Here is a 57671-nt window from a genome sequence, read left to right as displayed (position 1 = left end):
CGTACCACGCGACCGCGTCCGCCTTGAACTCCGGCGGGTAGTGCTTCATGACCACGGAACATCCGTTCTCCTTGGACTCGAGATCCAAGTGTCTCGAGTGTCCAGGATCCGGGGTCAAGGCCCATCCGCTATACGGGTCCAGACGCCGGCGCGGCGGCCTCTCGACAACCAGTGTGCCGGTGTCGGCCTCGGGCACGCCCCGGGAGCTTCGTGACTACTTCAACCGTTGGCGGATGCGTTGCCGTGTCCAGAGCGCCGAGACCGTGGGCACGATCGCGGGGCGTTCATCGCGGCCGGAGGCTCAGGAACCAGCCACGTTTGTGGGCGCGGTCCAGCCGGTAGCTCGGATCCACTCGACCAGGTCCAGGGTGGCCGGCTCGATCGAGCGCATTACCGCGAGGTCCGAAGGGTATTCCGCCGCCTTCGCGAACTCGCGGAACATCGCCTTGTCGAGGTCGTTGGGAAGCACGCTCAACGGGAGGGCCTCGTACCGTGCCGGGAGCCCGGCGCGCGCGCCGAACGCCGCGGCGATCTGGGGGCCCGTCAGCTCGTCGCCGACGAGCTCGACGGCTCCGCCGGGCGCCTCCGCGGTGTCGAGCAGGAGCGCGGCGGCGACCCGGCCGATGTCCCTGACCGAGATCATCTTCAGGGTGACGTCCTCCGGCAGCGGCAGCCTCAGCACGATCTCCCCATGCTCCAGGCTCGGTGCCATCACGCTCGCGAAGTTCTCCATGAAGGCGGTCGCGCGAACCATCGAGGCCCTGAGGCCGGACTTCCTCAGGTGCTCCTCGATCGAGTGCTTCGAGTCGTGGTGCGGCACACCCGACTCCCGGTCCGCTCCGAAGACCGAGTTGAACACGACGTGCGGGACGCCCGCCTCGACCGCCGCGTCGACGAGCGCGGTACCGATGCGGATCTCCGCCTCGACCTCTTCGAGGCTGTTCGCCTCCGGGGTCATGAAGTAGAACCCCTCGACCGTCGCCAGCGCGGCGGCCAGCGACGCCGGGTCGTCGGCCCGGATAGCCGCCAGTTCGACGCCGCGGACGGCCAGCGCCTGAGCCCGGTCGGACTGCGGGTCGCGGACCAAAGCCCGCACCCGCGCCTTGTGGTCCAGCAGCGCGTCGACCACCGCCCCGCCCTGTTGCCCCGTCGCGCCGAAGACTGCGATCGTGCCGGTCGTCTGTGTGCTCACCGCTGCCACCCCTCATTAGTTCATGCCATGAACGAAATTAGTTCATGGCATGAACTACGTCAAGGTGCGGGTGCAGCGGGACCTCACGGTGTGATGGGTGGGTTCGAGGTGGGCGAAGAGAGGTCCGAGGTGTCCACGATGGCGGTGGCCACGCGCTCGAAGTCGCGCTGGTCGTCGGCGTCGAGGTTCCTCGCGATCTCGGGCAGGCGCTTGGCGACCTCGGCGTAAACGGCCTCGGCGAGCACCTTCCCCGTGGGCGTCGCAGTGAGCATGACGACCCGTCGGTCCTGCGCCGAGCTTGCCCGGCCGACCAACTCGCGCCGCGCGGTGCGATCGACCAGCTGGCTCAATGCGTTCTTGGTCATACCCAACGACGCGGCGAGGTCAGCCATCTGCCGCGGCTCGTTCCTGACTGCGCAGAGCAGCGTGGCCTGCGAGGGGGTCAGGTCGAACTCGGCGCAGACCTGCGCGTACTTGCGTTGAATCACAACCGAGAGCCAGAAGAGCTTGTCGCCATAGTCCACGCCGACCTCCCCGGTCCGATGACGAACGAACAGCCTACTCGTCGCGGGCCGGCAGTCTGCACTGGGCGGCCTTCTGGACTCGGCCATTGGTATTCGTCCCACAATGTGGGTGATGACGGTACGACTGGCGGCCTCCTGGCTGGTCCTGGCGTTGAGCCCCGCAGGCAAGGTGCGCGAACTGCCGCTCACCGTCGCGTCAGACCATCCTGGCCGGAGAGGCGATACAGCTACGTTGCCAGAGGCAGCCGAAGAATAAACGGCTATCCGAGGCCCGAGCAGGACTCGCCCGGCGCAGGTGGTGTTCCATCCGTACTGGCAGGGCCGGAGGCGGGGAGCCTGGGCGGCTCTGCACGGTGCACGCCGTGACCGAGTTGCCTCCTGACCCGCCCCGCCTGCGGGCGATCCGCTTCCTCGTTCTCCAGCAGGAGTGCGGCCGCCGATGCCCTGAGGACCTGGGGTGAGGGATTGCGTTCGCGTCCCTGTTCCAACCGTACGTAGTAGTCGGTGCTCACCCCGGCGAGGACGGCGACCTCCTCGCGCCGCGGACCGGGGGTGCGGCGTGTCCCTGTGGGCATCCCGTGGTCCTCGGGGTGCACCAGCGCGCGCCGAGCCCGCAGGAATTCGCTCAGCCGGTTCTTGTCCATGCCTGCCAACGTACGGGCTGGCACCGCCAACCAGGTGGCCCTGTCACACCCACCCGGCCGGGAGGGACAACCGTTGTCCGGAGGCCCCGGCGCGGCTGCCTCCCACGACTGGGTTCGATGGCGAGGAAGAGCCGAACGGCTGGGTTCGCTGTCAAACGACCCGGTTGAATGACAGAGGACAGTTCGCCGGGGGCAGACAAGAAAGATCCCGGAAGGACTGGCCAACGGGCGCAGGGCATGTCAACCCCGGAGGGGTCTAGTGGCGCTGCGGCTATTCGTGCCGCCGCCGCGGCCGGCCCGGCACGCCGCGTAGCGGTGACGCTGACCTGCGGCACCGGGGGATAGCCCTACTTGCAAGCAGGTGGTTGGCGGTATCCCGGGCCCGGACCTCGAACGAAATACTGAGCCCGGTTCGGCAGTCACCCATCGAGCGGGAGCTTTCTTTGTACGAGGACGCGCATACAGCAGACGGGGCACGTCCGTCCGAGCGGGGGAACCGCAGGCGCGGTGAGCGCCTGCTCCGGGTCGCCGCCGTCGGGGCACTCGCGGCGGCGGTGATCACCGCCGACCTCACCCTGCCGGCGTCGGCCGCGGGCACCAAGGCCGTGCCGGCCGCGCGGGGCGGACACGGGGCCACTCAGGCGGCCTTGGATTCGGTGGTGCGCGAAGGGCCGCCTGGTGGTGTCGCTCTCGCCGAGCAGGGGGACACCACCTGGGCGGGACGTGCGGGCACCGCGGATCTGACGACCGGACGGAAGCCGCGCACCGATGACCGCTTCCGGATCGGCTCGATCACCAAGACGTTCGTGGCCACGGTGATGCTCCAGCTGGAGGCCGAAGGAAAACTGAGCCTGGCCGACACCGTGGACGACTGGCTGCCGGGCCTCGTGGCGGGAAACGGCAACCATGGCAGCGAGATCACACTTGTGCAGCTCCTCAACCACACCAGTGGTGTCTACAGCTACACCGACGACGAGACATTCAAAAGAAAGGAGTTCAGCACCGACTTCCTCAAGCACCGCTACGAGACCTGGACGCCCCGCCAGATCGTCCGGCTCGCCATGACCCACCGGCCCACCTTCGCCCCCGGCCACGGCTGGAGCTACTCCGACACCAATTACGTCATTGCGTCCATGGTGATCCAGGAGGCCACCGGCCACACCTACGCCCACGAGGTCGAGCAGCGTATATTGCGCCCCCTGCGACTGGACTCCACCCGTGTGCCGGGCACCAGCGTCCGCGTCCCCGGGCCGAGCGGGCGCGCCTACTCGAAGCTGACCGGGGAACTCGCCGGACCCGGGGAGCCGAACGGCGCGACCTACGACGTCACCGAACTCAACCCGTCCTTCGCGGGCGCCGCCGGAGAGATGATCTCCGACAACCGCGATCTCAACCGGTTCTACCGGGCCTTGCTCTCCGGCCGGCTCCTGGAGAAGCCCGAGCTGGAGAAGATGATGACGACCGTGGCGGTCGATGACGTGCCGAACTTCTCCTACGGCCTGGGACTGATGAAGATGACGTTGTCGTGCGGCACCGAGGTGTGGGGGCACAACGGCGGCATCCAGGGCTCCGTCTCGGAGACGATGGCAACGGCGGACGGCGATCACGTGCTGTCGCTCAACTTCAACGGCGACTGGAACGTCCATGAACAGCGGGTTGTCGACGCCGAGTTCTGCGGCTCCGGAGGTACTGCCGGACACCGCCGGTGACATCACCCTCGCTCGCGTACGCCGCGAGGGCGTGAGCGGCCTGCTTCGCCAGTGCGGCGAGCGGGGAGCACCGGCCCTTCTTCGTCGCGCGCAGTCGCTCCGCGACGATCTCGGTATACCGATCTGGCGCCGCGCCGTATCGGAGAAACGGGCGGCGCGCCGCCCGGAGCGCGGCCGTCAGGAGCCGTCCTGCCGCCGCAGGACGGCTCGGGACCGCCGTTCCGGTGCCGTCGAGCGGCCCTCCGGCTCCCCGCGACGGTGCGGCTCCCCGGTTCCGGGCCGGGTGGGCCACCACACGCGGTCCCCGGCGTCCCGCACGAGTGCCGGGACCAGCAGCGAGCGCACCACCAGGGTGTCCAGCAGCACGCCGAAGGCGACGATGAAGGCGATCTGCACCAGGAAGGCGAGAGGAATCACGCCGAGCGCCGCGAAGGTGGCGGCGAGCACCACACCGGCAGAGGTGATGACCCCGCCGGTGGTGACGAGTCCGCGCCGAACGCCTTCAGGGGTGCCGTGCCGCAAGGTCTCCTCGCGGACCCGGGACATCAGGAAGATGTTGTAGTCGACGCCGAGGGCGACCAGGAAGACGAACCCATACAACGGCACGGACGCATCGGTGCCGCTGAAGCCGAACAGGTCACGGAAGACCCACGCTGCCACGCCGAGGGTCGCGGTGAAGTTGAGGGCGACGGTGAGCACCAGCAGGACGGGCACGGCGAGGGAGCGCAGCAGCAGCACGAGGATGGCCAGGATGACGACGAGCACCACCGGGACGATGACGGTCCGGTCGCGTTCGGCCGCGCGCAGGGTGTCGTACTGCTGCGCGGTGTAGCCGCCGACGAGGGCGTCCGCGCCGGGCATCGCGTGCAGCGCGGTGCGCAGCCGGGCCACGGTGTCGCGGGCGGCCTGGGCATCGGGCGGCGCGTTCGTGGTCGCCTCGAAGCCGACCCGGCCGTCCACCGTGCGCGGACCGGCCGCCGGGCGGCCCTGGGCTCCGGTCGCGGTCACCGCCGCGATGCCGGCGGTGCCGCGCAGGGTGCGCTCCACGCGGTCGGCGGAGGCGGCGTCGGCGAGAACCACCACAGGAGTGCCCGCGCCGGCCGGGAAGTGCCGGGCCAGGGTCTGCTGGGCGGTGACGGACGGCACGTGCCGGACGAACGTCTCGTCCAGCGGCACACCCCGCGAGTCCAGGGTGAGCGCCCCGGCGGAGCAGGCGAGCAGTCCGGTCAGGGCGAGCGCCCACACCCGCCGCGGCGCCCGGTCGACCAGGCGCGCGACGCGCTGCCACAGCCCGGTGGTGCCGGCCTCGCCCGCGGGCCTGGCCGGCCAGTAGGCGCGGCGGCCGAGGACGGCCAGGACCGCCGGCAGGAAGGAGAGCGCGCTCAGGGCGGCGCAGGCGATCCCGACGGCGCCGACCGGCCCGAGGGCCCGGGTGTTGGTGAGATCGCTCAGCAGCAGGGCGATCAGACCGAGGGCGACGGTGCCGGCGCTGGCGAGGACGGCCGGGGCCGAGCGGCGCAGGGCGGCGCGTGCGGCGGTGTGACGGTCCCGTCCGGCGGCCAGTTCCTCCCGGCAACGGGCAGTGACCAGCAGCGCGTAGTCCGTCGCGGCGCCGATGACGAGGATGGACAGGATGCCCTGCACCTGCCCGTCGACGCGCACCAGACCGTGGTCGGCCAGGGCGTAGACGACGGCGCACGCCAGCCCGAGGGCGAACACCGCGCCGCTGATGACGACGAGCGGCAGCAGCAGGGACCGGTAGGCCAGGAGCAGGATGACCAGGACGGCTGCCAGGGCGACCGCGAGCAGCACCCCGTCGATGCCGGAGAAGGCGTCCGCCAGGTCGGCCCGGGTGGCCGCCGGTCCGCCCAACTGCACCCGGGTACCGGGCACCGTTTCGGCCGCCGCCCGCACCCGTTGCAGTGTGGGTGCGAGCCGGTCGCCCAGATCGGGGCTCAACGGCACCACGGCCCGCAGGGCGGCGCGGTCCTTCGAGGGGAGAGCCGGGGAGGCGGGTCCGGCCGTCCCGGTCGTGCCGGCGAGCGCGGCCATCGCCGCGGTGGCCGACCGCTGCTGCCCGCTGACGGCACCCCCGCCGTCGCCGGTCCACACCACGATGACCGGCAGTGTCTCGCGCTGCTGGAAGGCGGCCTGCTCGCGCAGGACGCGAGTGGACTCCGCGCTGCGGGGCAGGAAGGCGGCCTGGTCGTTGGTGGCTACTTCACCGAGCCGTCCGGCGAAGGGCCCCAGAAGCGCCCCGACCACCAGCCACACGGCGATCAGGGCGAACGGGACGAGCCTGCGGGCCCGGCGGTGCGGGGGCGTCATGGGACTCCTCGGGACGAACGGCGGATGAAAACTCGACCATGAAGAATCTCAATGGTTGAGTTATATGGAGGTACCTCTCCCTCACTGCTTCTTGCCGCGCCGGTGATCCGGATGCGGGCGCCGCCGTATCCGGGCGCCGGACGGCGCCTCAGCGGTCGGCGGGCTCCCCGGGTACCTGGGCCAGGGCGTCGTTCAGCGCGGTCAGGAACCGCAGGGCCACGGTCATCTCGTGGGCGTCGAAGTCCGCGCCGGCCCGGCGCAAGGCGTTGGCGAGGGGGCGGAAGTGGGTACGGGCGGCGGCGCGGGCGTCGTCGGCGTAGTGGAGGTGGACCACGCGGCGGTCGGTGTCCTCGCGCACCCGGCGGACATGACCGGCGCGCTCCAGCCGGTCGACGCAGGCGGTGACCGCGCCGGAGGTGAGGCCGAGCATGGCACGCAGCCTGGTGGGGGTCATCGGCTCGGGAGCGTCGAGGATGGCGGCCAGCGCCTGCACGTCGGTGGCGTGCAGGTTCTGCCGGGCCGCGTACTGCTGGATGACCCGGCCGACCTCACCGTGCATGCGGCGCAACTGCACCGCGAAGGCGGACAGGTCGCCCGGGAAGGCGGGCAGGTCACCGGGTCCGGCGGCCACGGTGCGCCGGTCACGGGCGGCAGGGGGCGCTTCCTCGGCGGCCCCTCCGCGCCGCCGCGTCGGGCTGCCCCCGCTGGTCTCCGTGTTCACCGGCGCATCGTACCGGGGCACTCGCGGGCTACGGCCGGCCGCACCCGTATATCGAGTGCCTCGCGGTCGCCCGTGTCTGACTGGCAGGCTCCGCGAAACGCCTCTTGGACGGATGCGCTCGGCCCTCAGAAGCGGTGCCCTCGTAACGTTCCAGATCGCCGCCGTCGTCCTTCGAGATCATCAGGCACCGATCGAGGAGCGCCACGTCGTCGGCGACGAACTCCGGGTCCGCCGGCGCCCAGGCTTCCAGGAGGTCCGGGAGACGCTCGGCGAACCGACCGGTCTCCCTGCCCGCCGGCCACTTGTCCGTTCCCTCCGCGTCGGCCGTCCGCAGGTGCTCGGTGTAGCTCCTGCGGCGGGTCGGTGCGGTTCGCCCGTGCCGGCTACCCGGGATCGCCTTGGAGGATCTGGTCCGTCCGGTGGTGGAACCAGGCGGTGAGGTCCTGGGCGCGTTGTGTCACCTGGGTTTCGTCGGTGCCGGTGAGCACGGCGCGGAAGACGGCGAAGGAGACGGGTCTGCCGGTGCGGGCGCCGCGGGTCCGGCGTTCGCGTTCCACGGTGACGACACCGGGGCGGGCGAGGATCTCCCGGGTGGCCGGCGCCTGGTCGACGACTCCGGGGGCGGCGGAGAGGCGGATGAAGCCGAAGGCGTCGTCGCTGGGGGGCGTGCGGGGCGGTGGGGCCGGCCGGGCGAGGAGCGCCGCCGCCCACTGCTGGTGCAGGTCGACCCCGAGTTTGCGGCGGACCACCTCGTCGATGCGGCCACCGGCGACCCGGCCCGCGCACTCGCCGAAGACCAGGGAGCCGTCGGGTTGTTCGAACGCCTCCAGGTGGAAGACACCGTCGCGGTGCCCGAGGGCGGCCAGGGCGCGCGCGGTCAGCGATCGGCCGTGCCGGTACAGGCCCGGGGCGCGGCGGGGATCGGCGACGACGGATCCCATCGGCGCGCCGTTGTGGGTGGTGAGCACGTTCCCGAGGTACCGGGAGACCGCGAGTGCCGTCACCTCGCCGCCGCGCACCACACCGTCCAGGTGGACCTCGGCTCCGGGGACGAACTCCTCGACCTGCCAGGGTCCGTCGTGCCCGGCGCGGTACGTCCAGGTACGGGCGTGGGCACGGGAGTCCAGCCGCTCGGTGCCCAGACTCGCCTCGCCGCCCGGCGACTTGACGACGACCGGGAAGCGCAACGGCACCAGGGGGACGTCGACCGCCGACGCGGCCACGGCGGACGCGGCCGTGGGGATGCCGGCCGCGCGGATCAGGCGTTTCTGGACGGCCTTGTCACGCAGCGCGAGGGCGCTGTCGAGCGGCGGTGCCGCGGCTTTGCCGAGCGCGCCCAGCACGGCGGCGGCGACCACCCGGGTCTCCTGGGACGGGGCCACGGCGGCGTAGTCGTGCGGTGCGTGGCCGGACCGTGCGAGCCCCGCGAGGACGGCCTCGGTGTCGGCGGAGTCGGTGACGACCACGGTCTCCGCGATCAGCCCGCTGTCCCGGGCGGCAGCCGCCTCGGAGGGCTCGGCCGCGCAGGTCACGCGGGCGCCGAGGCCGGCGAGCGCCGCAGCGGCCCGTCCCGCGTTCCAGCCCAGCAGCAGCACCCGCGCGGCGTCCTCAGGCGGCGCCATGCCGGGCCCTCGCCGCGGTCTCGTAGGCCAGCAGCAGTTCGTCGGTGACGAAGTCGCGTACGTGGTAGTGGAAGGGCGCGCCGATGCGGATGCCGTCGATCCGCAGCCGTAGCCGGTCGTCGAAGTGGTGGCTGACGTAGGGCCGCCACTCGCGGGCCGTCTCCGGTACCCCCGGCCAGCCTTGGACGCATGCCTTCATGTGGACGAAGTGGGGTGTGCCGGGGCGGGGGCCGCCGGCGATGTCTTCGAGGCCGTTGTCCCGCAGGGCCAGCAGGAGGGCGGAGTCGGAGGAGAAGGGCACGTCGGGGCGGCCGAAGTGGCGTGCGCAGGTGCCCGCCCAGTCCGCCAGGTATCCCGACATGGTGGCGAACAGCCGCTCGGCGACCGGGCCTTGCCGGAAGTAGAAGAAGCCGTTGTGCAGGTCGGGCAGGCCGATCCGGTACAGCTCCGTGCGCAGCGGGTTGCCGACGACCGGATCGCCCCGGTAGGTGACCGCGGTGCCGCCGACGATGTCCGCCGCCGCCATCACGTCCCACCAGGGGGAGACGTCGTCGAAGAAGAGCGTGTCGGCGTCGACCGTCACGGTCTCCGCGTAGGGGGTCAGGTCGTACATGCGCACGTAGTTGTCGACCCGCCAGCTCTTGTCGACGAACTCCGGGCGGACGTCCGGGATCGCGATGACGTGGTCGAAGACGTCCCGGTAGTGCGGCGGGAGGTGTTGTGATTCCGGCACGATGACGCTGAGGGCGGTGACGGCGGACTGGGTGAGGCGCAGGGAGAGGGCGAGACAGTAGGCCATGCGCAGGTAGTCGGAGCCGGTGTGGTTGAAGGCGTGGGTGAGATAGCCGCGTCCGGTGCGTGGTGGGGTCACGTCGACTCCTGGTGGTGGGCGGTCATGGGTGGGACGCCGAGAACGACGCTGCGTGCCCGGCGCAGGGTGTCCGGTCGCAGTCCGTGGGCCGTCAACAGGCGGCGGACGGAACCGTGCTGGCGCTCCAGGTCGGACAGGAGGGTGCGCAGGGTGTGCCCCGGGGTGGTGGTGCGTGCGGCGAGTTCACGGGGTGCCAGGTCGCGTGCCCAGGGCAGTTGCCGTGCGGTGGCCGGGTCCCGGCGGTAGAGCCGGCCGGTGAGGGCGTGGTCGCGGGCGAGGTCGGCGAGGCGTATCCCCAGGGCGCGCAGGGCGAGCGCGCACACCACGGAGGTGCGGTCCTTCCCGGCGGAGCAGCACACCAGCAGCGGCAGCCGCTCGGGTTGGGCGAGGAGGCCGACCAGTTCGGCGGCGGTGGCGGCGGCGGGCAGCGCCAGCCGGTGGTAGTAGGCGAGGTAGTGGGAGGGCTGGGGGGTGCCGGCCGTTCTGAGCACGGACCGGTCGGCCACCAGCGGCCGGGAGAGCACGGTGACCTCCCGGGGCGGGCATGTCTCGGCCCGCTCGTGGCGGTCGCGCAGGTCGAGGACGACGCGCAGGGCCGCGTGGTCGGCGAGCGGCCCGATGGCGGCGCCGGCGCCCCGGTACAGCAGACCCGGTCTGAGGCGCAGTCCGGTGCTGTCGCGCAGGCCCGCAAGGTCACGGGTGTTGGGCGCCCCGGGTACGACGCGGGGTCCCGGCGCGGGGTGGTCTGGTGGGCCGTCCATGGTCAGGCCTCCGTGATGTCGGCGCCGAGCCGCCGTAGCTGGCCGGTCAGGTCGGCGTAGCCGCGGGCCAGGTGGCTCATGCCGGCGAGGTGGGTGACGCCGGGTACGTGGAGCGCGGCGAGCAGCAGTACGGCGGCGGCCCTGAGGTCCCCGGCGGTCAGCCGGCGGCCGGGGACCGCGGCCGACCAGGGTCCGTGGACGCGGAGCGAGGCGTCGCGGGCGTCGAGTTTGACGCCCAGTTCGGCGAGTTGGTCCGCGTACCCGAAGCGGCTGGCCCACACGGTCTCCCGGATCTTGGAGACACCCTCGGCGAAGCCGGCCAGCAGGGCGAGGAACGGCTGGCTGTCGCTGAACACACCGTCGGCGGAGACCACCACGTCCACCGGTGCCAGCGGCAGGGCGGCGGGGCCGGCGGTGAGGGTGTCGGTGCCGGTCCGCAAGGGGATGCCGAGGGTGCGCAGCACGTGGAGTTCGGGGGCGAGGGCGCGCAGCGCGCGGTCCATGCCGGCTCCGGTGATGGTGATGCCCTCCGGGCTGAGGAGGGAGGCGCAACACCAGGTGACCACCTCGATGAGGTCGGGCGGCAGGGTGATCGCCGACGGCGCGGTGGGCAGGTCGGGCACCCCGTGGATCACCAGCCGTCCGTGGGCCGGTTCCTCGATGGCGACGCCGGCCTGGCGCAGCAGCGCGACCATGTCGAGGACGTCGGGCTTGCCGTAGACGTGATCGAGCACGGTGCTGCCGTCGGCCACGGCCGCGGCGAGGACGGCCACCTTGGTGGCGCCGGAGTGGTAGGGGCCGCTTCCGTAGTGGGTCCAGTAGTCGGCGAGGTCGAGGGCGCAGGCGCGTAACCGGCTCGCCCGTACCGTGAACCCGCCGTCGGCGAGGGTCTGTCCGCGCGCGCCGAACCTGCCGAGTACGTCCACGTAATGGGAGACCGGGCGCCGGCCGTCGGTGCCGTCGCCGATGCGGCAGCCGCCGGTGCCGGGCATGGTGACGGAGCCGAAGCGGGCCAGCAGCATCGGCGCCAGGTAGACCGAGCCGTGGATGGCCGCGCTCAGCCGCGGGTCCAGGGTGCTGGTGGTGATGGCGGACGGGTCCAGGGTGAGCGTCGTTCCGGTGAGCCTCGCGGAGCCGCCCAGCCGCTCGACGAGTGCGGCCAGCGTCCCGGTCTCGGCGATCGGCGGGCAGTTGCCGATGCGTGCCGTGCCCTGGCCCAGGCACGCCGCGGCCACCGTGGTGACCAGGGAGTGCTTGAATCCGCCGGTGGTGACCGAGCCGTGCAGGGGGCGCCCGCCGCGCACCGTCAGCCGGTCGGCGGTGCGGACGGGGGTGGGGTGTCGGTGGTCGTGGCTCATCGGTGCTCCGTCTCGTGCAGTGCCCGGACCAGGTCTTCGACGTCGGGCTCGTTGATGGTGAGGTCGACGATGCGGGCCTGTTTGGTGATCTCCACGATGAGCCTGTCCGGTGACAGGTCCCGGCTGGAGAAGCTCAGCCACTGGCGGGGTCCGTCGACCTTGGCGACGCTGGCGCCGGGTACCCGCAGCGGCGGGCGTGCCTCGGCCAGGTCGACCACGAGGGTGCGGGTCAGACCGTGTGCCACCAACAGCCTGCTGATGGAGTCGTCGCAGATCAGCCTGCCCTTGGAGAGCAGGATCAGCCGGGAGCACATGCGCTCCAGATCGGCCATGTCGTGGGTGGTCAGCACGATGGTGACCCCCTGTTCGCGGTTGAGCGCGGTGAGGAATCCGCGGATGCGCTCCTTGGCGATGACGTCGAGTCCGACGGTGGGCTCGTCGAGGAAGAGCACGTCCGGGAAGTGGAGTACGCAGGCGGCGAGTTCGCCGCGGATCCGCTGGCCGAGGCTGAGCTGTCGTACCGGTACCGGCAGCAGGGCGGCGAGGTCGAGTACGTCGACGAGTTCGGCGAGGCGTCGACGGTAGCCGGTGGCGTCGACCCGGTAGATGTACCGCAGTTGCTCGAAGGAGTCCCGCAGCGGCAGGTCCCACCACAGTTGGACGCGTTGGGCGGACATGGTGCCGATGCGGTGGGCGGTCTTCGCCCGTTCGCCGAACGGATCGTGGCCGAGTACCCGGATGCGGCCGGTGGTGGGGGCCAGTACGCCGGTGAGCAGCTTGATGGAGGTGGACTTGCCCGCGCCGTTGGCGCCGAGGTAGCCGACGAACTCCCCGGCGGGGACGGAGAAGCTGAGGTCGTCCACCGCGGTCACCGCACCGCGTTTCCGGCGGAACGCGCTCGTCCTGGTGCGCACCGTGAAGGTGCGGGTGACATGGCGCATCTCGATGGCGTCGGCCACTCAGCCTCCTGTGCTCCGGTAGCGCCGGACGGACGTGCGCCACACGATCGCCGCGGCGACGGCGGTCACGGCGGCGACCACGGGTGTGGCAAGCCGGACGGCGCCGGGCAGCCCCGCCGCGTCCGGCTTGCCGAGGACCCAGCACACCGGCAGGTACGACACGAACCCGATGGGCAGGACGAAGAGGACGAACGACCTCAGCCAGGCCGTGTAGACGTCGAGCGGATACTGGATGAGGAAGCTGGTGCCCGCGGAGAAGACACCGACGAGGCCCTCGGCGCCGTCGACCCAGAACGCGGCGGAGGCGGCCATGGTCCACAGCGACCCCATGATGACCGCCCCGCCGGCCACCGCCGAGGCCAGCACCAGCAGCTTGCCGGGGGTCCACTGCGCCGGGGGGAACCGGATCATCACCACGGTGAGGACGACCGCCGCCTGGAGCAGGCGTCCCGCGCGGCGCAGCAGGAAGTCCGCCGCGAGCAGGTGCACGAAGGTCGGCCCCGGCCGGATGAGCAGGGTGTCGAACGAGCCGTCCCGGACCATCGCCGGAAGCTGGTCGAGGCTGCCCAGCACGATGTCGCACAGGGCGTAGGAGAGCGACGAGACGGCGTAGAGCAGTGCCACCTGGCCGGCGGTCCAGCCGCCCAGCCGGGTGATGTCGCCGAAGAGGATGACGATCGCGGCGAAGTCCAGGGCGGTGAAGGCGAAGTTGCCGGCGAGTGAGAGGGCGAAGCTGGTGCGGTACTGCATCTGGGACCGCACCTGTACGCCCGCCAGTCTGAGGAAGAGCCTGATGGTGGTCACGGTTCAGCCGCCCTGCACGACGACGCGGCGGCGGGCGACGGCGAGCAGCCACCGTCCGGCGGCCAGCAGGAACAGCGCCCACCCGGCCTGCCCGGCCAGCGCCCCGGCGGTGCCGGCGCCCTTGTCGTGTCCGGTGAAGACGTCCACGGGCACCTGGACGATGGAGGGGAACGGGGTGGCGGCGGCCAGCGTCCGCAGCCAGCCGGGGAAGAAGCCGGTCGGCATGACGAAGCCGGACAGCAGGTTGACCAGGATGACCGCGATCAGCGCCACCCCCCGGTAGTCCAGCAGCCAGAACGAGGACAGGCTGTACAGGAAGCGGAACAGCGTGCTCACCACGACCGCGAGGCCGACGCTGGTGAGGAACGCCAGCCAGGTCAGCGGGTCCGCCGGTCCGGTCAGCCCGAAGAAGGCCCAGCCGACCAGTATCGGCGGCACACCGCGGTGGAGCAGGTGGTACCAGGCGCGGCCCAGGTCGGCGGCGAGGTACGCGGATTGCAGGTGCACCGGCCGGACCAGGTCGGCCACGATCTGCCCGGTGCGCACGCGGGTGGCCAGTTCGGAGTCGCCGTAGACGCGGACCACGGTCATCAGTCCCTGCACCAGCCATACGTAGGTGACGGCCTGGGCGACGTGGTAGCCGCCGATCCGCCGCGGGCCGGCGTACACGCCGTGCATGACGGCGGTGCGGACCACGCCGAACAGCACGGTGGTGCCGAGGCCGATCAGGGACGCCTTGGCGTAGACGGCGTAACGCCGGTATCCGTAGCGGGCCAGGACGGCGTGGGCGCGCAGGCGCGCGGCGGGGCTATCCGTGGGTGCGCTCATATGCCTTGACGGTGGCGCGTCGGAAGAACCGGTGGATCTCGTTCCTGGTCGCCCGTCCGGCGACGATGGCGTCGACGGCCTCGCCGAAGGTCTGCCGCCGGTCGGGCAGCGCCATGTCGTCGGCCGGGTCGACGAGGTGCCCGGCGTGTGCGGCGAACTCGGCGTTGCCGCGCAGCCAGCGCTCGATCGGCTTGTGTTCGTTGGTCGTCGGGACGGCGACGCGGGAGGGGGCGAGGCGTGGCTGCCGGCGTGCCAGGAGGGTGTCGTAGAAGCGGTTGCCGACGCGCCAGGCGTTGGGCAGGTCCAGGGCGCACTCGAACACGTCGATGTCTTCGAAGACCGAGTGATGGGGGATCTTCCCGAGGGTGTGGAACAGCCCGCACTGTTTGACGGACATGCTCATGCTGTGGAAGTTGAAGCCGCGCCGGCGCTGGACGGACGAGCCCCCGAGGGCGGCCAGTTCCTCGGTGATGTCGGTGACGATCCGCTCGGTGGCGGTCGGCTCCGGTGGTTCCTTGGCGAGTTCGCGGAGCAGGTCGGCGGCGATGGTGCGGTCGTCCTGCGGGCCGTCCTCGGGCTGGTGTCCCTTGTCGCTCAGCAGGTGGTCGCCGAGCCGGCCGGAGAGCAGGGCGCCGGAGCCGGCCACCAGGGTGTCGCGTCCGGGGAGGTATTTGCACCATTCCAGGTCGGCCAGCGGCTGGTGGCGCAGTGCGCGCTCGAAATACCGGGAGAGTTCGCCGTGGTGTCCGGTGAACTCCAGTGGCACGTCCCAGACATGGGCGACGTGTTCGGCCGCGCGGGCCGCGGTGCTGTCGCGTTCGCCGAAGAAGTAGCCGGTCAGTTCCATGCCCGCGGCGAGGCAGGCGGCGCCGGTGACCCGGGAGTCGTGTCCGCCGCTGATGCCGAGGAGCGCGGGTCGGTGGCGTTCGGTGTGCGCCGCGATCCGCCGTCCGGCCTGCGTGATCAGGTGCCAGCACCGGTCCACGGCCTCGTCGAAGTCGCGTGCCGTCGGCTCGAAGTGGTACCGCCAGCTGCGTTCTCTGCGCACCGTGCCGCCGTCGAACGTCAGCAGGGTGCCCGGAGGGAGGCGCCGGACCCCTCGGGCGAACGTGCGGCCGTTCACCGTGGCCCCGAGCACCCGGAACGCGTCGGCCGCGTGTTCGTCCAGGCGTCGGGCCGAGGCGGGGATCCGGGGCAGCAGCGCGGCGAAGTCGTCACCGACGGCGACGCGGCGCACCGCGCGGTCCGGTCCGTCGATCCAGGCGTAGAGGTCGGCCACGCCCAAGTGGTCGTTGAACGCCAGCAGTCGGGTGCCGCCGGGGGTGGAGCGCAGGTACGCGCCTGCGTACCGGCCCTTCACCGCGGACCAGTCGGCCGTGGTTCCCGCGTCGGCGGCGGCGCGCAGCATCCGCAACAGGCGCGGCGGGGTCATGCCGCCGTCGGGGTGGAGCACGCCGTCGAGGACGAGCAGGTCGTGGCCGTCACGGCCGAGGAGGGTGGCCCGGTCGTCGGTCACCACCCGCACGCCCGGCAGGCCGTGGGTGTCGGCGTCTTCGTCACTGACCACTGAGAACATCGCTCCCCCTGACGTCGTCACGGCGGGCGGGGGACGTCTTCCGTACCGCCGCGAGGTATGCCTCGGCCTCGGCCGGTGTACGCAGCCGTACCACGGTGCCCTCGAACCGGGCGAGCATGCGGCGTTCCTGTTCGCGACGGGTGCGGAAGTCCAGCAGCACCTTCATCGCGGGGTGCCGGCGGCTCAGCAGGCCGCGCCAGGTCTCGCGGTTGCCTGCCCACAGGACCTCCCCGGTGAGCAGGCGGTGCGCGGTGCGGCGCAGGACGCGGCCGAGCACCACGCGTCGGGGAAGCGCCAGCCAGATCGCGGTGTCGGCGGCGGTCCACAGCCCGGGCAGCACGTCCGGGTAGGCGGTCGAGTCGGCGATCCAGCCGTCGGTCGCGGTGAGCGCGGCGACGTCGTCGGCGAAGGAGGGCCGTACGCCCCAGCGGGGGCCGTGCCGCAGCGCGTCGAGTTCGACGTGGCGCAGGCCCAGGTGGTGTGCGAGCGCCCCGGCCAGGGTCGACTTGCCGGCGCCGCAGATCCCGACCACGAGTACGTTGCGCATCTCACCCCCGTCCCGGGCCGGTGGCCGCGTCGTGAGGCCGGGCGAAGTGCACCAGGAGGGTCTTGCGGTCCTGGGATCCGGCGCCGGTGACCGGGGGGACGGCGTGCCAGGCACGGTCGGTGCGGACCATGAGCACGGAGTTGCCGGCGAGGGGGAAGACCTCGTCGCTCCAGTCGTCGATGTCGGCGGAGCGCAGCACCCGCAGCGAGCCGGACCACTCCGGGCGCCAGGCGGGGTTGAGGTAGAACAGATGGGTCACCACCTTGTCCGGGCGGTCGACGTGGGGTTCGATCCAGCAGTTCTCCGCGTAGCGGACGAGCCGGATGTCCAGGACGGTCCCGGTCAGGTCGGCCCCGGTCGCGGCGGTGACGGCGGCGCGGTAGGCGGGGCCGGTCAGTTCGCTGAGAAGGGTCCGCCAGCGCGGGGAGAGAGTGGCGATGTTGTCCTGGTCGGGTGTCCCGAACCTGACGAGCTGGTAGTTGTACGACCGGTAGCGTTTGCCGCCCGGTGCGGCGGCTTCGCGGGCGTCGTAGTGGAAGCCCTCAACGGGGAACTCCTCGGCCAGCGCGTTCTGTTGGCCGGCGAAGCTGTCGTGGAGCACGGCGTGCGGATAGGGCTCCGTGGACAGCGGTGCGGAGCCGATGGCCGCGAGGTTGAGCAGGGGCATATCAACTCCTCGTGCGGGCGGGGAGGGCGGCCAGGACGTCGGTCACCCGGCGCACGGCGGATCTGCTGGGGGTGGCGATGCGCAACCCGCCGGAGAAACCGGGCACGTCACGCAGCAGCCGGGTACGGATGCCGCCTTCCAGCAGTGCCGCGTACGCGCGCTCGGCGTCGTCGGGTCCGGCGTCGAAGGCCACGAAGTTCGCCTGGGTGGGCCGCGCCGACCAGCCCGGCAGTGTCTCCTCGACGGCGCGGGCCAGCTCCGTCCGGGCCGTGCGCACCTCGGCCCGCGCCGAGCGGAACACCTCGGGCTCGGCGAGGGCGCGTTCCAGCAGCGCCAGGCTGAGGTGCGACAGCATGCCGTCCGGTGACCACCTTGCCAGGTAGTCGATGATCGGCTCGGGTGCCAGCACCGCGCCGATCCGGGCGCCGGCGAGGCCGTGGCTCTTGGAGAAGCTGTTGATCCGCACGGCGTTGTCCCAGGCCGGAAGCTCCCGCACGGTGGACTCCCCGTCCCGCGCGTAGGCGAGGTAGCAGGTGTCGACCACCAGGACGCTGCCGTGCCGGTGGGCGGCGGCGACCGCCCGGGTGAGCTGCGCGCGGGTGTACGACTGGCCGGTGATGCTGTCGGGCTGGCTGATCACCAGCACCGCCGGCGGCCCGGACCGCAGCCGCTCGATCAGCGGGTCGACGTCCATCGGGGCCCGGTGCGGCATGTCGACGCCGTCGAGGCGGAAGCCGAAGCGTACGGCGCAGGTGCTCCAGCTGTCGAAGTGCGGCCGGGCGACGACCAGGCGTCCGGCCGGGGCGGCGAGCGCCTCGGCCACCAGGTGGATGGCGTGGTCGGAGCCCGGGGTGAGCAGGGCCCGCGCCGGATCCTGGCCGAAGTGCGCGGCGACCGCGTCGCGGGCCGGGCCGGTCAGCGGGTATTGGACGACGGTGGCGGGGTCGAGGCGGCCGAGCTGGTCGGCGTACCACCGCTCCACGGCGGGGTGCAGCAGCTCGCAGCTCTTGAGGTTGAGCTGGCCGGGTACGTGGTCGCGGCGGCGGGGCCGCAGGGTCCGCATGGCGGGCGTCGTGGGGAACCACTCCGCCAGCGGGCGGTCCGGGGCGGGTGGCGTCATGACCGGGTGCCCGCCGTCGAGCCGGCTTCGCGCCGCTCCGGGACCAGTTCACCGACCCGGGTCACGTGGCGTTCCCGGCCGAAGACGATGTCGTAGGCCCGCTGCCGCTCGGTCGGGTCGGGGACAGCGCCCTCGGGGAGGATCTGCCGGTTGTGCAGCGAGATGGTGTCGGCGGTCATCCCCGGGCGCAGCAGTTCGTGCGGGCTGTACATGGTGGGCCGGACGCGTCCGCCCAGGGCCCGGACCCGGGCGACGGCGGCTTCCGCGTCCGCGACGGTGGTGCCCGGCAGTCCGACGATCACGAAGCAGTTCAGCTCGATCCCGGCCCGTTCACACCAGGCGGCGAGCGCCTCGACGTCGTCCTCGCCCTTGCGTTTCAGCCGGGGCAGGGCCGGGTGCCCGGACTCGGCCAGGGTCTCCACGCCCACGCTGACGCGGACGCATCCGCTGCGTCCCATCAGCGCCACCAGGTCCTCGTCCAGGTGGTGCACGGTGGTCGCGCACTTCCACGGGTAGCGGGCGCCGCGTTCCACCAGGCGCTCGCAGAGCCGGGTGGTCCAGGACCGGTCGAGGGTGAACGTCGGCGCGTAGAAGGCCACGTACTCGAACGGGAGCGTGGCGAAGGACTCCTCGATGTACGCCACCACCTGCTCGACCGAGGCACGCCGGTCGGGCCGGCCGAAGACCGCGGGGACCTCGCAGTAGGCGCAGCCGACCGGACAGCCCCGCGCCGCCGGGACGACCAGCTCGCGGCGGCCGGGGATGCCGCAGAACTTGTTGCGGTCGTCCCGGTACAGCCAGTCGTAGGCGTCGTAGGGGATCTCGGAGACGTCGGGCATCACCCAGTCCTCGGCGGTGAGTACGGCGCCGGGCGCGGCGGGCGGGGTCCACTCGCTGTCCGTGCGCAGCCACACCCCGGGCACGGTGCCGGGACGTGGCGGGCCGCCGTCACCGACGGCGCGGACGAACGCCGCCACCGCGGGCTCGTAGTCGCCCGGGCCGACGATGGCGTCGAGGTCGAAGTCGGTGAACAGCTCCGGGCGCAGGCCGCTGAGCCGGCCGAACGTCACCAGACGTGCCTTCGGGGCCAGTTGCCTCGCGTAGGTGGTGAAGCGGGTCAGCCCGTCCACCCCGTCGAGGTCGTTGCTGATCGCCACCACGTCGTAGCCGCCCTGGTGGAGGCGGTCCCCGACCTCCTTCCAGGTGAGGGATTCCACGGAGGCGTCGAGGGTGTCGACCTGGCCGACGTCGGGCAGGCGGCGCAGGTAGCCGGCCACGCTGTAGAGGAGGTTGTGGTGTCCGGCGTTGAAGTAGCTGAGGATCTGGGGCGGCCAGATCACGAGGACGCGCAGGGCGGGCATGGCCGTCAGTTCCTTGCTGTCGCGGGCGGTCGGGGCTGGTCGGCGGGGGCGGTGGTGGTGTTCCGTTCGACCGTGCGCAGCGCCGCGCGGACGGCTCGGACCACCGTGTCGAGTTCCTCGTCGGTGATGCCGGGGAACAGGGGGAGGGATAGGCACTGCCGCGCCAGTGCCTCGGTCTCCGGCAGTCCGCCGGGCGGCGTACGGAGGGCACTGAACGGCCGCAGTTGGTGCACCGCCCGCGGGTAGTGGACGCGGGTGTCGACGCCGTGTCCGGCCAACTCGGCGCGCAGAGCGTCCCGTTGCGGGTGGCGGACCACGTACAGGTGGTGGGCGTGTCCGGCGGCGGGGGACGTGGTGGGCAGGGTGAGGCCGGTGTCGCGCAGGGATCCGCGGTAGCGGTCTGCGGCCCGCCGCCTCAGCCGGGTCCAGTGGTCGAGGTGGGGCAGCTTGGCGGCGAGCACGGCGGCCTGGAGGGTGTCCATCCGCCAGTTGTGGCCCGCCGTCACCACCTCGCCGTCCTCCCGGCCGTGGTCGCACAAGCTCCGGGCGCGCCGGGCGAGTTGCGGGTCGTCGGTGACGAGCGCTCCGGCGTCCCCGAAGGCACCGAGGTTCTTCGACGGGTAGAAGCTGAAGCAGGTCACGTCCGCGTAGGCCGCGACGGGCCGGCCGTCCCAGGTGGCTCCGTGCGCGTGGGAGGCGTCGGCGATCACCGGGATCCCGTGTCCGGCGCCGATCGCGGCCAGTTCGCGCGGATCGGCCGGGTGGCCGTAGAGGTGGACGGGGAGGATGGCCCGGGTGCGTGCCGTGACCGCCGCCCGCACCTGGTCCGGCCGGGCGGTGCCGGTGACCGGGTCGACGTCCACGAAGACCGGTGACGCGCCGGTGTGCGTGATCGCCTCCGCCGTGGCGACGAACGTGGCCGAGACGGTGACCACCTCGTCGCCGGGGCCGCAGCCGGCCGCGGCCAGCGCGCACTGCAACGCGCTGGTGCCCGAGGAGGTACCGACGCAGTGCGCGACGCCGTTGTACTCGGCGAACCGCCGCTCGAAGGAGTCGATCGCACGGCCCTGGACGAAGTCGCCCGCCGTGATCGCGTCGTCGACGGCGGCCCGCAGGGTGTCCATGGGCGCGATGCGTGCCAGGTCGTTGAAGGGGACCCGGCCACCGGCCGGCGTATCGGGCGTCGTCACAGGTGGCTCCTCCGGTCGCGGGGCCTGTCCGGGCTCAGGGGTAGATGTACGGGTCGGACCGGTCGGACCGCCGCAGTCGTGAGCGGGTGCGACGGGACCTGACGAACCGTCCGATGCGTTCGGCGCCCTTGCGGTCGTGGCGTCTGAGTGCCCGGACGCCGCCGAGCACGGGAAATCCGGCCGCGGTGAGCCGTTCGTGGCCGACGCTCTCCAGACCTGCGGGGTCGATCCGGCCGGCCAGTTCGGTGGCCCACAGCCGGTGCCCGGTCTCGTTGGGGTGCTGGACGTTGAGGGTGTGGGGCCGGCGGCGCAGGAACTCGGCCATGGTCGGTCCGGCCGGGTCGTGGCGGAGGAAGACCGGGCCGGTGAGGGTTTCCTGCACGCAGGTGCCCCGCAGGTGCCGGGGCAGCCCGGGGGTGACGATCGCGTCGAAGAAGACATGGGCGATGCCGTGCTGTTCCAGAAAGGCGTGGAGGGAGGCGACCTGGGTGGCGTACCGCTGCTCGGCCTCGTCCTGGCAGACGGCGGTCCTGCGGTAGGCCGTCACGAGCCGGTCCAGCGCGCGGATGTCGTACGCGTGGTGGGGCACGACCTGCCGGTAGTCCCCCGCGACGTGGAACTCGCGGCGGGCCGGGTGCGTCCACCCTACGGCGACCAGCAGCGCCCCGCGTGGCAGCCCCTCCTTCAGCCAGCGCGCGACGAAGTCGACCGTCGTGCGCAGGACGCGGTCGTTGGAGCCGCTGGGCATCGCGTCGTTGTACGTGCCGTCGGCGTCGAGCAGCGCGTGCAGCCGCCCCGGCCAGCTGTAGCGCCAGCGGTATTCGTGGTCCTGGCAGACCCCCGTGGCCGGGTCGTCGGCCAGTTCCGAACCGTAGGTCATGGAGCAGCCGTTGGCGTAGACGTACACCGTCCCACCGCCTTCCCGAGCGCGTCAGAAAACCGGGACCTGGTATTCGCGGGCGAAGTCCTGGGCGTCCTGCCAGGTGTTGACCAGTGGCCGGCCCCTGATGTTGAGGCTGGTGTTGAGCAGCATCGGGCAGCCGGTGCGCTGCTGGAAGAGCGAGATCACCTCGTGGAGCAGCGGGTTCTGCTCGCGCCGCAGGGTCTGCACCCGGCTGGTGCCGTCCACGTGGCACACCGCCGGGTAGGCGTCGGGCTCGCGGCAGGCCACCACGTACTGCATGTAAGGGGCCTCGCGCACCGGCATGTCGAAGAGCTTGTCGGCGTACTCGGCGAGGACGACCGGCGCGAACGGCCGGTAGCGCTGGCGGCGTTTGACGGCGTTGACGCGGTCCTTGGCGGCCGGGTCCCGCGGGTCGGCGAGGAGGCTGCGGTTGCCCAGGGCCCTGGGGCCGTACTCGGCACGCCCGTTGGCCAGTCCGACGGCCGATCCGGTGAGCAGGGCGTCGACGATGCGCGCGGGATCGGTACGGCGCCGGATGTCGTGTCCGAGGTAGGGCCCCTCCCACGGGATGAACCGGCGGGTGTGGGCGGCCAGCGCGCCCAGCGCGGAGCCGGCGTCCCCGGGGTTGGGCGGGATCCAGATGTCGTCGAAGAGGCCCATCGCCGCCAGCTTCCCGTTGAACAGGCAGTTCAGCGCGACGCCACCGGTGTAGACGAGGTTGGGGGACGGGATGGTGCGGGCGACCCAGCGGAAGAGGCCGGTGAGGAAGTCCTCCAGTACGGCCTGGGCGCTGCTGGCCAGGTCGGGGGCGTGGGTGAGTTCGGGATGCCATCGTGGGCCGAGGCCGCGGTGCAGACCGCGTTTGAGCGCGAAGTCCGGCGGCTCGCGGTCGGCCAGGAGTTCGTCCTGGAGGAGAGCGCGGTGGCGGGGCGTTCCGTACCCGGCCATGCCCATGAGGATGTATTCCTCCTCGTTGGGCTTGAGCCCGACGCGTTGGGTGAGGGCCGAGTAGAACAGGCCGAGGCTGTGCGGGTAGCGGACGGAACGTACTTTTCTCAGCCGGCGGCCACGGGCGTGCCAGACGGTCAGCGTGTCCCATTCCCCGATGGCGTCGACCACGACGACCGCGGCCTCGCGGAAGGGGGAGGTGAAATAGGCGCCGGCGGCGTGCGAACGATGGTGGGAGACGAAGTGCACCGGCTTTCCGCGTAACGCGGGAAAGCGCTGGAGATACCGTTCGGGACCCGGCCTGAGGGCCGCGGAGAGGTTTCCCGACCGCACCTGCCGGAGTCTTTTCAGCAAAGGGTGTTCGTAGTAGACGACGCCCTCGACATCGTCGACGTGACGCAGGGCGTCGTCCAGCAGCGCGCCGTTCAGGAGAGGGTCGTTCTTCTTACGGCTGTATCTCTCGCTGTGCGAAGCGAAAACGATCCGTCCGTCCCGGAGGACGGCCAGTCCCGCGTCGTGCGCGAGACAACTGACACCTAAGAGAGCCACACGCAAATTCCCATCGCCGGACTGCGTCTCTGGTGCTCTTCCGTCAGGCCCGTGTACGTGCCATTGAGGTGTACACGGAGCACGACTGTGTCCAGGCTAGGCGTTGCCGGCGGATCGGCACAGGCCCATTCTCGGACATCAGCCGCGGCCGGGCGGGCGGTGGGCCTCGGCCCGGGCCCGGGCGAGCGTGGCCGTGATGAAGGCGGTCTTCCCCTCGGTGTAGGCGGAACGGTCGTCGCGGTGGCGGAGCGCCAGGTCACGCTTGAGTTCGGCGTAGCGCCGCACGCTCTCCGGATGGGTGCGCAGGTAGTCGCGGAAAGCGAGGTGGCGGGCGAGTTCGGGGCTGTCGGCGGCGCAGACGTACAGATGGTGTTCCGGCGCGCCCTCGGGGGCGGAGAAAGCCTCTCGGCCGGTGATGCCGAGGTCTCCCTCGTGGAGGTATCCCAGGGGGCGCAAAGCGGCCACGACCTCGGCCAGATCCGCCCCGGCCGGGATGACCACGTCCATGTCGACAACGGGTTTGGCGGGCAGTCCGGGAACCGCCGTGCTGCCGATGTGCTCGACCCGCAGGACCAGTGGCCCCAGCCTGTCCTGAAGAGCGGCCGAAAGCTGCCGGAAAATCAGCGGCCAGCGCGGGTCGTACTCCACGATTTCGACCGGCTGGGGCATGCGGGCACCTTCCTCGACGACGTCGGTCCGGCGTTTTTCCGGAACGCTTCCGGATGGCCGGGAAAAGTCTTGTACCGCCTTGCTGTGCGCAGTCTACTCCTGCACAGTCGGCCGAATGATCCGGCCCGTACCCCGCCGGGCTCCCGTGCCGAAGCCGCGCCATCGCGGCAGACATCGTTTCCGGGGAGCCGTTTCCGGGGCATCGTTTCCTGGGCACCGATTTCCGGGGCACATTCTTCCGGGCGGTATGCCCGCGCCGGGGCGGATACCGCGGTACCGCGGATACCGCTTCACCACGGATTCGGAGGAGCGTCTTGGAGGCAGAGCGCGTCGCGGTGGTAGGCGGAGGGATATTCGGCTCGACGGCGGCGGTGGAGCTGTCCCGGATGGGGTGTTCGGTGGTGCTCTTCGAACGCGCCGCCACGTTGCTGTCGTCGGCGAGCCGGGCCAACCAGCGTCGGCTGCACCGCGGTTACCACTACCCACGGGGAATGGACACCGTCGCCGCGGTGATGCGTGCCTTCGGTGCCTTCAAGGCCGAGTACGGCGCCGCCATCCACCACGGATCGGCCCACTACGTGGCCATCGCCAGGAGGAACAGCCTGGTGTCGGCGGAGCGGTACCTCGCCTTCTGCGACGGTGTCGGTCTGCCGTACCGCGAGGAGTACCCGCCGTTCCTGCGGCGGTCCGCGGTGGAGCTGTCGGTGCGCATCTCGGAGGCGCACATCGACGTCGACGAGCTGCGCCGGCTGTGTGCGGCGAAGCTGGCCGCCTCGGGCGTCGAGGTACGGCTGGGGACGCGGGCGGACCGGCGTTCCCTGCGGGGGTTCGACCAGGTGGTGCTGGCCACCTACTCCGCCATCAACGACATCCACCCGGGGCCGGTGTCCGCCCTGCCGGAGTACCAGTTCGAAGTCTGCGAGAAGCCGCTGGTCGAGCTTCCGCCGATGTACCTCGGTCACAGCCTGGTCGTGATGGACGGCCCCTTCATGTGCCTGGACCAGGTCGCCGGCACCCGCGACTTCCTGCTCGGGAACGTCGATCACGCCATCCACGCGACGACGGTCGGGCCGTACCCCCTCGTCCCCGGACCGCTCATGCGCTACGTCAACTCCGGCTTGATACGCCGCCCGACGGTGACCCGCTTCCCCGCCTTCCAGCGTTTCGCCCACGAGTTCGTGACCGGCTTCGGCGAGGCGCACCACCTGGGCTCCTACTTCACCGTACGGGCGGTCCTGCCGCATGTGGAGTCCACCGACGACCGCCCTACCCTGGTGCGGCGGCTCGACGAACGCACCGTCGCGCTGTTCGGCGGGAAGATCGCCACGTGTGTGGCCTCCGCCCGGCAGGTCGCCGGGCTCCTGCGGGAGGACCCCGTTCCGTCCCTCCGGGGCCGCTGAGCCGTTCAGCCGCGGTCCGGGTTGTGCGGCGCGGAACGGGTCCGGGTGGCGTGGACGGAGCCGAGCAGACGGAGGGTGTGGGCGCTGCCGCTGCCGGGTTCCGCGTGGTGGATGACGAGTTGCTGGCCCGGAGTCTCCCGTGCGTCGAACGCCTGGTCGTCGAGGGCAAGGACTCCTCCCGGCGTCACCGCAGACGCTGGTGCTCTGTGCCGCCGCGGCGCCGCCGGTAGACTGCGCATGGTTGCCCGGACGACACCGCTGCGCGCGGCCGACCGGCGTGAGACCGCCCGGCGCCTGACGCCCGGCGGGCCGGCACACCCGTGGCACGGCCACCGCCTCAGAGGTCGCACGCGGGGGCGGTGGGTCAGTCTCGTTCGGACCGGGCGCGCTTCTGGCGTTGATGCGCGCTCCAGTCGGTCGGCGGGTACGTCGCCTGCGGTGCTGCGAGGGCCACCTCGATCGCGATCGTGGTCTCCGTGTCGAAGAAGCCGAGGTCTCGGACCAGCTCCATCGCCCCGACGGTGGCTTCGCCGAGCGGACGTGCCATGCGGTCCGCGCCGGAGGGGAAGGACACCGGGTTCCGTGCCAGTGCGAGCGCCCGGTCGGCTCGGTCGCCGAGGCCGAGGACGCAGTAGCCGGCGGCCATGACCACCTGTTCGAGTGCCGTGGACATCGCGCGGGCAAGGTCCGTGACGCCGTGCAGCGTCTGTGCGGGGCTGCCCGCGATGGCGTCGTACGGGGTCGGACCGTGCTGTTGTTGCAGGTGTCTGCGCTCGGTCTCCAGCAGCGAATGTGCCTCCTCCAGCGCATGGGCGACACGCGCCAGCTCGGTCAGGTCATGGGACATCCCGCTTCCTTCCTGTCGACTGGCCCGACTGTAGGAGTGATTGTCTCGGTCGTGGAGGCTGTCCCACATATTCGGCCGGATGGAGTGATCGGCGGTCGCACCGTGGATGCAGGGGTGAGAGCGATGCGTGACTCTTCGCCCCGCCGGATCTCCGCTGACCGCGACGCTCCCGTCCGGCAGGCGATCAATCCTTCTTCCCGGCGGAGCACCGGCTCGACCAGGTCGTCCCGTCCACGGACATGACCGGGCGGACGGTCGTCTACCTCGCTGAGGGGCGCGATGAGCACAGCCGGCTCGGTGTCCTGCCGCCCGAGGTCGCCGTGACACCGGCCTGGCAGTCTCCCGTCCAGCCACCGCGTCGACCCCGCCGCACCGCACGCGGCGGCCAGTAGTTCCCCTCACCCCTGGAGGCGCCCCTGAACCGCGGCTTCCTTGGTGCGCAGCACTGTCCTGCACCTCAGCCCCGACACCCTCCGGGTGGGGCCAGTGGGTCCTGGCGGGCGAGCCGTTCCTGCTCGGGGACCGGACCTGCCGATCGCCTGGCACGTATCCGCACGCTCGGACGCGAGCAGTTCACTCGCGCATCGCGCAGTGGTCCGCGTCCTTCGCCCCCGGCGTCCCCGGGGAGGCCGTCGCCGACTTCCCCGTCGCGCTCGACGCACGGAAGCATCCCACCGCACCGTCCGGCGGCTACGAGCTCCGCCGTCTGACAGCCCAGGCGGATGCGGGCGGCGCGCAGGTGGCCGGGCCGGGAACCCGCAGGACGCGTTCCTCGACGCCGCGCGCGCTGCCGGGCGACGGGTCCTGGCCATCGACGGCGGCGGACTGCTGGCACGCGGCTACGGAGCCCTCGGCGCACCGCGGACCGTGGACGCCGCGCTGGAGCTGACCGTCAGTGGCATCAAGCGCATCGCCGCCGCCGGCCCGCTCGCGATCCCCGTGCTGAACCTGGCCCGCTCCCAGGTCAAGTCCCGTCCGGACCAGGCTCAACGAACGGCCAGGAGGCCGTACAGAAGGGGGATGCGCGGTTCGGGCAGCCGCCACCAGCCGGAGTCCGTACGGACCATCCGCGGCCAGCGCGGCCAGGGAAGCTCGTCGCTCTCCCGTAGTCGGCGGATGTCCATGCCCGCGTCCGTCAGCGCGTTCACGACCTCTCCTATTCCGTGCGTCCACTCGTAACTGTCCGTGGCGCCCTCGACGGCCGGGCCGTCGGTGTAGGTGTAGGTGGCATCCCGGTGCACCGGACCGGAGCCTCCCAGGTAGTCGTGGCGCAGCAGCAGCTCCGGTCCCTCACCCGGACCCGGTTTCGGGCCCAGCGCGTTGAGCAGCGGGTGGAACTCCACGACGTACAACTGCCCGCCCGGCCGCAGAAGCCCGGCCACGACATCCGCCCACCGGTCGAGGTCGGGCAGATAGCACAGGGCGCCCTTGCCGGTGTAGACGACGTCGAACCGCCGGCCTTCGAGTGCCGCCACGGCGTCGTACACGTTGGCCTGGACGTAGGTGACGTCGAGGCCCGACTTCGCGGCGAGGTCCCGCGCGGCCGTCACGGACGCCGCCGAGAAATCCAGGCCGACCGCCCGGGCTCCACGCCGGGCGAAGGCGAGTGTCTCCGTGCCGAGGTGGCACTGGAGGTGCAGCACGTCCCGGCCGGACAACTCGCCGAGGTCCTCCCACTCATACGCGGCGAACCAGCGCTCCGGATGCAGGTCCTCGTCCAGGCCGTAGAACCGGCTGGTGACGTGGACCGGAGTGCGGGCGTCCCAGTTCGCCTGGTTGGCGCGCATCAGCCGCGCGTGCTCGGCGGAGGTCATGAGGACATCCAACCGCGCCCGGCCACGCGCGGGGGAGGAAAACCGGAAAAGTGCCGTGCCAGGTGTCGATTCAGCCGGTTCCCGTTCGCCGGTGGGGGTGTAGGAAGCTGCTGAGGTCCATGCGACGCCCAGCCACCCGACGACTCGGGAGGCGGGCCGTCAGGGTCCACGAGAACGGGTGCGTCCCACGGGGCGGTTCGCGCGTCAGGCAGCACACCACCGTCACGCACAACCACGGCACAGCCCCGGCCGCTCTGCGTCGCTGTTCCGCCTGTAAGCCGACGTGGCGGTGTCAGCCGTTGGTAGGTGATTCCCGGCGTCTGGCGGACAGTGCCCGTCTCGAGCCTCACCATAAAGGCCATCTTTCCTGCCGATCTCGGGGAGACAGCGATGGGCAAGCACGAAAAGCCACCGGCCGACCCGGGTACGGGCACCCCGCCGCCCGGCAACAGCGACGGACAGGTCCCTCCGCCTCCGCCCAGTACCGGCAAGCGCAAGAAGTAGCAGTACGGTGCTGACGACCGCAGCCGGCATCGACAGGCTGCAGCGATCGCTGGCCGCTGCCATGAACCAGCGGGGCGACTGGCCCGAACGATCGCCCTGGACCCGTGTAGCCGTCGATGCCCTGCCCCGGTACCGGTTCGCCCCGGACCGCGTCTGGCGGTGGGTCGGGCACGCCTACGTACCGGTGGACCAGCGGAGCGATCCGGCCGGCTGGGCGAGCGAGGTCCATCCCGGCCCCGACACGGCGACCGTCACCGAGGTCACCGACGGACTGCCGACATCCAGCCTGTCCAGCCAGGCCGTCGTGGTCGACATGCTGGACTCCCTGCTCATCGAACCCGGCCACCGCGTCCTGGAACTGGGAACAGGCAACGGATGGAATGCAGCCCTGCTCAGCCGGCGGCTCGGCCCCGGTCTCACCGTCAGCGTCGAGGCGAGCTGTGACCTGGCACAGGCGGCACGCCGGGCACTCTCACCGCGCATGTCGAGGTCGGTGACGGAAACCAGGGATGGGCCCCCGCAGCACCCTACGACCGGGTCATAGCCACCTACGCCGTCGAGCGGATCCCGTGGTCCTGGGTCGCGCAGACACGGCCGGGTGGACGCATCGTCACCCCCTGGGGCCGGACTCGGACACGTCGCGCTGACCGTCGCCGACGACGGCCGGTCCGCGACAGGTTGGGTCCAGGGCCTGGCACAGTTCATGCCCGACCGCGGAGCGCTGCGCCGCGAACCCGACTTCACACAGGTACGCGCCCGCAGCGAACCGGCCGAGGAGCGGCCCTTCCTCCGCGATCTCATCCCGCTCCACGACGACGTACACCTGCGGTTCACGCTGCGCGTCGCCCTGCCCTCTCTGCGGGTCGCACTCGCCTACGACGCTGATGGCCTCAACGCCTGGATCCACGACCCCGAGGAGTCCTGGGCCATGCTCTCGGTCATCGGCGGCGGCCGGATGATCGCCACCCAGGGCGGCCCCCGACGCCTGGCCGACGAACTGGAGACGGCCTGGGACACCTGGCTGGACCTGGGCAGCCCCGACCTGTACGACTCGCTGAACCTCGCCTACTGCCTCGGACTCAAGCACGTGCCGGTGGTCGAGATCTTCGTGGTGGCCGCCGGGTTCGGACTGCGGCTGATCACGGGCTATGTGTCCGTGCGGCTGGACACCTCGTGGTGGCCGACGCTGGGGGTGTTCCTCTTGGCCATCGTGGTCGTACTCGGCAAGCGCCGCAGTGAGATGGAACTCGCCGATCCGAGCCATCGGCCGGCATTGCGGGGATACACCAAGCCCCTCGTCGATCAACTGGTTCTGCTCAGCGCGGGGCTCGGGGTGACGATGCTGGTGTTCTTCCTCAACACGTACGAACCGCCGTACGGCGTATGGGCGGCGCCTGTCCTTCTCCCGCTCACGCTGCTCGGGCTCTTCCGGTACCTGCAGATCGTGGCGACGTCCGGCGGCGACGCCGATCCGGTGCGCACACTGGTCAGGGACCGGATCATCGTCGCGACCGCGGTCCTCAGCCTGCTGGCCTGGATCGCCCTCCAGATCGTTGTGCACGGGACGTTCGAGGGAGCGCCGGATCCGGCCGCAGGCCAGGGCTCGTGAGCGCACCCGTGCTCGCCGAGGACGGGACCGAGGTGCAGCCGCCTCGCCCGCGCTGGGGCATCGGCAGCCGGTCCGTGGTCATCGCGACCGGGCTGTGGATCACGTTCCTGGCCGCACACCTGCTGCTCGCCGGCCGGTGGTGGGTCTGGCTGATCGTCGAGACAATGCCGCCGATCACCCTGGTCGTCGTCCCGCTCACGCTGCTCGTCTGCGCGCGATTCGCGCGTCCGGTCCGTCGCCGGGCCGGCGCCGCTCTGGTGGCCGCCCTGCTGGCGGGGGCCCCGTTCGCGGGTCTCGCGCCCGCCGCCGCCTTCGGCGACAACGGCTCCGGCCCCCGGACGGGCACGCTGAAGGTCTTCTCGTGGAACACCGACTACTGGCACATGACCGACGACGTCACAGCCTTCTACGCCTATCTACGCGCCCAGCACGCCGACGTGTACCTGCTCCAGGAATACCTGCACTGGGACGACGGTCCCGTGAGAATCGACGACCTCACACGGCTGCGCGCCGCCTTCCCGGGTTACCGGATCGCCGTGGCCGGCGAACTCGTGACGATGTCCCGGATCCCCCTCGTCGGCCAGCGGCTTCTCCCGGCCTCCGACACCGACTGGAGGGGAAGCCGGGTGCTGCGCACAGACGTCCGGTACGGGTCGACGGTGATGTCGCTGTACAACGTGCACCTCGCGGTGCCGGTCAATCTCGATCTGTCGCCGCTGACGAAGAAGTTCTACCGCTACACGCACGACGAGTACCGCCGTCGGCAGACGGAACTGACGGCCCTGCGGGCCGACCTGGCCCGGAACCCGTTGCCGCGCCTGGTGGCCGGCGACCGGTCCCTGTCGCTGAGCATCGGCGCGTTCTCGCTGGCCGCCGTGTCCGGCATGCTCGTGATCTTCCTGCCGGACGGCGCAGTGGTCCGGGAGTTGCTCATGGCCGGGGTCCTGGTGCGGGTCCTCCCGGTGACCGCGGCGGCGACAGCGGCCATCGCGAGCCGGGCACTGTGCCTGGGTACCGAAATCCTGCTGACGGCTGTACTCCTGGGCAACGCCGCCGTCGTCCGCAAACGTCGAGCCCCGGCGAATCAGGGAGCCTGACACGTATGGCGCGCTGCGACGCGGCACCCGGGCGGGCTGTCCGAGAACGAATGGCCGACACCGGCCACGGACGGCTTCCGGACGCGGGCCGCAGGACCAGCGGCAACCACGCCTTCGGTCGCCGCGCTCACGGCTGACCGCACGGCGGGGCGGGAGGCCGGATTCCCTGCCCTTCACCGCTGTCCGAGCAGGCCGGTCGCCCGCCAGACGGGCGGCCGGCCTTTCGTACACCTTCAGCCCGGGACATCGTCCCGGGCTTCCCCGGCAGGAGAGCCCGAAGTGCCCGACGACCGCCCGCTCTGACCGGGAGCCCGCGCACGCGGCGGCTTCGGCAACCACCGCTCCCTCGCCGAGGGCGTCTCAGGTGCGGGGGTTCAGCACCTCCAGGGCGCCGGTCACGGTGTCGTAGCTGCGCAGGGTGGTGAGCCGGGCCGACAGCGGCGGCGCCGGCAGCAGCTCGGGGACTCGTCGGCCGGCGAAGGCACCGGCCCGCCGGGTCCGGCCGAGGGTGATGTGCGGACTCCAGCGTCCTGGTGCGTGGAAGGGGTTCAGGGTCCCGGGCGGGCTGTCCGAGACCACCGCCTCCCACACCCGGCGGTGCAGACCGGCCAGCGCGGAGTCCAGGTCCAGCGCCCAGGCCAGGACCGAGGTGGGCCGCTCGAAGCGGACCACGCCGGTGAACCGCACCGGCACCGGCAGACAGGCGGCCACCTCCGCGAGCTCCCAGCGGATCGGGGCGGTCAGCTCCGGACAGGCGGCCAGGGTGAGGTGCGGACTGTTCGTCGGCGAGCGGTGGTGCGCCTGACTGGGCAGGCCCGCGTCGGCGAGCCGCCGCCAGGCATCCCGGACCGCCAGCTCCGCAGCCTCGTCCAACAAGAGCTCGACCGTGCGCACCGCCGCAGCCTACCGACCCTCGCCCGCGGCCCCGTCCAGGAGCCTGTCCGCTCATCCCGAGCATCACCAGGCTATGAACGCGACCGCCACCCCGCACGCCCACGACGGGACCCGGCGATACTGCCAGCCGCCCAGCTGGGACAGACACACTTACCGGACCCCTGCGATGCCGGCGCCCCTGGTCCGGCCCAAGGCGACGCACCGTTCCCGGCTGAGACGACGGGCTTGCGGCCTGCCCAGGGGAGCTCGACGGTCAGACGGGCAGCACCGGAAGGGTCTGCGCGTGCGAACCAGTCGGGTGCTTCGGTGAGTTGGATGCCTGCGTTTCCCGCCCGGTGGAGGGGCACGAGGGCGTGTGTGCCGGTGAGGGGGAAAGTGCCGACGCGACGCAGCGCATCCGAGAGATCCGTGATGACAGGCAGGACCGGCAGGCGCCGGCTGTGCTGTTTCCGGCCCGTGGTCACGGGCCGGGGAATGCAGTCCCACGATGAAAGTTGCGTCCGCGTTCCTGGCGACCGAGTGACGCGTTCTCAGGTCGTCGGCCGCGAGGCCGTGGGCGCCGGCTCGGCGCCGGGGTGCTTCGCCCGGTTCGTGTGTACCTCCGCCCCCTGTCCGCCGGGGCCGGTCCGCCCGGCTCCCTGATCAGTCGGCCCGGCGCTCCTCGAACTAGCGCTGTAATAGAGCACGCTGGAGCTGTAGACCCCGCAACAAAACTCTGGCATTCTCCGGCGGTCTAGCGCAAAAACCGAAGAACTTCGAGCAAGAGCCATACCTTCGGATGGACGCGCAGCCGCGCCTCGTCTGTCGTGCCGACGGCCGGGGCTGACGATTGGGGTCTCACGTGATCAGACAACGCTTCAGACGACGAGCCTTGGTGGCTGTCGTCACCACTTCGCTGGCGGCCGTGGGCCTGCCGGCACTGGCCGCGACGGCGGACGCTCCAGCGCTCGGCGGCAACCTCGCCCGGGGCGCCGTCGTCACGGCGAGCAGCCACCTCGGGGCGCATGCGGCGCAGCGCGCCACCGACGCCAGCCGCGCGAGTTTCTGGCAGAGCAGGAAGACCGGACGCGCCCAGTGGGTGCAGGTCGACCTCGGCGCGACCAGGCGCGTGTCCCAGGTCGTGCTGAGCCTGCCGGGCACGCGGGCGGCGCGGCCCCAGACGCTCAAGGTGCAAGGCAGCCTGACCGGGCGGGACTTCACCGATCTCACCGCCGCCGAGGAGTACCGGCCGGGCGCCGCGGACTCCGGCCGGATCACGCTGCCCCTCGGCGTCACCACCACCCGCTACGTCCGCGTGCTGTTCTCCACCAGGTCGGGCACGGTGGCGGGGCGGTTGGCGGATCTGGCCGTCCACGGTCCGGCCACCGGCGACAACCAGCCGCCCACCGTTCCCGGCGAAGTGGCCCTGACCGGGCCCGGGCACGCGGAGCTGACCTGGCGCGGCGCGCGGGACGACACCAAGGTGACCGCCTACGACATCTACGTCGACGGCCGGTTGCGCACCAGCGTCCCGGCGTCCGTGCACAGTTACACCGACCCCCAAGGCGTCACCGCCGCCGCGTCGTACGTCGTCCGGGCCAGGGACGCCGCGGGCAACCAGTCGGCGGACAGCAGGACGGCCAACCGGGCCCAGGCACCCGGTGACACAGCCCGGCCGGTCGCACCCGCCGCACCGGCACTCACCCCGCGCGCACACGGCAGGACCACGCTGACCTGGCAGGCGTCGACCGACGACGTGGCGGTGACCGGGTACGACGTCTACGCCGACGGCAGGCGGACGGCACGCGTCGGCGCCCGTACGACCTCGTACACGTTCACCCCGCCCGCGCACCGGACGGTGTCCTACTCCGTGCGCGCCGTGGACGCCGCGGGCAACGTGTCGCAGGCAGCCCCGGCCGTCACCCACTACAGCAGCGCGGACGCCACGACCAACCTCGCTCTCGGCAAGCCGGTCAGCGGGTCCTCCACGCAGCAGACGTACGTGGCCGCCAACGCCGTCGACGGCAGCACGAGCACGTACTGGGAGAGTGCGCCGGGCGGCTACCCGAGCACCCTCACCGTGCGACTCGGGGCGAACGCCGACACCAGCGCGGTCGTCGTCAAGCTCAACCCGGACAGCATCTGGTCGGCACGCAGCCAGACCATCGAGGTCCTCGGCCGTGAGCAGAGCGCGAGCGCCTTCAGCACGCTCGTGACGGCCCGCAGCTACGCCTTCGACCCGGCGAGCGGGAACTCCGTCACCATCCCGGTGACCGGCCGGTTCGCCGACGTCCAGCTGCGGTTCACCGCCAACTCCGGCGCCACGGGCGGCCAGGTCGCGGAGTTCCAGGTGCTCGGGACGCCCGCGCCCAACCCCGATCTGGAGATCACCGGCCTCACGGCGTCCCCGCAGAGCCCCACCGAGTCGGACGCCATCAGCCTGTCCGCCACGGTCCACAACCGGGGCTCGGGTGCCTCGGCGGCGACCGGTGTCGACTTCCAGCTCGGCGGCACCAAGGTCGCCGCCGCAAGCGTCGGGGCCCTCGCCGCGGGCGCCTCGCAGACGGTCACGGCGAGCATCGGCACGCGCGGCGCCGGCACCTACCCTCTCAGCGCGGTCGCCGACCCGGCGGACAAGGTCATCGAACAGAACGAGGGCAACAACTCCTACAACAGCCCCAGCGCCCTCGTGGTCAAGCCGACCGACACCTCCGACCTGGTCGCGTCACCGGTGAGCTGGTCGCCCGGCGCCCCGGCCGCAGGTGACCCGGTCACCTTCTCGGTCGCGGTCAAGAACCAGGGGACGGTCGCCTCCGCGGCCGGCGGCCACGGCATCTCGCTCACCCTGACCGACGCCAACGGCAGCGTCGTCAAGACGTTCACGGGCTCCTACGACGGCTCCATCGCCGCCGGTGCCACCACGGCGCCGGTCCGCCTGGGCAACTGGACCGCCGCGAACGGCAAGTACACCGTGCGGACGGTCATCGCCGTCGACACCAAGGAGATACCGGCCAAGCAGGCCGACAACACCAGCACCCAACCGCTGTTCATCGGCCGGGGTGCCAGCATGCCGTACGACGTGTACGAGGCGGAGGACGGCGTCGTCGCGGGCGGCGCCCGAGTGCTCGGGCCGAACCGCACCGTCGGCGACCTCGCCGGCGAGGCATCGGGCCGCAAGGCCGTCACCCTCAACAGCACCGGCTCGTCCGTGGAGTTCACCACCAAGGCCGCCACGAACACCCTGGTGACCCGGTTCTCCATCCCCGACTCCGCGAGCGGCGGCGGCACCAACGCGTCCCTCGACCTCTACGTGGACGGCACCTTCGTCAAGGCGATCGACCTCACCTCCCGGTACGCCTGGCTCTACGGCGCGGAGACCAGCCCCGGCAACTCCCCGGGCGCGGGCCCGGCCCGGCACCTCTACGACGAGGCCGGCGTCCTGCTCGACAGGACCGTCCCGGCGGGCAGCAGGATCAAGCTGCAGAAGGACGCGGCCAACACCTCGCAGTACGCCATCGACTTCGTCAGCCTGGAGCAGGCCACCCAGATCCCGAACCCGGACCCGGCCACCTACACCGTGCCGGCCGGTTTCTCGCATCAGGACGTGCAGAACGCCCTCGACAAGGTCCGGATGGACACCACCGGCAAACTCGTCGGCGTCTATCTGCCCGCCGGTGACTACGACACGGCCGGCAAGTTCCAGGTCTACGGCAAGGCCGTCAAGGTCGTCGGCGCCGGTCCCTGGTTCACCCGCTTCCGTGCCCCCGCCGGGCAGGAGAACACCGACGTGGGTTTCCGAGCCGACAGCACGGCGTCCGGCTCGACCTTCGCCAACTTCTCCTACTTCGGCAACTACACCTCGCGCATCGACGGCCCCGGCAAGGTCTTCGACTTCTCCAACGTCGCGAACATGACGATCGACAACATCTGGAACGAACACACGGTGTGCCTCTACTGGGGCGCCAACACCGACAACATCACGATCAAGAACTCGCGGATCCGCGACACCTTCGCCGACGGCGTCAACATGACCAACGGGTCCACCGACAACCACGTCGTCAACAACGAGGCGCGGGCCACCGGTGACGACAGCTTCGCGCTGTTCTCCGCCATCGACGCGGGCGGCGCGGACGAGAAGAACAACGTCTACGAGAACCTGACCACGCTCCTCACCTGGCGGGCCGCGGGCATCGCCGTGTACGGCGGCTACCACAACACCTTCCGCAACATCCGTATCGCCGACACCCTCGTCTACTCCGGCATCACCGTCAGCTCGCTCGACTTCGGCTACCCGATGAACGGGTTCGGCACGGATCCGACGATCCTGGAGAACATCACCGTCGACCGCGCCGGCGGCCACTTCTGGAACGGTCAGACCTTCCCCGGCATCTGGCTGTTCTCCGCGTCCAAGGTCTTCCAGGGCATCCGCATCAACAACGTCGACATCACCAGCCCGACGTACAGCGGCATCATGTTCCAGACCAACTACTCCGGAGGCCAGCCCCAGTTCCCGATCAAGGACACCGTCCTCAACGACATCTCGATCTCCGGCGCCCACCGCAGCGGCGACGCCTACGACGCCAAGTCGGGCTTCGGGGTGTGGGCGAACGAGATGCCCGAGGCGAACCAGGGGCCGGCCGTCGGTGAGGTCACCTTCAACCGGCTGACGCTCAGCGACAACGCCCAGGACATCAAGAACACCACGTCCACCTTCAAGATGACCATCAACCCGTAGACGCCGGCGGTACGGCGACGCGGGTGGTGCGGGAGACAGGTTCTCCGGCACCACCCGCGTTCGTCGTCTCCTCACCGCCCAGCGCCTGGCGGAGGAGACCAGCAGGGCTGCGCGGGCAGGCGCGCGTCTCCCCGCGAGTGAGGGCATGCCGAAGGGTCCGGCCCCGCGACAGCGGAGCCGGACCCTTCACCCGCGCCGGATGGTCCGGCCTTCCGGTGCGCAACTGCTCACATCAGGACGTGTACGCCTCGACCTCGCTGAACTGGGCCGCGGGCCAGCCCGTGTTGGCCGTCACCCGGATCCGCAGGTAGCGCGTGCCGGTGCCGGCGGGCAGGGTCACTGTCGCCGTGTTGCCGGTCGCCGGGTCGAATCGGTAGGCCTTCGACGCGAGGAGGTCACCGAAGGACGAACCGTCCGTGCTGCCGAGCACCGACAGGGTCTCGGTCCGGGCCCCCCACGCGGTGGCGGGCGGGAGCTTCAGGACGACACGGCCCACGCTCCGGGTGGCGCCGAGGTCGACGGTCAGCCACTGCGGGAAGGCGTTGTTGGTGCTTTCCCAGTACGAGTCGGCGTCACCGTCGACCGCCTTGGCCGGCCCGTACACGTCCGCGCTGCCGCTGGCCGTGACCGGGCGCCCCTTGGCCAGGTTCCCCGTCGGAGAGGGCGGCGGGGAAGTGGGCGGCGGGGTGGGTTCCGTACCGCTGTGGTCGTAGTTCGGCTTGGGCCACTCACCGCAGTAGGTGGCCGGGAGTCTGCTGTTCCAGCCGGAGTTGCCCGCGCCCTGGGTGAGGGACAGCTGGCTGCCCAGGCAGCTGTAGAGCGGCTCGGTGAAACCGAGGTGCTTGGCCGTGACGTTGGTGAAGGAGGCCGACGCCGGGTCGTTGAACTGCATGGCGAAGGTGCCGGTGCCGTCGATGTTGACGTTGTTGAACTCGACCCCCTTCGTGGTGCCGGAGACGAACATGATGGCCGAGTAGGAACTGTCCAGGATGTCGGTGTCGGTGACCTTGACGGTCGCCTTGTCGATGGCGCCGGCCCGGGCGTCGAACCAGATCGCGCCGATCGGGAACGGCCAGCCGGTGTCCGTGTTGCCTGCCCGGATGGTGGTGTTCCGGGCCAGCGTGAAGGTGCCGGAGACGTCGGTGCCGTTGCCGGGGCCGACGCCCGTGAAGCGGTTGCCGACGTGGATGCCGCCGCCGTTGGTCAGTGTGTCGGCGACGACGTTGTCCGTGACGGAGATGTCCTTGCCGCCGTAGACCGCGATGTTGTTCGCCAGGATCGGCGCCACCACGGTGTTGTTCTTGAAGGTGTCGCCGACGTTGTTCCTGGTGTCCGCCCACATGGCGAGGCCGTCGTCACCCGTGTTGCGCAGGAAGGTGTTCTCCACCGACGAGTTGGTGACACCCCAGTGGAAGTTCACACCGTCGGCCGTCTGGTCGAGGATCCGGCTGTTCTTGATGTGGAAGTTGTCCATGGGGCCGTCCATCCAGGCCCCGACCTTGGTGTGCTGGATCCACAGGTTGTCGACCGTCGAATCGCTCATCGCGCCGCCGAGCCCGTTGACCTGGTCCTCGTCGATACGCTCGGTGATCTCGCCGATGAGGGCGAAGTCCTTGAGCGTGACGTTGCGGCTGGGTCCGCCCGCCTCCTGCGGGCGGACCTGACCGCTGTAACCGCCGCCGCCGACGTACTTGCCGTAGATGCCCGCGGCCCGGGTGCGGTCGGTGGAGCTGCGTCCGGTGAGCACGGAGTACCAGGGACCGGCCCCGCGCAGGGTCACCTGGTCGACCACCACATGGTCGGTGAGCCGGAAGGTGCCCTGTGGTATCCAGACGGTCCTGGCCTGCGCCTTGCCCGCGTCCACCGCCTTCTGGAACGCGGACGTCGAATCCGCGGCACCGGAGGGGTCGGCGCCGTAGTCCGTCACGGACAGCGAACCGGCGGGCTGCGTCACGGGCGCGGCGACCTGCTCGAAGTCGGCGAGGTCCACGGTGGCCGACGGGGTGGCGCCGGTCGAGGGCAGGGTGACGCGGACCTTCGCGCCGGCGGGCAGGGTCTTGCCGAACAGGGCGCGGGTCTCGTCGTAGAAGTGGTGCGGCTTGTCGCCGGGGGAGTTGGTGAACGGGTAACTCCCGTAGAACCAACCGTACTTGGAGGTGAAGGACAGGTCCTTCAGCCGGGTTCCGTCCGCACTCAGCTCCATGGGCGCGGTGATACCCGTACCGGCCGCGTTGTCCGGCACGCTGTAGCGCACCGTCACCGCGTTCGCGGGCTGGGTGAGAGTGAACTCGACATACTCGCCCGCCGCGTCCAGCTTGACCGCGCTGCGGCCCGACGCCTCGGACGGCAGCGAGGTGTAGGTGCGGTCCGGGCCGAGCACGGTGCCGTTGGTGCGTGCGGCCTCCGCCTCCAGCTCCGTGAACGGGACGGTCGCGCCGCGGCCCGCGACGGCCAGCGGGGAGAGGGGGGCCGTGAGGGCCTGGGCGGTGCCGGCGGTCTGGGCGAGGGCCGCGACAGCCCCCGTGCAGGCCAGTGCGGCTCCCAGGACGGCGGCGAGCCACCGTCTCGGTGTGGGCCTGGTGGTTGTCTCCATGTGGTGCTGCACCTTCCTGATGCGGGGGAGGGGAAGTGGCGTGTGCAGTGCTTCTCCGGTCCGGTGGTCCGGCAGGGGGGTCAGGCCCGCAGCCAGACCGCCGTGTCCTGCGGCAGCCGGCCCTCGTCGTCCAGCGGGCCACTGGTGAGCAGGACGGCTGTGTGGCGCGGGAGTCCGACGGGTTCCGCGGCCGTGTTCACGACGCAGACCAGGCCGTCCTCCCGGGCGAAGGCCAGCACGTCGTCCGGGGCGGCGAGCCAGCTCAGCGGTCCGTCGCCGAATCCGGGCTCGGTGCCGCGCAGGCGCAGTGCCGTGCGGTACAGGGTGAGCATCGACCCGGGATCTGCGGCCTGCCGGTCGGCCGCGTACGAGCCCCAGTCCGCGGGCTGCGGCAGCCAGGGCTCGGCCACCGAGCCGAATCCGTGGTGCGGCTCATCCGCGGCCCAGGGCAGCGGCACCCGGCAGCCGTCCCGGCCCGGGTCCAGGCCGCCGGAGCGGAAGTGCATCGGGTCCTGGATGTGCTCCGGCTCCAACTCCACCTCGGGCAGCCCGAGTTCCTCGCCCTGGTACAGATAGACGGCACCGGGAAGCGCGAGGGACAGCAGCGCCGCCGCGCGAGCCCTGCGGGTGCCGAGCGCCAGGTCGGTCGGGGTGCCGAAACGCTTGGTGGCGAAGGAGAACCCGGACTCCGCCCGCCCGTACCGGGTGACGGTCCTCGTCACGTCGTGGTTGCACAGGACCCAGGTCGCCGGCGCCCCGATGCCGGCGTGCTCGGTGAGGGTGCCGTCGATGGACTGGCGCAGCTCGGCCGCGCACCAGGGGCGGGTCATGAAGTCGAAGTTGAAAGCGGTGTGCAGTTCGTCGGGGCGCAGATAGCGGGCGAAGCGCTCGGTGTCCGGCAGCCACACCTCGCCGACGAAGACGGCGCCGTACTCGTCGGCGACGGCACGCCAGGAGCGGTAGATGTCGTGCAGCTCGTCGCGGTCGACGTACGGGTGCGGATCGCGCCCCTTGACGAAGTCCGGCAGCTCGGGGTCCTTCGCGAGCAGCGCGGCGGAGTCGATGCGCACTCCGGCCACGCCCCGCTCGAACCAGAAGCGCAGGATGTCCTCGTGCTCCCGGCGGACGGCCGGGTGCGCCCAGTTGAGATCGGGCTGCTGGGGCGTGAACAGATGCAGGTACCACTCGCCGTCCGGGACCCGGGTCCAGGTGGCGGCGCCGGGAAACTCCGACGGCCAGTCGTTCGGCGGCAGTTCGCCGCGCTCACCGCGGCCGGGGCGGAAGTGGAACAGCTCCCGCTCCGGGCTGCCGGGTCCGGCGGCGAGCGCCGCCCGGAACCACGGATGCCGGTCGGACACGTGGTTCGGCACGATGTCGACGATGGTGCGCAGACCCAGCTCGCGCGCCTCGCTGATCAGCTTCTCCGCCTCGCCGAGCGTGCCGAAGACCGGGTCGATGGCACGGTAGTCGGCGACGTCGTAGCCCCCGTCGGCCAGGGGGGAAAGGTACCAGGGCGTGAACCACAGCGCGTCGACGCCGAGGTCGGCCAGGTAGGGCAGCCTGGCGCGCACTCCCGCGAGGTCACCGGTGCCGTCTCCGTCTCCGTCCGCGAAGCTGCGCACGTAGATCTGGTAGATGGCGGCGCCACGCCACCACTTCTCGTCGGCCGGGTCCATGAGGGTTCCTTTCGGGCATGCGTGGTCTCGCCCACGGCCGTGCGGCGTGAGCGGCGTCTACGGGCTCGGCGCTGTGTGCCGCGGCGCCCTGCCGCCCCCCGCATCGGGGGCGGGGAGGGGCGGGCGAGGCAGCGCGCGGCCACGGGGTGGCCGCGGTGCCGGTGTCGCGGGCGGGCTCAGCCCTTGGTGCTGCCGGCGCTGATCCCGGCGATGATGTGCCGCTGGAAGACGAGGAACATGGCGACCATCGGGATGCTGGCGATCACCATCGCGGCGATGAGGACGGTCAGCTGGATGTTCTGCGAGAGCTGCACGAGGGCCACGCTGATCGGTTGTCTGTCCGGGTCGGAGAAGACCATCAAAGGCCACAGGAAGTCCTGCCACACGGCGACCAGGGCGAAGATGGACACCACCCCCAGTACCGGCCGGGACATCGGCAGCACCACCGACCACAGCGTGCGCAGCCGGCCGGCGCCGTCGAGTTCGGCGGCCTCCAGCACATCGCGCGGGAGCTGGTCGAAGAAGCGCTTGAGCAGGTACAGGTTGAACGCGTTCGCCACGGCGGGCAGCCAGATCGCCAGCGGGTCGTTGAGCAGGTTGATGTGGATCAGCGGCAGGTCGGCCACGGTGAGGTACTTGGGCACGACCAGTGCCTGCGCGGGAACCATCAGGGTCGCCAGGATGCCGCCGAGGATCACCTTGCCGAAGGCGGGTCTCAGCTTGGACAGGGCGTACGCCGCGGCGGTGCAGAAGACGATCTGGAGCAGCCAGGCCCCGGCCGCCTGGACGACCGTGTTCCACAGGTGCTGGGGCAGCTGCATCAGGTCCCAGGCATCGGTGTACGCGCTGATGTGCCACTGGTCCGGCACGAGGGTCGGCGGTGTGCGCGTCACCTCGTCCGGCGACTTCATGGCACCGGTCGCCATCCAGTAGACCGGGAAGAGGAAGGCGAGGGCGAAGGCGACGACGACCGCGCCGAACACGCTCCAGTAGACGGCCTTGCCGCGTGTCCTGGACAGCGTGAGCGGCGACACGAGGGTGCGCACCGCGTACCCGTTCTGTCTGGCGGGCATGATCGCTGTTCCTCCTCTCAGTCGTCGGCGCGGGTGAACCGCAGATACAGGGCGGAGAACGCGCTCAGCAGCACCAGGAGCATGACGCTCAGGGCGCAGGCCCCGCCGAAGTCCTGGTAGAGGAACGCGTACTTGTAGATGAGGTAGAGCACCGTCACGGTGGAACTCTCCGGCCCTCCGCCGGTGATGACGAACGGCTCCGTGAACACCTGCATGGTGGCGATGATCTGGAGAAGCATCAGCATCAGCATGATGAACCGGGTCTGCGGGACGGTTACATGCCGCACCCGCTGCCACAGGTTGGCGCCGTCCAGTTCCGCCGCCTCGTACAGCTCGCCCGGGATGCCCTGGAGGGCGGCGAGGTAGATCAGGACGGTGCCGCCCATGTTGGCCCAGGTCGCCACGATGACGAGCGAGACGAGTGCGGTGTCGGCGCCGTTGGTCCAGTTCGAGGTCGGCAGGTGCAGGAACCGCAGCGCCTCGTTGGCCAGGCCGGCACCGGGGTCGTAGAACCACTTCCACAGCAGCGAGCTGACCACCGGCGGGATCATCACCGGCAGATAGACGACCACGCGGAAGAAGGCCCGGGCATGGCGCAGTTCGTTGAGCACCAGCGCCATGACGAAGGGGACGGCGAAGCCGATGAGCAGGGCCAGCGCGGTGAACACCAGCGTGTTCCGCCACGCGGTCGTGAACTCGGGGTCGTGGAGGACATGGGTGAAGTTGTCCGTGCCCACCCACTGGGGCGCCGAGCCCGGCGTGTACTTCTGGAAGGCGATGACCACCGCGCGGATCGCGGGGTACCACGAGAACAGGGCGAAGCAGAGCAGGCCGCCGGCCAGGAAGGCGTAGGCCCGGGCCTGGTCGGCGAGCGTGCGCCGCCAGGGCGCGCCGCCGCGGCCCGGTGCGCGCGGCTTCGGGGCGGAAGGCGGCGCGGCAGTGGTGCGTACGGGGGCCGGGGCGGCCGCGCGTTCGGCTGCGGTCTTCATGGCGGCGTCAGCCTCGCGCGAGGATGCCGTCGATCTTGCCGGAGGCGTCCTTCAGCAGGCGGTCGATGTCGGCGTCCCGCTTCGTCAGGACGGCGGAGACCACGCCGTCGAGCACCGAGTAGATCTGCTGGGCCTTCGGCGGCTCGATCTTCATGTCGAGGTTCTGGTTGCCGTCGAGGAATGCCTGGTAGTTCGCCACCGGCACGTTGGCGTTGGCCTTCTTGACCTGTTGGTCGGTGGCGTCGGCGACACCGGTGAACAGGCGCGGCTCGGGCAGGCCCACGGGGGCGTCGTTGCGCTTGGCGCGGGCGTAGTCGCCGAGGAAGCCCTTGCCCGGGGTGAGGAACATGTGCTCCAGCCACTTCAGGCCGGCGCGGATCTGGGCGGGCGTGTCGTGCTTGTTGAACATGTAGCCGTCGCCGCCGATGAGGGTGCCGTGGCCGCCGGGCATGGGGGCGAGGGCGAGGTCCTTGTAGTTGCCGCCCTTCTCCTTGACCAGGATGGGGATGTTGTCGGGGGCGGCGAGGTACATGCCCAGCTTGCCCGAGCCCATCATCTGCTGCACGTCGTTGATGACGAGGAGCTGCTTGCTGCCCATGGAGTCGTCGTTCCAGCGCATGTCGTGCAGGTTCTGCAGGACGGCGTGGCCGGCCGGGGAGTCGACGGCTGCCTTCTTGCCGTCGGCGGTGACGACGTCGCCGCCCTGGGAGTACATCTCGGCGGTGAAGTGCCAGCCGCCCTGGTTCTGGGCGCTGTAGTCGGCGTAGCCGACGGTGTTGTCGCCGAGGGCTGCGATCTTCTTGGCGGCGGCGCGGACCTCGTCCCAGGTCGTGGGGGGCTTGTCGGGGTCCAGGCCCGCCTTCCGGAACAGGCCGCGGTTGTAGATCAGCCCCATGGAGTAGCCGGTGCGCGGGATGCCGTAGACCTTCCCGTCCACGGTGTAGATGTCGCGCAGCTGCTTCTGGATGGTCCGGTAGCTCTTGAGTTCCTTGACGTACGGGGTGATGTCGGCGGCCTGGTTGACGTCGACGACGTGTCCGGCGTCGGTGAAGTAGGTGTAGAAGACGTCTTCCATCTGCCCGCCGGCCAGCTTGGCGTCGAAGGTCTTGGGGTCCTGGCAGGGGAACGCGTCATGGGTGACGACGTCGATGTCCGGGTGCTGCTCCCCGAAGGCCGCCACGTCCGCGTCGAAGAACTTGCGGTCGACCTTGGCGCTCTTGGGCGGCTCACAGTTGACCGTGATCCGGGTTTTGCCGTCGTCGCTGCTCGAAGCGCCTCCGGACCCGCAGGCCGTGAGGCCGGCCAGGGTGAGGGTGCCGGCTATCGCGGCGACGGTGGTGCGACGGAACCCGGGACTTCTCATCGGTGGACCCCTTTGGCCATGAGCGTGGGATGTCCACACGGCTGCTCGCTGTGTGGCGGCCCACACTCAATCACCAACGACAGAAGGCCGCAAGATGTCGCACTGGAGTTGTAAATTATTGACAGTCGATGGAATCTCGTCGTGTGGAGCGAGGGCCGCTCAGTGGGCGCGGACGGCTTGCGCGGTGGAGCCGCGCACTACCAGCTCCGGCTCGAAGAGCAGTTCCTCCGCCGTGACGGCACTGCCCGCGATCTGTGCGGTGAGCAGCTCCACCGCGGCTCGGCCCATGGCCTCGATGGGCTGGCGGACGGTCGTCAGCGGAGGTTCGGTGCAGTTCATGAACGCGGAGTCGTCGTACCCGACGACCGAGACGTCGCCGGGGACACGGAGCCCGCGGCGGCGCGCGGCCCGGACCGCGCCGAGCGCGATGGGGTCGCTGGCGCAGATGATCCCGGTGACACCCCGGTCGAGCAGCCGGGCGGTGGCCGCCTGGCCGCTCTCCAGGGAGAACATCGCCCGGACCACGTGCTCGTCCGGCAGTTCGCCGCCGGCCGCCGTGGCCATGGCACGCGCTGTGGCCAGTTTGCGCTGCGAGGGGACGTGGTCGGCGGGGCCGAGGGCGAGTCCGATGCGCTCGTGGCCCAGCGAGGTGAGGTGGCGCCACGCCTGCTCCACCGCGACGGAGTCGTCGCACGACACGGCGGGGAAGCCCATGTCCTCGATGGCGGCGTTGATGAGGACGACCGGGATGTTGCGCTCGGCGAGGATCTCGTAGTGCTCGTGCGGCGCGTTGGCCTGCGCGTACAGGCCGCCGGCGAAGACCACGCCGGACACCTGCTGCTGGAGCAGCAGCTCCACGTAGTCCGCCTCCGAGACCCCGCCCTTGGTCTGCGTGCACAGCACCGGGGTCAGTCCCTGCTGGGCGAGCGCACCGCCGATGGCTTCCGCGAAGGCCGGGAAGATCGGGTTCTGCAGCTCCGGCAGGACCAGGCCGACCAGGCGGGCGCGTTCGCCCCGCAGCTGGGTCGGACGTTCGTAGCCCAGCACGTCGAGTGCGGTGAGCACCGACTGGCGGGTGGCCTCGGATACCCCCGGTTTGTTGTTCAGCACCCGGCTGACCGTGGCCTCGCTGACCCCGACCTTGGCGGCTACCTGAGCAAGTCGTCGCGTCATGAACGCAAGAATAGCGCAAGAATTTACGTTAATTTGCGCAGATGGGGAATGAGCTCTTAAGGCCGCGAACCCGGACCCGCACGTCCGGATGGCCGATGGGAACACCTCGCTGCCGCTGCCCTCGCCGACCGCCGTCGCGGCGATGTGAGACGAGGAGTTCGTGGAGCGGCTCGGGGACCGCTCGCGGCCGGGGCATGCCGCAAGCGCGTGCACGTCGTCCTCGCCCCCGTGCTCCATCTCCACCCTTCACCCCTGGGAGCCGTCACTTCCGCGCTGACGCCCCGGCATCCGCCGTATCCCCCGTCGCGTCAGGACCACGACGCACCGGTCGGCGCGCTGGGGCATGGCGGTGCGGGGTGGCGCCCTGGTGATGCCTCCCCGGACGCTGACGACAGGTCCGGCCACCGCCCGGCCCCGTGACGGCCGGCGGGTGTGGCCGGAGCGCCCGGGCCTGCCCGTCAGTCCCGGGAGGCCGGGGGCAGATTCGCCGGGATGTTGCCTGCGGCGCGCCCCCGGCCGTCGAGGATCCGGCCCATCCGCTTGGCGCTGCGCAGGGTCACGGTGCGGCTCCGGACGCGGAGTTCGGGCATGCGCTCGGCGAGCAGCGCGTCGAAGGCGCCCACCTCGCGGGTGCCGCGCAGCCAGACGGAGAGCAGCAGGTTGCACGAGCCGGTGACCGAGGCGCACAACCGGGTCTGCGGCAGTTGGGCCGGGGCCGGGCCGAGGCGTTCGAGGTCCTGGTGCGGGACCACGCTGCGGTAGGTGACGACGACCGGCCAGCCTGCCAGCGGCTGGGCGAGGTCGCAGCGCAGCAGCAGACCGTGGTCGCGCACGAGGCGGTCGAGGCGACGGCGGGCGGTGGACTCACTCAGCCCGGCGCGCGCGGCGAGCTCCGGGAACCCGGTCCGGCCGTCGGCACTCAGGGCGAGCACGAGAGCGAGGCCGGTGCGGTCGTAGCCACGGCCCGCGCCCTTCTCGTCCGCCACCCGCGGCAGGGCAGGCTGCGCGTCCAGCAGAGCCGAGCGATGCCGCGCGGGCAGGGCACGGACCTGCCAGCGGCTGCCCTCCCGGTAGTGACGCAGGGACAGCAGGGTGCGGCTGGAACGCACGCCCTTGAGGACGCCGAGTTGGTTCAGCTGTCGTCCCAGAGCGGGCAGATCGGCGGCACGGACGGAGAGGAACAGATCGAAGTCGCCCACCACGTGCTCGATGCTGAAGACCCAGGACAGTTCGCTCAGCTGCTCGATCAACCGGTCCACCGCGCCCGCTTTGCAGCGCACCTCCACGTAGGCGACAGCGCCAGACCCGGGGCGGGGTAGGCGGTGATCCAGGCCAGACCGCGCTCGACGAGCCGCGCCCAGTGGCGGGCGGCCGTGGTGGCGTCGACGCCCAGCGCGGCACCTACGCGGGTCCACGGTGCGCGGGGATCCGTCTGGAGGGCGTCGGTCAGCGCGAGATCCAGTTCGGCGAGGGCCGTGCCGGAATCCGGCAGCGCAGACGCCAGGCTGCCGCTTACCTGCAATTCGGGTTCCTTTCCCAAGGCCGGTCCCGCGCGGGCACAGGAGCGGCGTGAGGACGGCGTCGCTGCCGCGAGGCCGGAGCACCGGCGCCGTACGGGGCGCCGCCCCGCCGGCGTCACCTCCGGCAGTCGCGTGGCCGGGAAAGGCGAGAACCCGGGCCGACCGGCCCAAGGTCCAGCCCCGGACAGCCCATGGGACCGCCCCGCGATCGCTGTCGACGTGGCGAGCCTCCAGCCGCTGCTGCGGCCGAAGGCGGTCGCCGTCGTCCGCGCCGGACGCACACCCGGCTCGGTCGGGCGGGCGGTCCTTCAGCTCGCACGAAGAGATCGCCAAGGCGGGCGAGGAGATGCCGGGGGACCGGTTCGGCACGGTCCGGGGCTACGACGGCGATCCGCTCCCGGCCCCGGACTCCCTACGGTCTCACTGAAGCCGCGACGGTAGCCCGGACGACCTCCCTGACAGGCCCCGCTCCGGGACTCCCCTCGCCCAACAGTGAGGCGGAGCAAGCCACTTGACGCGTTACGGGATCGAGACAGTCGCCGGGTCGAAGGGCTGGAACTAGGCCGTCGAACCGGCCATGACCATGCCGATACTTGCGGCATGGAAGCATCCGAAGTGACGGCCTGGGTCATGACACTGCTGACCCAGGCGTCGAGCGGGGCGGCGGGTGCCATCGGCGGGGCGGCCGGCGCCGAGGCGTCACGGCTGATGCGGGAGCGCCTGGGATCTTCCCCGGAAGGCCGCGCGGCCCTGGATCCGGGCAGTGGGGACCTCGGCGAGACGGAGCGGCAGGTTGCCGCCGTCCTCGCCTCGGACCCCGCCTTCGCGCGCCGACTGGAGCAGTTGTACGAGGCGTGGCGACGCGCCCCTACCGCGGGGCCGCGCGTGGGCAGGGACATGTACAACGCGCACATCGGCGACCGTTCCCAGCACAACACCCTCTCGTTCGGCCCGCTGACCGTGCGCAAGGACAGCCTGACACCGACCAACGTGACGCTGGTGCTGCTCGCGGTGGCTCTCGTCATGGGACTGGCGGTGTACGGACTCAGCAGGGCCGTGGGCGGCGACGACACGGCGGTGCGGGGGCCCTGGGCGGGGGCAGGCCCGGACGGCGACGGGTCGGGCGTCCCGGCCGCCGGCAGCGGATCCGGCGCAGGGGACGGTGGCGGCGCGGACCGCAAGGTCGCACCGGTCAAGGACCTCGAACTCCTCAGAGAAGTCCTGCCCGATGTACAGAGCATGCCGTCCGGATGGTCGTTGTCCGAGGAGGCGGACGTCCATAAAGCGACCAAGGACGACTCCTGCCGCGAGGGCGGCTGCGCGGGACTGCGCAGCCTCGGCGGAGTCGCCTATGCCGATCCAGGTGCTGCCAACAAGGCGTACATCGCGATCGAGGCGTACGACAGCGCCGAGACAGCGGCCGCGGGCTACCAGCGGTGGAGCGAGGGGACCTCGAAGGAAGGCGACGACTCCTCCATGTCCTTGGGGCCGATCGGCGATGAGAGCGTTGCCTACTCCGGCCGGGAGTCCAACGGTTCGGCCGGCACGTACCACATGCACACGATCGCCCGCGCGGGCACGGTCGTGATCGATGTCGTCTACGGCGGCGGTTACCACGAACTCGACCCGACGGTCCTGACGCGCATCGCCCGGATGGTGGTCGAGCGCGCCCGCCAGGCCCAGAACGCCGAACAGCCGACGGCGACTGTCGCCGAAGCCGGCTGAGCCCCGCCGAGACGGCCGGGCCCGCACCCGGCCGCCCGGACGGTCCGCCGCGCGGACAGCCCCGGAACATATTCCAACGCGACTCAACGACCCCCCCCCGCAGGGCAGCCGCTCGCGAGTCGGGCTGGCAGGCCGCGGGTGCGAAACCCGCCGGTGACGCGACCGAAAGGCGTGGTCAAGGCGCGTGGCCGCCGAGGGGCTGGTGAGGTGGCACGTGCCGGCGGGAGGACGCCCGCCTCCGAGGGCGGCCAGGGGAGAAGTCGCCCACGAAGTCTTGAGACCCTCTTGCCCCCTGCCGCACACCGTCCTATGTTCGGATTCGCTTGAATCTGTTGAGAGTTGGTTCCCTCGGCGGTGTGGAGGCAGCAGTGCGCGACCCATCGAACGGTTCCGCCAGGCCCGGCCGGCGACGGCGCTGGGGGCCCGTCCTCGCGACCGTGACGGCCATGATCCTGTCCGCGGGCATGGTCACCCCGGCCGTGGCCGCCGCGGACAACCCGCCCACGTCCGCCGTAACATCCGCCGCGGGCAGCCCACCGGCGTCCGCCGCGTCCGCCGTCACGCCCGCCGAAGGAGACTCACCGGCGTCCGCCGCCGAACCCGCCCCGCACACCGTCACTTTCGACGGCTACTCCTTCCTCGTCGACGGCAAGCGCACCTACCTGTGGTCCGGTGAGTTCCACTACTTCCGGCTGCCGAGCCCCGACCTGTGGCTCGACATCTTCCAGAAGATGAAGGCGGCAGGCTTCAACTCCACCTCGCTGTACTTCGACTGGGGATACCACTCCCCGGCCCCCGGCACGTACGACTTCACCGGCGTCCGCGACGTCGACAGGCTCCTCGACATGGCTGAGGAAGCCGGGCTCTACGTGATCGCCCGCCCGGCCCCGTACATCAACGCCGAGGTCGACAGCGGCGGACTGCCCGGCTGGCTGACCACCAAGGCCGGGAACAACCGCAGCGACGACCCGCGGTTCCTGAAGTACGCCGACGAGTGGCTGACCCGGATCGACCGCATCGTCGCCCGGCACCAGCTGACCAACGGCACCGGGTCGGTCATCGCCTACCAGGTCGAGAACGAGTACTACAACGGCTCGGCGGCCGGCCGGTCGTACATGCGGCACCTGGAGGACAAGGCCAGGGCCGACGGCATCACCGTGCCGTTGACCGGCAACAACAACGGTACGTTCAACTCGGGCACGGGCGCCCTGGACGTGGACGGCCCGGACTCCTACCCGCAGGGCTTCGACTGCTCCAACCCCGCGAAGTGGAGCGGTGTCCCCGACATCAGCTACGACCACCCGGCCGGAAAGCCGTTGTACTCGCCCGAGTTCCAGGGCGGCGCCTTCGACCCGTGGGGCGGCCCGGGCTACGACAAGTGCGCGCAGCTCATCAACGACCGGTTCGCGAACGTCTTCTACAAGCAGAACATCGCGGTCGGCGCGACCGCCCAGAGCTTCTACATGACCTACGGCGGCACCAACTGGGGCTGGCTGGGCATGCCGCAGAACTACACGTCGTACGACTACGGCGCCGCGATCCGCGAGACCCGGCAGCTGGACCCGAAGTACGACGAGGACAAGCTGATCGGCTACTTCACGCAGGCCGTCGCCCCGCTGACCAAGACGGACCCGATCAGGACCGAGGCCCCGGACGACCCGGCCGTCGTCGACACCGCCCGGATGAACCCCGACACGAGGACGCAGTTCCACGTCCTGCGTCACCGGGACGCCACGTCCACGGCCACCGACTCGGCCCACATCTCGCTGGACTTCGACGCCCGGGCGGCGTCGGACACCAGCTACACCTGGGACGACACCGACACCGCACTGACCTACGCCGGCTCCTGGTCGCACGTGGGCGCCGAACAGACCTACACGAGCGGCGACTACAAGAAGACCGAGTCGTTCTCCCGGCAGGCCGGTGACTCCCTCACCGTGCCGTTCCGCGGCACCGCGGTCCGCTGGATCGGCCCGAAGACCGGCAACCACGGCTACGCCGACGTCTACGTGGACGGCGTCAAGGAGGCGACGGTCGACGACTCCGGCGGCGGGAACCAGGCGGTGGTCTTCCAGAAGACCGGTCTGTCACCGGGAGAACACACCCTGAAGATCGTCGTCACCGGCAAGCACGCCCCGGGTTCGTCGGACAGCTTCGTGTCCGTCGACGCCATCGACGTGCCGACCGCGCCGGTCACGGAGCCGACCTACCCCGTCGTGCCGCGCCAGCCGGGTACCGCCATCACGCTCGACGGACGCGACTCGCACGTGATCGTCGCCAACTACCGGATCGGCGAAGCCCAGTTGCAGTACTCGACCTCCGAGATCATGACCGACGCGACCATCGGCGGCCGGGACGTCGCGGTGCTCTACGGCGACCGGGGCAGCGACGGCGAGACCGTGCTGCGCTACTCCTCCCGGCCCACCGTGGTCAGCAGCGGCGGCCCGGTCACGACCACCTGGGACGCGGCCACCGGCGATCTGCGCCTGAACTACACCCACGACGGTCTGATCCGCATCGGCATCAGCGGGGGCGGCCCGCGTCCCCTGCTGCTTCTGGCCGGCGACAAGACGACGGCGGCGACGTTCTGGCGCCAGGACACCGCGACCGGACCGGTCCTGGTGCGCGGCACCCACCTGCTGCGCACGGCCGCCAGTCTGGACCACGGGCGTACCGTGGCGCTCAGCGGCGACAACGCCGACGACCGGCACATCGAGGTGTTCACCTCCGCTCGCCACGTCACCTGGAACGGCCGGGACCTGCGCACCCGCGCGACCGGCACGGGCAGCCTCACCGGCACGATCCCGGTCGCCGCCCCGATCCGCCTGCCGGCCCTGACGGACTGGAAACACGCCGAGGAATCCCCCGAAGCGGCCCCCGGTTTCGACGACTCCGGCTGGCAGGTGGCCGACAAGTCCGCCACCAACAGTTCCTCCGGCATCAACACCCTGCCGGTGCTCTACGCCGACGACTACGGGTTCCACACCGGCAACACCTGGTACCGCGGCCGCTTCCGCTCCGCACCCGGAGCGACCGGCATCCACCTCGTCTCGGACTCCGGTGGCAAGGCCCAGGCGCTCTCCGCCTGGCTCAACGGCACCTTCCTGGGCAGTTCCACCACCGGCAGCGCCGACTTCGCCTTCCCGCCCGGCTCGGTGAAGTCCGACGGCGACAACATCGTCTCGGTGCTCACCGTGAACATGGGCCATGAGGAGGACTACAACTCCACCAACGGCAACAAGGCCGCGCGCGGGCTGACCAGCGCGTCCCTCACCGGAGCACCGCTGACACCGGTCACCTGGCGGCTGCAGGGCGTGCGGGGCGGTGAGAACCCGCTGGACACGGTGCGCGGCCCGCTGTCGACGGGCGGCCTGTACGGCGAGCGGGCCGGCTGGTCGCTGCCGGGCTACCCGGACGGCGGCTGGAAGCACGTCTCGCTGCCGACGAGCGACACCCGTCCCGGCGTCTCGTGGTACCGCACCGACGTGGCCCTGGACCTGCCCCGCGGCCAGGACACCTCCCTCGGACTGACGTTCACCGACGACCCGGCGCGCAAATACCGGGCCACCCTCTTCGTCAACGGCTGGCAAGTCGGCAACTACGTCAACTACCTGGGTCCGCAGCACTCCTTCCCGGTCCCCGACGGCATCCTGGACCCCCACGGCCACAACACCATCGCCCTCGCGGTGTGGAACCTCGACGGCAGCACCGGCGGCCTCGGCAAGGTCTCGCTGACGAACTACGGGAGCTACGCCTCGCCGCTGCGGGTGGCGCAGAACCGCAGCCCGGGCTACGACCGCCGGACCTACGCGATGCCGGCGAGGCCGGGTGCCGGCGTCACCCTGGCGCTGCCCGACACCGCCGTACCGGCCCGCTCCTTCACCGCCGAGGCCACGGTGCGGGTGCCGGCCGGACAGTCCCCAGCATCCCGGCTGAAAGCCGCGCTCACGCTGCCGGACGGCTGGAGCGCCGACGCCACGAGCCCCGCCACGGTGGAGCGTCTGCTCCCCGGGAAGTCGGCCACCTTCACCTGGCGGGTGCGGCCGCCGGCCGGTGCGCTGCCGTCCGCCTCGGCCCTCACCGCCACCGTGCGCTACGTGCAGCGGGGCCGTCCGGCCACCGGCAGCGACGAGCGCGTCATCGGCGCGGTCCCACCGGCCCCCAAGGCGGGCGAGACCGCCGTGAGCGAGCTGCCGTTCCTGTCGTCCACCAACGGCTGGGGCCCGGTGGAGCGCGACACCAGCGTCGGCGAACAGGCCGCCGGGGACGGCCGCCCGATCGCCATCGCGGGCGTCACCTATCGGAAGGGCCTGGGCGCCCACGCGGTCAGCGACGTGCGGCTCTACCTCGGCGGCGCGTGCACGCGCCTGACCGCCTCCGTGGGCGTCGACGACGAGACCGGCGGAGCGGGGACCGTGGTCTTCTCCGTGGTGGCCGACGGCAAGACCCTCGTCACCACCCGGACGATCAAGGGCGGACAGGCCGCCGTACCGATCGACGTCGACCTGACCGGCGCGCAGACCGTCGACCTGAAGGCCGACGACGCCGGCGACGGCAACGGCAGCGACCACGGCGACTGGGGGACACCGACCGTGACCTGCGGCTGAGCCCGCTCCGGGCCGGCCGCGCGGATCCCGGGGTGCGGATCCCGGGATCCGCGCGCACGGTGGTAGAGGGGCCCCCGCCCTGCGCGCGGCGCGGCAACCGCTCACTCGACCTCCGTACGACGGGAGCATCCGCCATGGCCAAGACGAAGAAGACGTCCGGTGGGAAGGACCCCGCCGAGGGCGACAAGGTCGCCTGGCGCAGTCACGGCAGCGAGACCTCCGGCACCGTCGAGAAGAAGATCACGGAGCGGACCGAGGCGGCGGGCCGCACGGTGGACGCCTCGCCGGACGAGCCGCAGTACGAGGTGCGCAGCGACAAGTCCGGCCGTACGGCCGTGCACAAGCCGTCCGCCCTCAAGCGGAAGAAGTAGGCCGGCGTGTCCGGCCGTGACGACCACCGCGAGACCTGGGACGCCTTCCGGGACCTGGTGAACATGACCCCGTCCGCGCTGGAGAAGTGGCTGGCGACCGAGGAGTCCCGGGCGGCCGGGCAGCACAAGGACGGCGGCGAGTCCACCGGCCACGCCTCCGGCCGCGCCATCGTGGAGATCCTCCGCACGAACAAGGGCGACCTCTCGGACGCCGACTACGCGCACATGCGCAAGGTGGTCGGCTACATCCGCCGGCACCTGGCGCAGCGGCCGTCCGGAGACGTGCGGGACACCCGGTGGCGCCACTCGCTCATGAACTGGGGCCACGACCCGTCGGACGACCGCTGACCTGCCGGTACGGCGCCGGAGGACCTTCCTCCCGGCGGATGCCTACAGTGGAAGGGTGGCTTCCCCTTCAGACCCCTTCGGCGCGGCGCGCACGAGGAAACCCTCCGCCGGCCCCGACGACGACCCGGACACCCTGTTCGGCCTCGACGCGCTGGACGCCGCCCCCCGGGCGGCGGGCGCACCGGAGGGCGGGCGGGAACCGGCGGACCGCTTCCCGTTCCGCGCCTCACCGGCCGCCCGCCGTCTGCTGCCCGTCCGCACGGTGTACGCCGAACCGGCCGCCGCGGCCTCCCCGCGCGGCCGGCAGGTCCTCGCCCGCTTCCCGGACGCCACCGTGATCGAGGTGGACTCCCACTGGCGCATCCCGGGCCTGCACGGCAACGAGGGGAACGTCGAACGCTGGGTGCGCGTGAAGGGCGAGACGCTGGTCCTGGGCGAGAAGAAGACGCTGACCACCCGGCCCAACGGACGCTCCGCCGACTGGATCGCCCCGGGCGCCTCCAACGGGTGCGCCATGGCGTGCGCCTACTGCTACGTGCCCCGCCGCAAGGGCTACGCCAACCCCGTCACCGTCTTCACCAACATCGACGCCGTCATCGCCGCCCTGGGCCGCCACATCGCGCGCCAGGGACACAAACCGGAACCCAACCAGTGCGACGCGTCGGCGTGGGTCTACGACATCGGGGAGAACGGCGACTGCTCCGTGGACGCGCTGATCAGCGACAACACCGCGGACCTCGTGGAAGCCTTCCGGCGGTGGCCCACCGCGAAGGCCTCGTTCGCCACCAAGTTCGTCAACCCGGACCTGCTGTCGCTCGACCCGCGGGGCCGTACCCGGATCCGCTTCTCCCTGATGCCCGCGGCGGACGCCCGGCTGCTCGACCTGCGCACGTCGCCGGTGGGCGACCGGATCGCCGCCGCGGCGGACTTCCTGGACGCGGGGTACGAGGTCCACTTCAACCTCTCCCCGGTGGTGCTGCGCCCCGGCTGGGAAGCGGACTGGACCGAGCTGCTCCGCCGGCTGGACGACGTCCTGCCCGACCGGGTCAAACGGCAGGCGGCGGCAGAAGTGATCATGCTGACGCACAACCGGGACCTGCACGAGGTCAACCTGGGCTGGCACCCCCGCGCCGAGGAGGTGCTCTGGCAGCCCGGCATCCAGCAGGGCAAGCGCTCCGAGAACGGGGCGCTGAACGTCCGCTACACCAACCGGGTCAAGGCGGAGGGCGTGGCCACCCTGCGCGACCTGGTGGCGGCGCACGCTCCCTGGCTGCGCATCCGGTACGCCTTCTGACCCGCGGTGCCCGCGCACGGGCCGGATCGGACCCGTCCGCCGCGCCAGGTGGCCCGAACGGCCCTGTCGGGTACCCGGTGCCCCGGTGGACAGTGGGCCGTACGGCGGTCGGCCCCGTCACACCGTGAGCGCCGCCCCGGCAAGGAAGGAACCCGGATGTCCCTCGACACGCAGCAGGCACCCGACCGGCCGGGGGAGGAAGAGCTGAGGTCGCTGGACGCCCACTGGCGCGCCGCGAACTACCTGGCCGTCGGCCAGATCTACCTCCTGGCCAACCCTCTGCTGACCGAACCCCTGAGGCCCGAGCACGTCAAGCCGCGGCTGCTGGGCCACTGGGGCACGTCTCCCGGCCTGAACCTGGTGTACACGCACCTCAACCGGGTCGTCCGGGCGCGCAACCTGGACGCCCTGTGCGTCTGGGGACCCGGCCACGGCGGGCCCGCGGTCCTGGCCAACTGCTGGCTGGAGGGGTCGTACACCGAGACGTACCCGGACGTCACCCGGGACGCGGCCGGCATGGCCCGGCTGTTCCGGCAGTTCTCCTTCCCGGGCGGGGTGCCCAGCCATGTCGCTCCCGAGACGCCGGGCTCGATCCACGAGGGCGGCGAACTCGGGTACTCCCTCTCCCACGCCTACGGCGCCGCCTTCGACCACCCGGACCTGCTCGTCGCCTGCGTGATCGGGGACGGTGAGGCGGAGACGGGACCGCTGGCCGCTTCCTGGCACTCGAACAAGTTCCTCGACCCGGTCCACGACGGCGCCGTCCTGCCCATCCTGCACCTGAACGGCTACAAGATCGCCAACCCGGCCGTCCTGGCCCGGCTGCCCGAGGCCGAGCTCGACGAGCTGCTGCGCGGCTACGGCCACGACCCGGTCCACGTCACCGGCGACGACCCCATGGCCGTCCACCGCGCGATGGCCGCCGCCATGGACACCGCGCTCGACCGCGTCGCGGCGATCCAGCGCGCGGCTCGTGCGGAGGGAGCCACCGAGCGGCCGCGCTGGCCGGTGATCGTGCTGCGCACGCCGAAGGGGTGGACCGGCCCGGCGGAAGTCGACGGGCTGCCGGTGGAGGGCACCTGGCGGGCCCACCAGGTGCCGCTGTCCGAGGTCCGGGACAACCCCGAGCACCTGCGGCAGCTGGAGCACTGGCTGCGCTCCTACCGGCCCGGGGAACTGTTCGACGAGCGCGGCGCCCCGCGCCCGGACGTGCTGGCCTGCATCCCGGGGGGCGCCCGCCGGCTCGGCGCCACCCCGTATGCCAACGGCGGTCTCCTGGTGCGCGAGCTGCCTCTGCCGCCGCTGGAGAAGCACGCCGTGGAGGTCGACAAGCCCGGCGCCACCCTGCACGAGCCGACGCGCGTCCTCGGCGAGCTGCTCGAAGACGTCATGCGGGCGACCGCCGACCGCAGGGACTTCCGCCTCGTCGGGCCCGACGAGACCGCCTCCAACCGGCTCCAGGCCGTCTACGCGGCCAGCGGCAAGGCCTGGCAGGCGGACACCCTGCCGGTGGACGAACACCTCGACCCGCACGGCCGGGTCATGGAGATCCTCTCCGAGCACACCTGCCAGGGCTGGCTGGAGGGCTACCTGCTCACCGGCCGGCACGGGCTGTTCTCCTGCTACGAAGCCTTCGTGCACATCGTCGACTCCATGGTCAACCAGCACATCAAGTGGCTGCGCACCACCCGTAGCCTGCCGTGGCGCGCTCCCATCGCCTCCCTCAACTACCTGCTGACCTCGCACGTGTGGCGGCAGGACCACAACGGCTTCTCCCACCAGGACCCCGGCTTCGTCGACCACGTCCTCAACAAGAGTCCCGAAGCCGTCCGGGTCTACTTCCCGCCGGACACCAACACCCTCCTGTCCGTCGCCGGCCACGTCCTGCGCAGCCGGGACTACGTCAACGTCGTCGTGGCCGGCAAGCAGCCCTGCTTCGACTGGCTGACGAGGGAGGAGGCCGAGGTCCACTGCGCGCGGGGCGCCGGCATCTGGGAGTGGGCCGGCACCGAGGACGGCACCCGGGAGCCGGACGTGGTGCTCGCCTGCGCGGGCGACGTACCCACCCAGGAGAGCCTGGCCGCGGCCCAGTTGCTCCGCCGCCACCTGCCCGGTCTGGCCGTGCGCGTCGTCAACGTCGTCGACATCGCCCGGCTGCTGCCGCACGGGGAACACCCGCACGGCATGAGCGACTTCGAGTACGACGGT

At 71.4% G+C, this 57671-nt stretch carries 43 protein-coding genes and 5 pseudogenes (2 of these 48 cut by a window edge); 14 read left to right on the top strand and 34 right to left on the bottom strand.

Annotated elements, in window-relative coordinates; all coding sequences use genetic code 11:
- The 4 genes and pseudogenes from ACH4OA_RS15170 to ACH4OA_RS15155 form a co-directional block, all read right to left on the bottom strand.
- Positions 1-55 (bottom strand): IS3 family transposase gene (locus tag ACH4OA_RS15170; RefSeq protein ID WP_397936232.1); it reaches 1105 nt to the left of the window's first position. Within the gene, positions 1-55 belong to an annotated coding region that runs on past the window's edge; the region does not span the whole gene.
- 246 nt (positions 56-301) lie between these two features.
- Positions 302-1192 (bottom strand): NmrA/HSCARG family protein, encoded by an 891-nt coding sequence (locus tag ACH4OA_RS15165; RefSeq protein ID WP_397936231.1) that lies wholly within the window; start codon positions 1190-1192, stop codon positions 302-304.
- Positions 1193-1275: 83 nt separating this feature from the next.
- The gene (locus ACH4OA_RS15160; RefSeq protein ID WP_397945379.1) at positions 1276-1716 is read right to left on the bottom strand and encodes a MarR family winged helix-turn-helix transcriptional regulator; all 441 of its coding nucleotides are present in this window, start codon (positions 1714-1716) and stop codon (positions 1276-1278) included.
- Positions 1717-2123: 407 nt separating this feature from the next.
- Positions 2124-2360, bottom strand: a pseudogene (locus ACH4OA_RS15155) (helix-turn-helix domain-containing protein); the annotation flags it as partial.
- A 554-nt stretch (positions 2361-2914) separates the two neighbouring features.
- On the opposite strand from ACH4OA_RS15155, the gene ACH4OA_RS15150 reads away from it, so the two are divergent.
- On the top strand, positions 2915-4069 hold the full coding sequence (locus tag ACH4OA_RS15150) for a serine hydrolase domain-containing protein (RefSeq protein ID WP_397969353.1): 1155 nt from the start codon (positions 2915-2917) through the stop codon (positions 4067-4069).
- A 177-nt stretch (positions 4070-4246) separates the two neighbouring features.
- On the opposite strand, the gene ACH4OA_RS15145 is transcribed toward ACH4OA_RS15150, so the two are convergent.
- From ACH4OA_RS15145 to ACH4OA_RS15060, 18 genes are all read right to left on the bottom strand, one after another.
- Complete coding sequence (locus tag ACH4OA_RS15145) at positions 4247-6397, bottom strand: MMPL family transporter (protein ID WP_397969352.1); 2151 nt, start codon at positions 6395-6397, stop codon at positions 4247-4249.
- Positions 6398-6545: 148 nt separating this feature from the next.
- On the bottom strand, positions 6546-7028 hold the full coding sequence (locus ACH4OA_RS15140; RefSeq protein ID WP_397945639.1) for a MarR family winged helix-turn-helix transcriptional regulator: 483 nt from the start codon (positions 7026-7028) through the stop codon (positions 6546-6548).
- Between the two features lie 473 nt (positions 7029-7501).
- Positions 7502-8740, bottom strand: coding sequence for an acetyl-CoA carboxylase biotin carboxylase subunit family protein (locus ACH4OA_RS15135; RefSeq protein WP_397969350.1), 1239 nt, complete (start codon positions 8738-8740; stop codon positions 7502-7504).
- Positions 8727-9611: a hypothetical protein gene (locus ACH4OA_RS15130; protein ID WP_397936184.1), complete on the bottom strand. Its 885-nt coding sequence runs from the start codon at positions 9609-9611 to the stop codon at positions 8727-8729. The genes ACH4OA_RS15135 and ACH4OA_RS15130 overlap by 14 nt, the downstream gene beginning before the upstream one ends.
- Positions 9608-10372 carry a tyrosine-protein phosphatase gene (locus ACH4OA_RS15125; protein ID WP_397969349.1) on the bottom strand — a complete coding sequence of 255 codons (765 nt, stop codon included), beginning with the start codon at positions 10370-10372 and terminating at the stop codon, positions 9608-9610. Before ACH4OA_RS15125 ends, ACH4OA_RS15130 begins: the two co-directional genes overlap by 4 nt.
- Positions 10373-10374: 2 nt before the next feature.
- Positions 10375-11730, bottom strand: coding sequence for a hypothetical protein (locus ACH4OA_RS15120; protein ID WP_397936182.1), 1356 nt, complete (start codon positions 11728-11730; stop codon positions 10375-10377).
- Entirely contained in the window at positions 11727-12689 is a 963-nt protein-coding gene (locus tag ACH4OA_RS15115; protein WP_397969347.1) for an ATP-binding cassette domain-containing protein, read from the bottom strand. Before ACH4OA_RS15115 ends, ACH4OA_RS15120 begins: the two co-directional genes overlap by 4 nt.
- Entirely contained in the window at positions 12690-13493 is an 804-nt protein-coding gene (locus ACH4OA_RS15110) for an ABC transporter permease (RefSeq protein ID WP_397936180.1), read from the bottom strand.
- Positions 13494-13496: 3 nt separating this feature from the next.
- Positions 13497-14321 (bottom strand): ABC transporter permease, encoded by an 825-nt coding sequence (locus ACH4OA_RS15105; protein ID WP_397936179.1) that lies wholly within the window; start codon positions 14319-14321, stop codon positions 13497-13499.
- Complete coding sequence (locus ACH4OA_RS15100; RefSeq protein ID WP_397969346.1) at positions 14302-15888, bottom strand: hypothetical protein; 1587 nt, start codon at positions 15886-15888, stop codon at positions 14302-14304. Before ACH4OA_RS15100 ends, ACH4OA_RS15105 begins: the two co-directional genes overlap by 20 nt.
- The gene (locus tag ACH4OA_RS15095) at positions 15878-16444 is read right to left on the bottom strand and encodes an adenylate kinase (protein ID WP_397936177.1); all 567 of its coding nucleotides are present in this window, start codon (positions 16442-16444) and stop codon (positions 15878-15880) included. The genes ACH4OA_RS15100 and ACH4OA_RS15095 overlap by 11 nt, the downstream gene beginning before the upstream one ends.
- 1 nt (position 16445) lies before the next feature.
- Complete coding sequence (locus tag ACH4OA_RS15090) at positions 16446-17111, bottom strand: 2OG-Fe(II) oxygenase (RefSeq protein ID WP_397969344.1); 666 nt, start codon at positions 17109-17111, stop codon at positions 16446-16448.
- 1 nt (position 17112) lies between these two features.
- Positions 17113-18231, bottom strand: a complete 1119-nt coding sequence (locus ACH4OA_RS15085; RefSeq protein ID WP_397969343.1) for an aminotransferase class I/II-fold pyridoxal phosphate-dependent enzyme — start codon at positions 18229-18231, stop codon at positions 17113-17115.
- The gene (locus ACH4OA_RS15080; protein WP_397969341.1) at positions 18228-19592 is read right to left on the bottom strand and encodes a B12-binding domain-containing radical SAM protein; all 1365 of its coding nucleotides are present in this window, start codon (positions 19590-19592) and stop codon (positions 18228-18230) included. The genes ACH4OA_RS15085 and ACH4OA_RS15080 overlap by 4 nt, the downstream gene beginning before the upstream one ends.
- A 5-nt stretch (positions 19593-19597) precedes the next feature.
- Positions 19598-20782: a DegT/DnrJ/EryC1/StrS family aminotransferase gene (locus ACH4OA_RS15075; protein WP_397969339.1), complete on the bottom strand. Its 1185-nt coding sequence runs from the start codon at positions 20780-20782 to the stop codon at positions 19598-19600.
- A 34-nt stretch (positions 20783-20816) separates the two neighbouring features.
- A complete protein-coding gene (locus ACH4OA_RS15070) occupies positions 20817-21689 on the bottom strand; it encodes a DUF6071 family protein (RefSeq protein ID WP_397969337.1) in 873 nt (290 codons plus the stop codon).
- Between the two features lie 24 nt (positions 21690-21713).
- A complete protein-coding gene (locus ACH4OA_RS15065; RefSeq protein ID WP_397936169.1) occupies positions 21714-23183 on the bottom strand; it encodes a carbamoyltransferase in 1470 nt (489 codons plus the stop codon).
- A 138-nt stretch (positions 23184-23321) separates the two neighbouring features.
- The gene (locus tag ACH4OA_RS15060) at positions 23322-23852 is read right to left on the bottom strand and encodes a GrpB family protein (RefSeq protein WP_397969336.1); all 531 of its coding nucleotides are present in this window, start codon (positions 23850-23852) and stop codon (positions 23322-23324) included.
- A gap of 314 nt (positions 23853-24166) precedes the next feature.
- Here ACH4OA_RS15060 and ACH4OA_RS15055 point away from each other — a divergent pair, with 314 nt between their 5' ends.
- Positions 24167-25252 carry an FAD-dependent oxidoreductase gene (locus tag ACH4OA_RS15055; protein ID WP_397936167.1) on the top strand — a complete coding sequence of 362 codons (1086 nt, stop codon included), beginning with the start codon at positions 24167-24169 and terminating at the stop codon, positions 25250-25252.
- Positions 25253-25257: 5 nt separating this feature from the next.
- Here ACH4OA_RS15055 and ACH4OA_RS15050 read toward each other — a convergent pair.
- Positions 25258-25428, bottom strand: a pseudogene (locus tag ACH4OA_RS15050) (transcriptional regulator); the annotation flags it as partial.
- Between the two features lie 188 nt (positions 25429-25616).
- On the bottom strand, positions 25617-26099 hold the full coding sequence (locus ACH4OA_RS15045) for a hypothetical protein (RefSeq protein ID WP_397936164.1): 483 nt from the start codon (positions 26097-26099) through the stop codon (positions 25617-25619).
- A 123-nt stretch (positions 26100-26222) separates the two neighbouring features.
- On the opposite strand from ACH4OA_RS15045, the pseudogene ACH4OA_RS15040 reads away from it, so the two are divergent.
- Both ACH4OA_RS15040 and ACH4OA_RS15035 read left to right on the top strand, forming a co-directional pair.
- A pseudogene (locus tag ACH4OA_RS15040) lies at positions 26223-26491 on the top strand (hypothetical protein).
- A 40-nt stretch (positions 26492-26531) separates the two neighbouring features.
- Positions 26532-26799, top strand: a pseudogene (locus tag ACH4OA_RS15035) (DUF317 domain-containing protein); the annotation flags it as partial.
- A 286-nt stretch (positions 26800-27085) separates the two neighbouring features.
- Here ACH4OA_RS15035 and ACH4OA_RS15030 read toward each other — a convergent pair.
- Complete coding sequence (locus ACH4OA_RS15030; RefSeq protein WP_397969335.1) at positions 27086-27913, bottom strand: class I SAM-dependent methyltransferase; 828 nt, start codon at positions 27911-27913, stop codon at positions 27086-27088.
- Positions 27914-28478: 565 nt separating this feature from the next.
- Between ACH4OA_RS15030 and ACH4OA_RS15025 the strand changes: the two are divergent.
- From ACH4OA_RS15025 to ACH4OA_RS15015, 3 genes and pseudogenes are all read left to right on the top strand, one after another.
- Positions 28479-29008, top strand: a pseudogene (locus ACH4OA_RS15025) (protein-L-isoaspartate O-methyltransferase); the annotation flags it as partial.
- Positions 29009-29120: 112 nt separating this feature from the next.
- On the top strand, positions 29121-30026 hold the full coding sequence (locus ACH4OA_RS15020; protein ID WP_397969333.1) for a hypothetical protein: 906 nt from the start codon (positions 29121-29123) through the stop codon (positions 30024-30026).
- Positions 30023-31123: an endonuclease/exonuclease/phosphatase family protein gene (locus ACH4OA_RS15015; protein ID WP_397969332.1), complete on the top strand. Its 1101-nt coding sequence runs from the start codon at positions 30023-30025 to the stop codon at positions 31121-31123. The genes ACH4OA_RS15020 and ACH4OA_RS15015 overlap by 4 nt, the downstream gene beginning before the upstream one ends.
- Positions 31124-31483: 360 nt before the next feature.
- On the opposite strand, the gene ACH4OA_RS15010 is transcribed toward ACH4OA_RS15015, so the two are convergent.
- A complete protein-coding gene (locus ACH4OA_RS15010; protein ID WP_397969330.1) occupies positions 31484-32017 on the bottom strand; it encodes a 2'-5' RNA ligase family protein in 534 nt (177 codons plus the stop codon).
- An 874-nt stretch (positions 32018-32891) separates the two neighbouring features.
- Here ACH4OA_RS15010 and ACH4OA_RS15005 point away from each other — a divergent pair.
- Positions 32892-36731, top strand: a complete 3840-nt coding sequence (locus ACH4OA_RS15005) for a discoidin domain-containing protein (protein WP_397969328.1) — start codon at positions 32892-32894, stop codon at positions 36729-36731.
- A 232-nt stretch (positions 36732-36963) separates the two neighbouring features.
- Here ACH4OA_RS15005 and ACH4OA_RS15000 read toward each other — a convergent pair whose 3' ends face one another.
- The 8 genes from ACH4OA_RS15000 to ACH4OA_RS14965 form a co-directional block, all read right to left on the bottom strand.
- Positions 36964-39324 (bottom strand): discoidin domain-containing protein, encoded by a 2361-nt coding sequence (locus ACH4OA_RS15000; RefSeq protein WP_397969326.1) that lies wholly within the window; start codon positions 39322-39324, stop codon positions 36964-36966.
- Between the two features lie 80 nt (positions 39325-39404).
- Positions 39405-41000 carry a glycoside hydrolase family 13 protein gene (locus ACH4OA_RS14995; RefSeq protein WP_397969324.1) on the bottom strand — a complete coding sequence of 532 codons (1596 nt, stop codon included), beginning with the start codon at positions 40998-41000 and terminating at the stop codon, positions 39405-39407.
- A 176-nt stretch (positions 41001-41176) separates the two neighbouring features.
- Positions 41177-42073: a carbohydrate ABC transporter permease gene (locus ACH4OA_RS14990; RefSeq protein ID WP_397936156.1), complete on the bottom strand. Its 897-nt coding sequence runs from the start codon at positions 42071-42073 to the stop codon at positions 41177-41179.
- Between the two features lie 17 nt (positions 42074-42090).
- Positions 42091-43062, bottom strand: a complete 972-nt coding sequence (locus ACH4OA_RS14985; protein WP_397936155.1) for a carbohydrate ABC transporter permease — start codon at positions 43060-43062, stop codon at positions 42091-42093.
- A 7-nt stretch (positions 43063-43069) separates the two neighbouring features.
- Positions 43070-44425 carry an ABC transporter substrate-binding protein gene (locus ACH4OA_RS14980; protein WP_397945357.1) on the bottom strand — a complete coding sequence of 452 codons (1356 nt, stop codon included), beginning with the start codon at positions 44423-44425 and terminating at the stop codon, positions 43070-43072.
- Between the two features lie 159 nt (positions 44426-44584).
- Positions 44585-45598, bottom strand: a complete 1014-nt coding sequence (locus ACH4OA_RS14975; protein WP_397936151.1) for a LacI family DNA-binding transcriptional regulator — start codon at positions 45596-45598, stop codon at positions 44585-44587.
- Positions 45599-46056: 458 nt separating this feature from the next.
- A complete protein-coding gene (locus tag ACH4OA_RS14970) occupies positions 46057-46848 on the bottom strand; it encodes an Lrp/AsnC ligand binding domain-containing protein (protein ID WP_397969323.1) in 792 nt (263 codons plus the stop codon).
- The gene (locus ACH4OA_RS14965; protein ID WP_397969322.1) at positions 46845-47120 is read right to left on the bottom strand and encodes an AsnC family protein; all 276 of its coding nucleotides are present in this window, start codon (positions 47118-47120) and stop codon (positions 46845-46847) included. Before ACH4OA_RS14965 ends, ACH4OA_RS14970 begins: the two co-directional genes overlap by 4 nt.
- A gap of 598 nt (positions 47121-47718) precedes the next feature.
- Between ACH4OA_RS14965 and ACH4OA_RS14960 the strand changes: the two genes are divergently transcribed.
- The 6 genes from ACH4OA_RS14960 to ACH4OA_RS14935 form a co-directional block, all read left to right on the top strand.
- Positions 47719-48843 carry a hypothetical protein gene (locus tag ACH4OA_RS14960; protein ID WP_397969320.1) on the top strand — a complete coding sequence of 375 codons (1125 nt, stop codon included), beginning with the start codon at positions 47719-47721 and terminating at the stop codon, positions 48841-48843.
- A 446-nt stretch (positions 48844-49289) separates the two neighbouring features.
- Complete coding sequence (locus ACH4OA_RS14955) at positions 49290-53450, top strand: beta-galactosidase (RefSeq protein ID WP_397969319.1); 4161 nt, start codon at positions 49290-49292, stop codon at positions 53448-53450.
- A 134-nt stretch (positions 53451-53584) separates the two neighbouring features.
- On the top strand, positions 53585-53821 hold the full coding sequence (locus ACH4OA_RS14950; RefSeq protein WP_397936143.1) for a DUF2945 domain-containing protein: 237 nt from the start codon (positions 53585-53587) through the stop codon (positions 53819-53821).
- 6 nt (positions 53822-53827) lie between these two features.
- Positions 53828-54169, top strand: coding sequence for a DUF3140 domain-containing protein (locus ACH4OA_RS14945; RefSeq protein WP_397969317.1), 342 nt, complete (start codon positions 53828-53830; stop codon positions 54167-54169).
- A 55-nt stretch (positions 54170-54224) separates the two neighbouring features.
- Positions 54225-55463 (top strand): spore photoproduct lyase family protein, encoded by a 1239-nt coding sequence (locus ACH4OA_RS14940; RefSeq protein ID WP_397945342.1) that lies wholly within the window; start codon positions 54225-54227, stop codon positions 55461-55463.
- Positions 55464-55619: 156 nt separating this feature from the next.
- Positions 55620-57671: the 5' portion of a phosphoketolase gene (locus ACH4OA_RS14935; protein ID WP_397969316.1), read on the top strand. Its footprint extends 333 nt past the window's final position; 2052 of the gene's 2385 nt are visible here — the first part of the coding sequence; it begins with the start codon at positions 55620-55622; the stop codon falls past the right edge of the window.

Origin of the sequence: Streptomyces sp. NPDC017095 (assembly GCF_044332325.1) — a bacterium.
Lineage (GTDB): Bacteria > Actinomycetota > Actinomycetes > Streptomycetales > Streptomycetaceae > Streptomyces.
This window is presented reverse-complemented; position numbering and strand designations above follow the sequence as displayed.

Coding starts and splice junctions, on each gene's coding strand:
- ACH4OA_RS15080 (WP_397969341.1), bottom strand. CDS start 19,592: ATGCCCGCCCTGCGCGTCCTCGTGATCTGGCCGCCCCAGATCCTCAGC.
- ACH4OA_RS14990 (WP_397936156.1), bottom strand. CDS start 42,073: ATGCCCGCCAGACAGAACGGGTACGCGGTGCGCACCCTCGTGTCGCCG.
- ACH4OA_RS14980 (WP_397945357.1), bottom strand. CDS start 44,425: ATGAGAAGTCCCGGGTTCCGTCGCACCACCGTCGCCGCGATAGCCGGC.
- ACH4OA_RS14950 (WP_397936143.1), top strand. CDS start 53,585: ATGGCCAAGACGAAGAAGACGTCCGGTGGGAAGGACCCCGCCGAGGGC.
- ACH4OA_RS14955 (WP_397969319.1), top strand. CDS start 49,290: ATGATCCTGTCCGCGGGCATGGTCACCCCGGCCGTGGCCGCCGCGGAC.
- ACH4OA_RS15030 (WP_397969335.1), bottom strand. CDS start 27,913: ATGACCTCCGCCGAGCACGCGCGGCTGATGCGCGCCAACCAGGCGAAC.
- ACH4OA_RS14975 (WP_397936151.1), bottom strand. CDS start 45,598: ATGACGCGACGACTTGCTCAGGTAGCCGCCAAGGTCGGGGTCAGCGAG.
- ACH4OA_RS15000 (WP_397969326.1), bottom strand. CDS start 39,324: ATGGAGACAACCACCAGGCCCACACCGAGACGGTGGCTCGCCGCCGTC.
- ACH4OA_RS15090 (WP_397969344.1), bottom strand. CDS start 17,111: ATGCCCCTGCTCAACCTCGCGGCCATCGGCTCCGCACCGCTGTCCACG.
- ACH4OA_RS15135 (WP_397969350.1), bottom strand. CDS start 8,740: ATGGCGCCGCCTGAGGACGCCGCGCGGGTGCTGCTGCTGGGCTGGAAC.
- ACH4OA_RS15095 (WP_397936177.1), bottom strand. CDS start 16,444: ATGCGCAACGTACTCGTGGTCGGGATCTGCGGCGCCGGCAAGTCGACC.
- ACH4OA_RS15105 (WP_397936179.1), bottom strand. CDS start 14,321: ATGAGCGCACCCACGGATAGCCCCGCCGCGCGCCTGCGCGCCCACGCC.
- ACH4OA_RS15125 (WP_397969349.1), bottom strand. CDS start 10,372: ATGGACGGCCCACCAGACCACCCCGCGCCGGGACCCCGCGTCGTACCC.
- ACH4OA_RS14995 (WP_397969324.1), bottom strand. CDS start 41,000: ATGGACCCGGCCGACGAGAAGTGGTGGCGTGGCGCCGCCATCTACCAG.
- ACH4OA_RS15060 (WP_397969336.1), bottom strand. CDS start 23,852: ATGCCCCAGCCGGTCGAAATCGTGGAGTACGACCCGCGCTGGCCGCTG.
- ACH4OA_RS14960 (WP_397969320.1), top strand. CDS start 47,719: ATGGAAGCATCCGAAGTGACGGCCTGGGTCATGACACTGCTGACCCAG.
- ACH4OA_RS15085 (WP_397969343.1), bottom strand. CDS start 18,231: ATGACGCCACCCGCCCCGGACCGCCCGCTGGCGGAGTGGTTCCCCACG.
- ACH4OA_RS15120 (WP_397936182.1), bottom strand. CDS start 11,730: ATGAGCCACGACCACCGACACCCCACCCCCGTCCGCACCGCCGACCGG.
- ACH4OA_RS14985 (WP_397936155.1), bottom strand. CDS start 43,062: ATGAAGACCGCAGCCGAACGCGCGGCCGCCCCGGCCCCCGTACGCACC.
- ACH4OA_RS15045 (WP_397936164.1), bottom strand. CDS start 26,099: ATGTCCCATGACCTGACCGAGCTGGCGCGTGTCGCCCATGCGCTGGAG.
- ACH4OA_RS15020 (WP_397969333.1), top strand. CDS start 29,121: ATGCCCGACCGCGGAGCGCTGCGCCGCGAACCCGACTTCACACAGGTA.
- ACH4OA_RS15145 (WP_397969352.1), bottom strand. CDS start 6,397: ATGACGCCCCCGCACCGCCGGGCCCGCAGGCTCGTCCCGTTCGCCCTG.